50 protein-coding genes (1 of these 50 only partly in view) are annotated in these 57,671 nt (G+C 61.7%); 20 read left to right on the plus strand and 30 right to left on the minus strand.

Annotation, left to right across the window (positions count from 1 at the left end):
- Positions 1–152: 152 nt before the first annotated feature.
- Positions 153–1,034, minus strand: coding sequence for an EamA family transporter (locus PQQ52_RS02945; protein WP_408206645.1), 882 nt, complete (start codon positions 1,032–1,034; stop codon positions 153–155).
- Positions 1,035–1,213: 179 nt separating this feature from the next.
- Between PQQ52_RS02945 and PQQ52_RS02950 the strand changes: the two genes are divergently transcribed.
- Together PQQ52_RS02950 and trxA are read left to right on the plus strand one after the other, a co-directional pair.
- Positions 1,214–2,089, plus strand: a complete 876-nt coding sequence (locus PQQ52_RS02950) for a pirin family protein (protein WP_408206647.1) — start codon at positions 1,214–1,216, stop codon at positions 2,087–2,089.
- 97 nt (positions 2,090–2,186) lie between these two features.
- Entirely contained in the window at positions 2,187–3,035 is an 849-nt protein-coding gene (trxA, locus tag PQQ52_RS02955) for a thioredoxin (protein ID WP_408206649.1), read from the plus strand.
- Positions 3,036–3,166: 131 nt separating this feature from the next.
- Here the strand turns inward: trxA and tcdA are convergent, their stop codons facing one another.
- Entirely contained in the window at positions 3,167–4,024 is an 858-nt protein-coding gene (gene tcdA, locus PQQ52_RS02960) for a tRNA cyclic N6-threonylcarbamoyladenosine(37) synthase TcdA (protein ID WP_408206651.1), read from the minus strand.
- 243 nt (positions 4,025–4,267) lie between these two features.
- Here tcdA and pdxH point away from each other — a divergent pair, with 243 nt between their 5' ends.
- The 3 genes from pdxH to PQQ52_RS02975 all read left to right on the plus strand — a co-directional run bounded on the left by pdxH (position 4,268) and on the right by PQQ52_RS02975 (position 7,748).
- Positions 4,268–4,912: a pyridoxamine 5'-phosphate oxidase gene (gene pdxH / locus PQQ52_RS02965; protein ID WP_408206653.1), complete on the plus strand. Its 645-nt coding sequence runs from the start codon at positions 4,268–4,270 to the stop codon at positions 4,910–4,912.
- Between the two features lie 144 nt (positions 4,913–5,056).
- Entirely contained in the window at positions 5,057–6,271 is a 1,215-nt protein-coding gene (locus tag PQQ52_RS02970) for a class I SAM-dependent methyltransferase (protein ID WP_408206655.1), read from the plus strand.
- Between the two features lie 103 nt (positions 6,272–6,374).
- Complete coding sequence (locus PQQ52_RS02975) at positions 6,375–7,748, plus strand: DUF72 domain-containing protein (protein WP_408206657.1); 1,374 nt, start codon at positions 6,375–6,377, stop codon at positions 7,746–7,748.
- On the opposite strand, the gene msrA is transcribed toward PQQ52_RS02975, so the two are convergent.
- Complete coding sequence (gene msrA, locus PQQ52_RS02980; RefSeq protein ID WP_408206659.1) at positions 7,735–8,283, minus strand: peptide-methionine (S)-S-oxide reductase MsrA; 549 nt, start codon at positions 8,281–8,283, stop codon at positions 7,735–7,737. The genes PQQ52_RS02975 and msrA overlap by 14 nt on opposite strands.
- A 256-nt stretch (positions 8,284–8,539) precedes the next feature.
- Between msrA and PQQ52_RS02985 the strand changes: the two genes are divergently transcribed.
- A complete protein-coding gene (locus tag PQQ52_RS02985) occupies positions 8,540–9,049 on the plus strand; it encodes a flavin reductase family protein (protein ID WP_408206661.1) in 510 nt (169 codons plus the stop codon).
- 75 nt (positions 9,050–9,124) lie between these two features.
- On the opposite strand, the gene PQQ52_RS02990 is transcribed toward PQQ52_RS02985, so the two are convergent.
- A complete protein-coding gene (locus tag PQQ52_RS02990; RefSeq protein ID WP_408206662.1) occupies positions 9,125–9,634 on the minus strand; it encodes an Lrp/AsnC family transcriptional regulator in 510 nt (169 codons plus the stop codon).
- 130 nt (positions 9,635–9,764) lie between these two features.
- Here PQQ52_RS02990 and kynB point away from each other — a divergent pair, with 130 nt between their 5' ends.
- From kynB to PQQ52_RS03010, 4 genes are all read left to right on the plus strand, one after another.
- Entirely contained in the window at positions 9,765–10,403 is a 639-nt protein-coding gene (gene kynB / locus PQQ52_RS02995; protein ID WP_408206664.1) for an arylformamidase, read from the plus strand.
- Positions 10,404–10,480: 77 nt separating this feature from the next.
- Positions 10,481–11,731 carry a kynureninase gene (gene kynU / locus PQQ52_RS03000; protein ID WP_408206666.1) on the plus strand — a complete coding sequence of 417 codons (1,251 nt, stop codon included), beginning with the start codon at positions 10,481–10,483 and terminating at the stop codon, positions 11,729–11,731.
- Between the two features lie 10 nt (positions 11,732–11,741).
- A complete protein-coding gene (gene kynA, locus PQQ52_RS03005; RefSeq protein ID WP_408206668.1) occupies positions 11,742–12,692 on the plus strand; it encodes a tryptophan 2,3-dioxygenase in 951 nt (316 codons plus the stop codon).
- Positions 12,693–13,103: 411 nt separating this feature from the next.
- Positions 13,104–13,589, plus strand: a complete 486-nt coding sequence (locus PQQ52_RS03010; protein WP_408206670.1) for a hypothetical protein — start codon at positions 13,104–13,106, stop codon at positions 13,587–13,589.
- A 749-nt stretch (positions 13,590–14,338) separates the two neighbouring features.
- Here the strand turns inward: PQQ52_RS03010 and PQQ52_RS03015 are convergent.
- The 8 genes from PQQ52_RS03015 to PQQ52_RS03050 all read right to left on the minus strand — a co-directional run bounded on the left by PQQ52_RS03015 (position 14,339) and on the right by PQQ52_RS03050 (position 24,758).
- Positions 14,339–16,279 carry a DUF6531 domain-containing protein gene (locus tag PQQ52_RS03015; RefSeq protein ID WP_408206672.1) on the minus strand — a complete coding sequence of 647 codons (1,941 nt, stop codon included), beginning with the start codon at positions 16,277–16,279 and terminating at the stop codon, positions 14,339–14,341.
- Positions 16,280–16,660: 381 nt separating this feature from the next.
- Positions 16,661–17,398, minus strand: coding sequence for an SDR family oxidoreductase (locus PQQ52_RS03020; protein WP_408206674.1), 738 nt, complete (start codon positions 17,396–17,398; stop codon positions 16,661–16,663).
- The gene (locus PQQ52_RS03025) at positions 17,395–18,939 is read right to left on the minus strand and encodes an FGGY-family carbohydrate kinase (RefSeq protein WP_408206676.1); all 1,545 of its coding nucleotides are present in this window, start codon (positions 18,937–18,939) and stop codon (positions 17,395–17,397) included. The genes PQQ52_RS03020 and PQQ52_RS03025 overlap by 4 nt, the downstream gene beginning before the upstream one ends.
- 51 nt (positions 18,940–18,990) lie before the next feature.
- Complete coding sequence (locus PQQ52_RS03030; protein ID WP_408206678.1) at positions 18,991–20,094, minus strand: alcohol dehydrogenase catalytic domain-containing protein; 1,104 nt, start codon at positions 20,092–20,094, stop codon at positions 18,991–18,993.
- Positions 20,095–20,127: 33 nt separating this feature from the next.
- Complete coding sequence (locus tag PQQ52_RS03035; RefSeq protein ID WP_408206680.1) at positions 20,128–21,135, minus strand: ABC transporter permease; 1,008 nt, start codon at positions 21,133–21,135, stop codon at positions 20,128–20,130.
- Positions 21,122–22,642: a sugar ABC transporter ATP-binding protein gene (locus PQQ52_RS03040; protein ID WP_408206682.1), complete on the minus strand. Its 1,521-nt coding sequence runs from the start codon at positions 22,640–22,642 to the stop codon at positions 21,122–21,124. Before PQQ52_RS03040 ends, PQQ52_RS03035 begins: the two co-directional genes overlap by 14 nt.
- Before the next feature lie 58 nt (positions 22,643–22,700).
- Complete coding sequence (locus PQQ52_RS03045; RefSeq protein ID WP_408206684.1) at positions 22,701–23,654, minus strand: ABC transporter substrate-binding protein; 954 nt, start codon at positions 23,652–23,654, stop codon at positions 22,701–22,703.
- A 123-nt stretch (positions 23,655–23,777) separates the two neighbouring features.
- On the minus strand, positions 23,778–24,758 hold the full coding sequence (locus PQQ52_RS03050; RefSeq protein ID WP_408206686.1) for an AraC family transcriptional regulator: 981 nt from the start codon (positions 24,756–24,758) through the stop codon (positions 23,778–23,780).
- A 385-nt stretch (positions 24,759–25,143) separates the two neighbouring features.
- Here PQQ52_RS03050 and dalD point away from each other — a divergent pair, with 385 nt between their 5' ends.
- The 3 genes from dalD (at position 25,144) to PQQ52_RS03065 (ending at position 29,258) form a co-directional block, all read left to right on the plus strand.
- The gene (gene dalD, locus PQQ52_RS03055; protein ID WP_408206688.1) at positions 25,144–26,556 is read left to right on the plus strand and encodes a D-arabinitol 4-dehydrogenase; all 1,413 of its coding nucleotides are present in this window, start codon (positions 25,144–25,146) and stop codon (positions 26,554–26,556) included.
- Between the two features lie 194 nt (positions 26,557–26,750).
- Complete coding sequence (gene xylB, locus PQQ52_RS03060; RefSeq protein WP_408206690.1) at positions 26,751–28,232, plus strand: xylulokinase; 1,482 nt, start codon at positions 26,751–26,753, stop codon at positions 28,230–28,232.
- A 78-nt stretch (positions 28,233–28,310) separates the two neighbouring features.
- The gene (locus tag PQQ52_RS03065) at positions 28,311–29,258 is read left to right on the plus strand and encodes a sugar-binding transcriptional regulator (protein ID WP_408206692.1); all 948 of its coding nucleotides are present in this window, start codon (positions 28,311–28,313) and stop codon (positions 29,256–29,258) included.
- A gap of 52 nt (positions 29,259–29,310) precedes the next feature.
- Here PQQ52_RS03065 and PQQ52_RS03070 read toward each other — a convergent pair whose 3' ends face one another.
- The 7 genes from PQQ52_RS03070 to PQQ52_RS03100 form a co-directional block, all read right to left on the minus strand.
- Positions 29,311–29,607, minus strand: coding sequence for a DUF1330 domain-containing protein (locus tag PQQ52_RS03070; RefSeq protein WP_408206694.1), 297 nt, complete (start codon positions 29,605–29,607; stop codon positions 29,311–29,313).
- A gap of 69 nt (positions 29,608–29,676) precedes the next feature.
- Entirely contained in the window at positions 29,677–30,786 is a 1,110-nt protein-coding gene (locus PQQ52_RS03075; protein WP_408206696.1) for an ABC transporter ATP-binding protein, read from the minus strand.
- A 155-nt stretch (positions 30,787–30,941) separates the two neighbouring features.
- A complete protein-coding gene (locus PQQ52_RS03080) occupies positions 30,942–31,643 on the minus strand; it encodes an HAD family hydrolase (protein ID WP_408206698.1) in 702 nt (233 codons plus the stop codon).
- On the minus strand, positions 31,640–32,473 hold the full coding sequence (locus PQQ52_RS03085) for a carbohydrate ABC transporter permease (RefSeq protein WP_325045335.1): 834 nt from the start codon (positions 32,471–32,473) through the stop codon (positions 31,640–31,642). Before PQQ52_RS03085 ends, PQQ52_RS03080 begins: the two co-directional genes overlap by 4 nt.
- A 35-nt stretch (positions 32,474–32,508) precedes the next feature.
- Positions 32,509–33,444, minus strand: a complete 936-nt coding sequence (locus tag PQQ52_RS03090) for a carbohydrate ABC transporter permease (RefSeq protein WP_211623653.1) — start codon at positions 33,442–33,444, stop codon at positions 32,509–32,511.
- Between the two features lie 221 nt (positions 33,445–33,665).
- A complete protein-coding gene (locus PQQ52_RS03095; RefSeq protein WP_408206700.1) occupies positions 33,666–34,988 on the minus strand; it encodes an ABC transporter substrate-binding protein in 1,323 nt (440 codons plus the stop codon).
- A gap of 97 nt (positions 34,989–35,085) precedes the next feature.
- A complete protein-coding gene (locus tag PQQ52_RS03100) occupies positions 35,086–35,868 on the minus strand; it encodes an L-iditol 2-dehydrogenase (protein WP_408206702.1) in 783 nt (260 codons plus the stop codon).
- A 321-nt stretch (positions 35,869–36,189) separates the two neighbouring features.
- Here PQQ52_RS03100 and PQQ52_RS03105 point away from each other — a divergent pair, with 321 nt between their 5' ends.
- The 4 genes from PQQ52_RS03105 (at position 36,190) to PQQ52_RS03120 (ending at position 39,457) form a co-directional block, all read left to right on the plus strand.
- Positions 36,190–36,669, plus strand: a complete 480-nt coding sequence (locus tag PQQ52_RS03105) for a Fur family transcriptional regulator (RefSeq protein ID WP_408206704.1) — start codon at positions 36,190–36,192, stop codon at positions 36,667–36,669.
- A gap of 76 nt (positions 36,670–36,745) precedes the next feature.
- A complete protein-coding gene (locus PQQ52_RS03110; protein ID WP_408206706.1) occupies positions 36,746–37,720 on the plus strand; it encodes a metal ABC transporter solute-binding protein in 975 nt (324 codons plus the stop codon).
- Positions 37,717–38,682, plus strand: a complete 966-nt coding sequence (locus PQQ52_RS03115; protein ID WP_408206708.1) for an ABC transporter ATP-binding protein — start codon at positions 37,717–37,719, stop codon at positions 38,680–38,682. The genes PQQ52_RS03110 and PQQ52_RS03115 overlap by 4 nt, the downstream gene beginning before the upstream one ends.
- Positions 38,675–39,457, plus strand: a complete 783-nt coding sequence (locus PQQ52_RS03120; protein WP_408206710.1) for a metal ABC transporter permease — start codon at positions 38,675–38,677, stop codon at positions 39,455–39,457. Before PQQ52_RS03115 ends, PQQ52_RS03120 begins: the two co-directional genes overlap by 8 nt.
- 129 nt (positions 39,458–39,586) lie before the next feature.
- Here PQQ52_RS03120 and fghA read toward each other — a convergent pair whose 3' ends face one another.
- From fghA to PQQ52_RS03135, 3 genes are all read right to left on the minus strand, one after another.
- A complete protein-coding gene (gene fghA / locus PQQ52_RS03125) occupies positions 39,587–40,438 on the minus strand; it encodes an S-formylglutathione hydrolase (protein ID WP_408206712.1) in 852 nt (283 codons plus the stop codon).
- 58 nt (positions 40,439–40,496) lie between these two features.
- A complete protein-coding gene (locus tag PQQ52_RS03130; RefSeq protein ID WP_408206714.1) occupies positions 40,497–41,603 on the minus strand; it encodes an S-(hydroxymethyl)glutathione dehydrogenase/class III alcohol dehydrogenase in 1,107 nt (368 codons plus the stop codon).
- Between the two features lie 228 nt (positions 41,604–41,831).
- Positions 41,832–43,277, minus strand: coding sequence for a xylulokinase (locus PQQ52_RS03135; RefSeq protein WP_408206716.1), 1,446 nt, complete (start codon positions 43,275–43,277; stop codon positions 41,832–41,834).
- Positions 43,278–43,702: 425 nt separating this feature from the next.
- On the opposite strand from PQQ52_RS03135, the gene PQQ52_RS03140 reads away from it, so the two are divergent.
- Positions 43,703–45,112: a nucleobase:cation symporter-2 family protein gene (locus PQQ52_RS03140; RefSeq protein ID WP_408206718.1), complete on the plus strand. Its 1,410-nt coding sequence runs from the start codon at positions 43,703–43,705 to the stop codon at positions 45,110–45,112.
- 183 nt (positions 45,113–45,295) lie between these two features.
- On the opposite strand, the gene PQQ52_RS03145 is transcribed toward PQQ52_RS03140, so the two are convergent.
- The 3 genes from PQQ52_RS03145 to PQQ52_RS03155 are packed head-to-tail and all read right to left on the minus strand — an operon-like array spanning position 45,296 to position 51,305.
- Positions 45,296–46,843 carry an efflux transporter outer membrane subunit gene (locus PQQ52_RS03145; protein WP_408206719.1) on the minus strand — a complete coding sequence of 516 codons (1,548 nt, stop codon included), beginning with the start codon at positions 46,841–46,843 and terminating at the stop codon, positions 45,296–45,298.
- Between the two features lies 1 nt (position 46,844).
- Positions 46,845–50,054, minus strand: a complete 3,210-nt coding sequence (locus PQQ52_RS03150; RefSeq protein WP_408206721.1) for an efflux RND transporter permease subunit — start codon at positions 50,052–50,054, stop codon at positions 46,845–46,847.
- Positions 50,055–50,072: 18 nt separating this feature from the next.
- Entirely contained in the window at positions 50,073–51,305 is a 1,233-nt protein-coding gene (locus PQQ52_RS03155) for an efflux RND transporter periplasmic adaptor subunit (RefSeq protein WP_408206723.1), read from the minus strand.
- A gap of 429 nt (positions 51,306–51,734) precedes the next feature.
- Here PQQ52_RS03155 and PQQ52_RS03160 point away from each other — a divergent pair, with 429 nt between their 5' ends.
- Positions 51,735–52,412: a TetR family transcriptional regulator gene (locus PQQ52_RS03160; RefSeq protein ID WP_408206725.1), complete on the plus strand. Its 678-nt coding sequence runs from the start codon at positions 51,735–51,737 to the stop codon at positions 52,410–52,412.
- Between the two features lie 5 nt (positions 52,413–52,417).
- Here PQQ52_RS03160 and PQQ52_RS03165 read toward each other — a convergent pair whose 3' ends face one another.
- Positions 52,418–53,050: a cysteine hydrolase family protein gene (locus tag PQQ52_RS03165; RefSeq protein ID WP_408206727.1), complete on the minus strand. Its 633-nt coding sequence runs from the start codon at positions 53,048–53,050 to the stop codon at positions 52,418–52,420.
- A gap of 181 nt (positions 53,051–53,231) precedes the next feature.
- Here PQQ52_RS03165 and PQQ52_RS03170 point away from each other — a divergent pair, with 181 nt between their 5' ends.
- A complete protein-coding gene (locus tag PQQ52_RS03170) occupies positions 53,232–54,227 on the plus strand; it encodes a helix-turn-helix domain-containing protein (protein WP_408206728.1) in 996 nt (331 codons plus the stop codon).
- Between the two features lie 140 nt (positions 54,228–54,367).
- On the opposite strand, the gene PQQ52_RS03175 is transcribed toward PQQ52_RS03170, so the two are convergent.
- The 4 genes from PQQ52_RS03175 to PQQ52_RS03190 form a co-directional block, all read right to left on the minus strand.
- Positions 54,368–55,129: an SRPBCC family protein gene (locus PQQ52_RS03175; protein WP_408206730.1), complete on the minus strand. Its 762-nt coding sequence runs from the start codon at positions 55,127–55,129 to the stop codon at positions 54,368–54,370.
- A 33-nt stretch (positions 55,130–55,162) separates the two neighbouring features.
- Positions 55,163–55,561, minus strand: a complete 399-nt coding sequence (locus PQQ52_RS03180; protein ID WP_408206732.1) for a DUF427 domain-containing protein — start codon at positions 55,559–55,561, stop codon at positions 55,163–55,165.
- A 153-nt stretch (positions 55,562–55,714) separates the two neighbouring features.
- Positions 55,715–56,209 carry a carboxypeptidase regulatory-like domain-containing protein gene (locus PQQ52_RS03185; protein ID WP_408206734.1) on the minus strand — a complete coding sequence of 165 codons (495 nt, stop codon included), beginning with the start codon at positions 56,207–56,209 and terminating at the stop codon, positions 55,715–55,717.
- 311 nt (positions 56,210–56,520) lie between these two features.
- A protein-coding gene (locus PQQ52_RS03190; RefSeq protein ID WP_408206736.1) for a DegQ family serine endoprotease crosses the window boundary here: on the minus strand, positions 56,521–57,671 show its 3' portion. It continues 367 nt past the right edge of the window; only the last 1,151 of its 1,518 coding nucleotides appear in the window; its start codon lies off the right edge, out of view; it ends in the stop codon at positions 56,521–56,523.

Here is a 57,671-nt window from a genome sequence, read left to right on the forward strand (position 1 = left end):
CACACGTCACGCCCTGCCATGCAGGCGATAAAAAACGGCCGCTCGTCAACTGCACCTCAAAAGTTGGACACAGATCCAACCTTTGGGGTGTTTTTCATGGCGAAGTACAGTGATGCCGCCGTTTTTTCTACTTCACGCCCAGGCGGCGGCATTCAACGCGCCGGCGAAAACCGCTGCACGACCCACCCGCCGAACACATTCACCGCCAGCCCCGCCATCACCAGCAAGGCGCCCACGATCTGCGCCGCCGACAACTGTTCGTCCAGAAACAAGGACGCCGAGGCCAGCCCGACGATCGGCACCAGCAGCGAGAACGGCGCCACCTGGCTTGCCGGATAGCGCGACAGGAGCCGGCTCCACAGACCATAGCCGATCAGCGTCGCGATAAACGCGAGATAGACGATCGCGAAAATCGACATCGCGCTGATCCCGGACAGCGCCGCGCCGATCCGCTGCGGCCCCTCGAACGCGTACGACAGCGCGAAAAAGGGCAACGGCGGAATCAGGCTGCCCCACACCACCAGCCCGACCAGATCGACCTTGCCGACCTTCTTCGTGACGATGTTGCCGAGCGCCCACGAACAGGCCGCGCACAGCGTGAGGACGAAACCGGCGAGCGTCATGGCGTGGCCGCCTTGCATGCCGATTACCGCGAGACCGCCCGCCGCGATCAGCAAACCGACGACATTCGGCACGCGAAAACGCTCATGCAGAAATAGCGCCGCGAAAATCAGCGTGAAGAACGCCTGCGCCTGCAACACGAGCGAGGCGAGCCCCGCCGGCATGCCCACATACATCGCCGAAAACAGGAAAGCGAACTGGCCGAACGAAATCGTCGCGCCGTAAGCGAATAGCCAGCGCCACGGCATTTGCGGCCGTTTGACGAAAAACACTGCCGGCACTGCGGCGAGCGTGAAACGCAGCGCGCCAAGCAGCATGGGCGGCACGCCATGCAGGCCTACCTTGATCACGACGAAATTGACGCCCCACGCAACCACGACGACCAGCGCGAGCAGTAAGTCCCTGGGCGACATCCCAGTCTCCATTTAATTGTTCGATCCGGCAGTTTAGCGGAGCTTGCGGCGCCAGGGGACAGTGCGCGTTACGGAATCCCGGAGCGGCAAGGCGGCGCAAACCGTCGTGAATCCGCCCTCCGCAGTAGAATCGTCCATTAAGCAAAATCCGACTCACCCTCTTCCTGCCGAGCCTGCCCATGTCCTCCTCGATCAAAGCAGTTCTCAAACCGCATCTGCGCGACGTCGGCAGTCTCACCGTGCGGCGTGTACTGCCGGCCATGGCGGCACGCCTGATCGGCCCGTTCATCTTCTTCGACCACATGGGCCCGGCCACCCTCGAACCCGGCGTCGGGCTCGACGTGCGTCCGCACCCGCATATCGGCCTCGCAACCGTCACCTATCTGTTCGAAGGCTCGATCATGCATCGCGACAGCCTCGGTTCCGAGCAGAAGATCGTCCCAGGCGACGTCAACTGGATGACGGCGGGCCGCGGCATCATCCATTCCGAGCGCACGCCGGCTGAAGATCGCGCGAGCGGCCTGACCATGCACGGCATTCAGACCTGGGTCGCGCTGCCGCTCGACGACGAAGATATCGAACCGTCCTTCTCGCATCACGCGGCCGACACGCTGCCGGTGGTCGAGCGCAACGGCGTCACGCTGCGCGTGATCGCGGGTACCGCGTTTGGCGAAACCTCGCCGGTCACGACCTTTTCCGGCACGCTGTACGTGGCCGCGGAGTTTGCCCCGGGCGGCGCATTCGCGCTCGAACCGGAGCACGAGGAACGCGGCGTCTATCTGGTGGACGGCGATCTGGAGATCGACGGCGCACCGCTCGAAGTGGGTCAGATGGCCGTACTCGCGCTCGATGAAACCGTCACGCTTGCCAGCACTCATGGCGCGCGCGTCATGCTGCTCGGTGGCGAAAAGCTGGATGGCGAGCGCTTTATCGAATGGAACTTCGTCGCCAGTTCGCGCGAGAAGATCGAAGCAGCGAAGCTGGCGTGGACCCGCCAGGAGATGGGCAAGGTGCCAGGTGAAACCGAATGGATTCCGCTGCCGGAAAGAAAATAAGCGCGAATCAGTACAAGTAAAAGCGGGCGCGTGGCGCATTGAATTCGCCATGCTCGACCCCACCTAGCCAACAAACCGATTTATCGAAGAGGATGCAATGGACACCACGCTGGCCACTTTCGAACAGGACGTCATCGCGGCGTCGACACTGGCCCCTGTGCTGGTCGATTTCTGGGCGCCGTGGTGCGGTCCCTGCAAGACGCTCGGCCCGATGCTGGAGAAGCTCGAAGCCGAGGCCGCCGGCAAATGGAAGCTGGTGAAGGTGAACGTCGACGAGAATCAGGAACTGGCCGCGCACTTCCAGGTGCGCAGCATTCCGCACGTCATGGCGTTTGCCGAAGGCCAGCCGGTCGATCAATTCGTCGGCGTGCTGCCGGAAGGCCAGTTGCGCGAGTTTATTGAGCGCCTCGTGCCACAAGGCGCGGACGCGGCGCGACTTGAAGCGCAAACCGCGTTGGCCGAAGGCCGTCGCGAAGATGCTTACAACGCGCTGCAAGCCGCACTCGCCCACGATCCGGGCTTCGACGAAGCACGCATGGATCTCATCGAGACGCTGCTCGAAGATAACCGCGTCGACGAAGCACGCAATGAAGTCGACCTGTTGTCGCCGAAAACCACGCAGGGGATCGACGCCCGCTTCAATGCGCTCAAAACGCGACTCGACGCTGTGGATGCGGCTGCGGATTTGCCGCCTACGGACGCACTTGAAGCGAAGGTCACCGCTAACCCGGACGATCTCGAAGCGCGCTTCGATCTGGCTAGCGCACTGATCGCTCGCCGCAAATACGAGGGCGCGCTGGAGCACCTGTTGGCTATCGTGCAACGCGATCGCGCGTTCCGCGAAGACATTGGCCGTAAAACAATGCTGTCGGTGTTCGATCTCGCCGCGCATCAGCCGGAGCTGGTGTCGAAATGGCGACGCAAGCTAAGCGCGCTGTTGTTCTAATTTGTACTGTTTTCGGGTGCGGCGACGGAGCCGCACCTGAATGCACTGCGGCATAAACGGCATCGACCCGCCTGACTGAATCAACACCCTGCCGTTCGAACGCGGCAATGCTGCTCTAGCGCCCTACCGCGTCAACCCGCCGCCTGCTTCGCCAACGCCCGCAATACATGCGCGGCCGCAGCAAAACCGAAACTCGCGGTCACACACACGCTCGATCCAAATCCCGCGCAGTTCAATCCCACCGGTCCCGTATGACCCGGCGACGTGGTGACATGCTCCGCTTCCTCGTCGATATCGCACACGGCGGCTTCCGGGTAGATCAGCGGCTCGTCTGAATACACCGCGCTCACCTTGAACTTCGCCTTCGGGCCACGCGGAAAGCCGTGCTGTTTGCGTAACTGCCCGCGCACTTTCGACAGCAACGGGTCTTGAATCGTCAACGCGAGATCGTCGATCCGAATGCGCGTCGGGTCCAGTTGGCCGCCCGCGCCGCCCACCGTAATCAACGGCTGCTTTTTCTCGACGCACCACGCGATCAACGCGGTCTTGGTACGTACGCTGTCGATCGCATCGATCACGTAGTCGAAACCACCGCCGAGCGTCGCCGCAAAATTGTCCGGCTCGACGAAGTCTTCAATCAGCCGCACGTCGCAGAACGGATTGATCGCCGTGATGCGCTCAGCCATCGCCTCGACCTTCGGTTTCCCGTAGTTACCGTCCAGCGCGTGGATCTGGCGGTTAGTGTTGCTCTCGGCGACATTGTCCAGATCGATCAAGGTCAGCGTGCCGACGGCGCTGCGCGCCAGCGCCTCCGCCACCCATGAGCCGACCCCGCCGATGCCGATCACGGCAACGTGGGCCCCTTCAAACGCAGCAAGCGCCGGCGCGCCGTACAGGCGGGCAACACCGCCGAAGCGCCGCTCGCGGTCGGCGGTTTCCCGCCCGTCGAGGCTGGTAGTAAGATCGGAATGCGCGGTGGTGCTGGACATGGTGGAAGGCTCGTTCAAAGCAGGCAAAGCAGAAAGTGATAAAAACGCTCAGGCATGCTCAGGCGTTCGCAGCCTGTATTTTGCCTGATCGCGACGATCCCCATGCTTGCACCCACTTAAGCGCGAACGGCCGCAAACGGGGTGGCGTGGATGTCCACACAGCGCGGCGGGCCTTGACCTGGTTGCGCGCAAAAAATTCACGCCCTGGCTATACTGGTTGTACTGTAGCGTTCGCATAAGAACATGACCTCCTCACTCGCCGAACTTCGAAAAAACTATTCGCTGGGTTCTTTGGACGTTGCCGATGTCAACCGCAACCCGTTTCGTCAATTCGATGCGTGGTTTCAACAAACGGTAGACGCCGAACTGCCCGAACCGAATACGATGACGCTGGCCACAGTCGACTCGCGCGGCCGGCCATCGGCGCGCATCGTACTGATCAAAGGCGTCGACGAGCGTGGCTTTGTGTTCTTCACCAATTACGAAAGCCGCAAGGGCTGCGAACTGGCCGCCAATCCCCACGCGAGCCTGCTGTTCTACTGGATCGAACTCGAACGCCAGGTGCGCGTCGAGGGCAGCATTGTCAAAACCAGCGCTGAAGAAAGCGATAGGTATTTCGCCTCGCGCCCGCTAGGCTCACGCATCGGCGCCTGGGCATCCAACCAAAGTCAGGTAATTGAAAGCCGTTCGCAACTCGAAACACGCGAACGCGAGATCAGCCTGCAATACGGTGACCAGCCGCCGCGCCCACCGCACTGGGGCGGATATCGTTTGGTGCCCGAAGCAATCGAATTCTGGCAGGGCCGGCCGTCGCGCTTGCACGACCGTCTGCTCTACACGCGTTCAAGCGAAAGTAGCGACTGGCAAATCTCCCGCCTATCGCCTTGAATGAATTGGAATACAACACGTACGTGCGTTGCCAACGCAGCAGCGCGCGGCGGCCGGATTGCGCTCCATGGCATGGGAGCTGCGCCGCAGTGAGCAGCGATCCGCACAGGCTTTGCTTTAATTCAACGGACACGGAGAAATCACATGTTCTGGGAGAAGAAGCTGGCGCAGTGGGTGGAAGAAGTAAAAACCAAGGCTAACCTGCCAGCACGCCTTGTGCTGTGGGACGGCCAGCAACACGACTTCGGGCAGTTCGCCGCGCCTCGGGTCACGCTACACGTCAAAAGCGCCACCGCGCTGCCGTATCTGCTCGAACCGAGCCTCGACAATCTGGGCGAGGCGTACGTGAAGGGCAAGATCGACATCGAAGGCAAGCTGTCGGACATCATCAACATCGGCTACCAGCTGGCGCGCAACACCGTCACGAGCGCGAGCAAGCTGGCGCGCGTACGACGCTACTTCCATCACTCGAAGTCGTCGGACAAGAAGGCCATTCAGTATCACTACGACGTCTCGAACGAGTTCTACAAGCTGTGGCTCGACGAGAACATGGTGTACTCGTGTGCGTACTTCGAGAATGGCGATGAAGATCTCGCCACCGCGCAGATCAAGAAGATCGACCACATCCTCACCAAGATCCAGTTGCAACCGGGGCAGCGCCTGCTCGATATCGGCTGCGGCTGGGGTGCGCTCGTCCTGCGCGCGGCACAGAAATTCGGCGCCCAGTGCATCGGCGTGACGCTGTCGCAGAACCAGTTCGATCTCGCGACCGCCCGCGTGAAGGCCGCCGGCCTGGAAAACCAGATCGAGATTCGTCTGCAGGATTATCGCGACATCGACGGGCAGTTCGACCGCATCACCAGCGTCGGCATGTTCGAGCACGTCGGCCGCAAGAATCTGCCGGGCTACTTCCAGAAGATCCATGATCTGCTCGTCGACGACGGCGTCGCCATGAATCACGGCATCACGTCGAGCGATTCGGACAGCGGCGAAACCGCGCTCGGCGGTGGCGAATTCATCGACCGCTATGTATTTCCGGACGGCGAACTGCCGCACATCAGCCTCGCGCTCGAAGCGATGCAGCGCGGCGGGCTCGAAGCGGTTGACGTCGAAAGCCTGCGCCGTCACTATGCGCAGACGCTGGACATCTGGGCGGAAAACTTCGAGGCGCATGCGGACGAAGCCCGCAAGCTGGTCGACGACGAAAAATTCCGCATCTGGCGCGTCTATCTTGCCGGCTGCGCGTACGCATTCGAAACCGACGACGTCTCGATCTTCCAGGTGGTCTGCCGCAAAGCCGGTCGCAGCGCGAAGACCCTGCCGTGGTCGCGCCGCTATATGTACGACAAAACGTTGTGATACGGTTGCGCCGCGGCGATGTGCCGCCGCTGCGTTCCGGGGCTGCGTGCATAGCACGGGCGGACCGACGCGGCGCAAACCTTAAACAGCAGGTCGAACATCGATGGACCAGAGCGGGACAAGCGAAGTTGAACAGCCGTTGAGCGGCGAGCATGACGCACAGGCCAACGCCGTACAGTTCGATCTGTTCGGGATGCCGGTGGAACAGACGCAGGCCAGGTCCGATGCTGGCGGCAAACCGCGCCCCGCGCCTGCCGAAGCCGACTTCACACCTACAACCGCAGCAGTCGTAGCCGCCACCGCGCAGCCTGCGCCGCAACGTCAGCCGCGCGTGGAGGCGAGCAGCGCCACCTCACTTTGGCAGGACGAGGAGGAGGTGCCTTCAGACGCAGCCGATCCTGATTCCAATGCCGCGCCAGTCGCTGCCCCTCACTCGCCGAAAAAACGCCGCTCGCGCGACGTTCTCGCCGCGGCGCCCTCTCCCGAACTCCTCGCGCTCGCCGCCGAACTGCCGCCGCAGATCCATCTCGGTACGTCGACATGGTCGTTTCCGGGCTGGAACGGCATCGTCTACGGCGACGACTACAGCAATAGCAAACTCTCGCGCGAGGGTTTGACGGCTTACGGCGCGCATCCGCTGTTAAAGACCGTCAGCATCGACCGGTCGTTTTACCAGGCGCTCACCATCACCGAATACTTGCGCTACGCGCAGCAGGTGCCGGAGCACTTCCGCTTCATCGTCAAAGCGCCGATGACGATTACCGACGCCACCGTGCGCGCCGAACGCGGCGAGCCGGTGTCGCTAAACCCCTGCTTTCTGAACGCGCAAATGGCGATCGACGAGTTTGTCACGCCCTGTCTCGAAGGCCTCGGCACCAAGGCCGGAGCGCTGGTGTTCCAGCTCTCGCCGCTGCCCGACCAGATGCTCGCGCAACCAGCGGCATTCATCGAGCGCCTCGCCGAGTTCCTGACGGCGTTGCCGAAGCTGCCTGAAGGCACGTGCTACGCGATTGAAATCCGCGACGCGAGTTTGCTGACGCCGCGCTTCATCCGCACGCTGAAAACAGCGGGGGTGCGGTATTGCGTGGGGATTCATGCGCGGATGCCGGATCCGCTGCGTCAGGCGGCAGCGCTCGCGCTGCTGGACGGCGAGCCGGCCGGCCCGCTGATCGTACGCTGGAGTTTGCACGGCGGCTTCAAATACGAGCAGGCGAAGGCCAAGTACGAACCGTTCAACCAGCTGGTCGATCAGGATCCGGCGACCCGCGCCTCGCTCGCCGAACTGGCCGCGCGCTATGCGCTGGCCGGCCAGCCGGTGGTGATCGCGGTCAACAACAAGGCGGAAGGGTCGGCGCCATTAAGCTGCGTGGAACTGGCGCGGGCGATCATTGAAGCGTATGCGCGCCAGGCTCATGAACACGAGTATCCGGACGCGGACGAGCCCCCGACGCCGGAGGAACCGCTCAGCTCGCCTTGATCCGATGCGCGAACTTCTGACGAAACTTCGCGACCTTCGGCGCCACCACGAACGAGCAGTACCCCTGATTCGGGTGCTGCGCGAAATAGTTCTGGTGATACGCTTCGGCCGGCCAGTAGTTGCCGTCGAGCGGCAGCACCTGGGTAACGATCTGGCCGTCGTAGATAGCCTGTTCGCCGATCTCGCTGATCGCCTGCCGTGCCGTTTCACGCTGCGCGTCGGAATGCGTAAAAATCACCGAGCGGTACTGCGTGCCGACGTCGTTGCCCTGCCGGTTCAACTGGGTCGGGTCGTGGATCGCGAAAAAAATATCGAGAATCTCGCGATAGCTGATCTTCGCCGGATCGAAGTCGACGTTCACGACTTCCGCGTGGCCCGTCACACCGTCGCACACCTGTTCATAGGTCGGCCGCTGGGTTTGGCCGCCCGCATAGCCCGACTCCACCGCGTTCACGCCTTCGACGCCCAGATACACCGCTTCGAGGCACCAGAAACACCCGCCACCGAGAGTAGCGACTTCGCCTGTCTGACTCATGCTGCTTGCTCCTTGATTCCCATAGTCGGCTGATGCCTGCCTCGCTTGATCGCAACGCTCATGCCCGCGTCGAGACTTTCCAGCTTAGCGGTTTTTCCACATACCGGCAGGCGTCGCGGCCAGTCCACCGCGATTACAGTTAAAATTGGGACAAATCGACAATTTTCACTATGACTTTTGAATCATTTGTTTCCGGCCGCGCGCGCGATGGGTTCAGCCCGGGCTTCACCCGGTGCGGCACCAAGGCTTCCGCCCAATGAAACGCGCCAGCCCGCCCAATTTCGACCAGCCCGCCTTTAAACAGGCGCTCAGCCAATTCGCCACCGGCGTCACTGTCATTACAACGCGTGCGGCGTCCGGCCAATTGATCGGCATCACGGCCAGCTCGTTCAATTCGGTTTCGCTCAATCCGCCGCTGGTGCTGTGGAGCCTCGCGACGCGCTCGGCGTCGATGCCGGTGTTCCGGGCGAACAGTCACTACGTGGTCAACGTGCTGGCTGCGTCGCAGCTCGATCTGTGCAAACGCTTCGCCACCGTCAAGGGCGATCGTTTCGAAGGGGTGTCGCACGCCGAAGGCGACACCGGCATGCCGGTGCTCGACGGCGCGCTTGCCTGGTTCGAATGCCATAACCGCAGCCGCTACGAAGAAGGCGACCACGTGATTTTCGTCGGCGAAGTGGAACGCTGCGGCGTCCACGAGAATGCTGCGGAGATTGCGCCGCTGGTCTTCCAGAACGGCCTGTTTCACGGACTCAAGCCACTCTGAATGCGGCGCCGCTGTGCGTTAACAGCGGCCGCAAGCAGCGGTACCTGCCGACGCAAGCTGACCGGCCGCTCGCGCTCAGCTATGCGACGCGCTGTGCCCGCTGGTTTTCGGCACGAGCGACACCGGCACGCCCGAATCTTCCTTCAGCGTCTGCAGCACGATATTCGAACGAATATCCATCACGCCTGGCGCCTTATAGAGGCGTTGCAGCACGAAATCCGAATAGTGCTTGAGATTGTGCGCGAGCACCCGCAACAGATAATGGGTCTCGCCGGTCACGACAAATGCGCCGACCACTTCCGGCCAATCCCTCACCGCCTCCGCAAAACGCTCGTGCCAGTTCTCCTGGTCGTTGCGCATCGACACCTGCACGAACGCCTCCAGTTCGAAACCCAACACTTCGCGGTTCAGACACGCGCGGTAATGTTCGATGACGCCCTGCTCTTCGAGCAGGCGCAGGCGCCGTAGACAGGCCGATGGCGAGAGCGAAATGCGCTCCGCGAGGTCAAGATTGCTGATCCGTCCTTCTTGCTGAAGCACCGTCAAGATACGGCAATCGGTGGCGTCGAGCGAGATCGCGTTCATATTCGGTCTCCCTTTCCCATTTGTCTCAAATTATGTTCCAAGACACGGCGCAGAAGGAGATTTTTTCGCAATCACATTTCGCGGCAGGCCACCTATCATTCCCGGATAGACACAATCCGCCGATGGAGACATGGACACACTCTGGGACATTACCCCCGCCGTCGATACTGCGACGCCCGTCTGGCCCGGCGATACGCCGGTCGGCATCGAACGCGTATGGCGCATGGAGGCGGGCTCGCCCGTCAACGTCGCGCGGCTGACCTTGTCGCCGCACACCGGCGCCCACACCGACGCCCCGCTTCACTACGACGCAGAGGGCGCGGCGATCGGGCAAGTGCCGCTCGCTGCGTACCTCGGACGCTGCCGTGTGATTCATTGCATCGGCGCTTCGCCTGTTGTCACGCCACAACACCTGGCCGGCTCGCTCGACGATCTGCCGCCGCGAGTCTTACTACGCACTTACAGAAACGCGCCGACTACGGCTTGGGACAGCGCGTTCTGCGCAGTCGCCCCCGAAACAATCGATCTGCTGGCCGCCAAAGGGGTGAAGCTGATTGGCATCGATACGCCCTCGCTCGATCCGCAGGAATCGAAGACGATGGACGCGCACCACCGGATTCGCGCGCACCGCATGGCGATCCTCGAAGGCATCGTGCTGGATGCCGTCGCGCCCGGTGACTACGAACTGATCGCGCTGCCACTGAAGCTGACCACGCTCGATGCGAGCCCCGTGCGCGCCGTGTTGCGCGCGCTGCCCGAATCTCGCTGATCACCGGCGCACTGTAAAACCGAATCACCACACTCATCGCATTCACCGAACTCCCCGATCTGATTGACTGGACCATCATGAATACTCGTGAAGAAGCAGTGGCGCTCGATAGCGCCGACCCGCTCGCAACGCTGCGCGACCAGTTCGCGCTGTCGTCGACGACCATCTATCTCGACGGCAACTCGCTCGGCGTTCCACCGGCCGCTGCCGCACAACGCGCGCAGACCGTGATCGGCGCCGAGTGGGGCGAAGGCCTGATCCGCAGCTGGAACACCGCCGGCTGGTTCGAATTGCCGCGTCGCCTTGGCAACAAACTCGCGCCGCTGATCGGTGCGGCCGAAAACGAAGTGGTCGTCACCGATACGATTTCGATCAACCTGTTCAAGCTTTTGTCGGCGGCCGTGCGCTTGGCGAACGCACGCGATCCGAAGCGTCGCGTGATCGTTTCTGAGCGTTCGAATTTCCCGACCGATCTGTACATCGCACAAGGGCTGATCGAACAGCTCGACCGCGGTTATGAATTGCGCCTTGTCGACGATCCGTCCGAGTTGCCCGCCGCGATCGGCGACGACACCGCGATCGCGATGATCACGCACGTGAACTACCGCACGGGCTACATGCACGACATGGCGGCACTGACCCAACTGATCCACGACAAGGGCGCCCTCGCGCTGTGGGACCTCGCACATTCGGCGGGCGCGGTGCCGGTCGACCTGAATGGCGTCGGCGCGGACTACGCGGTGGGGTGCACATATAAGTATCTGAATGGCGGCCCGGGTTCGCCCGCATTCGTGTGGGTGCCGAAGCGCCATCAAAACGATTTCGCGCAGCCGCTGTCTGGCTGGTGGGGACATCGCGCGCCGTTCAAGATGGACCCGGCGTATCAACCCGATGACGGTATCGGCCGCTTCCTGTGCGGCACGCAGCCGATGGTGTCGATGTCGCTCGTCGAATGCGGGCTCGATGTGTTCCTGCAAACGGATATGCAGGCGATCCGCGCGAAATCGCTCGCGCTAACCGATCTGTTTATCGAACTGGTCGAAGCGCGTTGCGGCGAGTTTCCGTTGAAGCTCGTGACGCCACGTGAGCACGCGCAGCGAGGCTCGCATGCGAGCTTCGAGCACCCGCATGGGTATGAAGTGATGCAGGCGTTGATCGCGCGTGGCGTGATCGGAGATTATCGCGAGCCTTATGTGCTGCGGTTTGGCTTTACGCCGCTGTACACGCGCTTTGTCGATGTGTGGGATGCGGTGGAGACGCTGCGCGATGTGCTCACGCAAGAGACCTGGCGGGCACCTGCATTTGCCGCTCGCGGCGCTGTGACCTGAGGAGCGCGCGATGACCGATCACATGCAAACGCCGGGATTGCCGGAAGAGAAACCGGCGCAAGGGTGTCCGTTTGGGCATGGCAGTGGGGCTGTCCAGGCAGCGCCCGTTGCTTCCGGCGACTCAGTGGCTTCCGATTCCGGCGATGGCTGGCACGACGCACAGCTCGATTTTTCGGAGTCGATGAGTTACGGCGATTATTTGTCGCTGGGGACGGTGCTGGATGCACAGCACCCGTTGTCGCCGGATCACAACGAGATGCTGTTCATCATTCAGCATCAGACGAGCGAGTTGTGGATGAAGCTCGCGCTGTATGAGTTGCGCGCGGCGTTGAAAGCAGTGCATCGCGATGAATTGCCGCCGGCATTCAAGATGCTTGCTCGCGTGTCGCGCATCATGGAGCAGCTTGTGCAGGCATGGAGTGTTCTCGCGACGATGACGCCGTCCGAGTACACGGCGATGCGGCCTTATCTGGGTAGCTCCTCCGGGTTCCAGTCTTATCAGTATCGGCAGATCGAGTTTTTGCTTGGGAATAAGAATGAGCAGATGCTGAAGCCGCATGCGCATCGGCCGGATGTTCTTGCTGAGGTGACGGCTTCGCTGGAAGCGCCTTCGTTTTATGACGAGGTGGTTCGGCTGCTGTCGCGGCGCGGGTTTGAGATTTCACCGTCGAGGCTGGATCGGGACTGGACACAGCCGACTACGCATGATGCTTCTGTTGAAGCTGCGTGGCTGGAGGTTTATCGGAATCCTTCGCAGCATTGGGAGTTGTACGAGATGGCGGAGGAGCTTGTCGATCTCGAGGATGCGTTTCGACAGTGGCGGTTCAGGCATGTGACGACGGTTGAACGGATTATCGGGTTCAAGCAAGGTACGGGCGGTACGAGTGGTGCGCCTTATCTGCGGAAGATGCTTGATGTGGTTTTGTTTCCTGAGCTTTGGCATGTGAGGACGATGCTTTAAGGCGTCTTTGCGTCTTTGCGTCTTTACTTCGTTGTCGATGTACGGTGCATTGGCAACGTTCACGAAACACGTGGCAACCCGTAGACGCGTCGGTTCGAATGTAAAGATTGGTCATAACTCGCGCGTTTAGCCTGTGTGGTTGATCGTCTTAAAAAACGGTTGGGGTAGATTTCTGTTTGCCGTTGGAAAGACGGCCGGGTGTGAGAGCCCGCAGCGCAAAGCCGCACTATCTGCGAAAGTGGAGAGTGCGCAACCAGATACGTCTATGTCTATGGGCGGGCTGTGGTGAGGGAGTCGCAAGGCTCGCCGGTTTTGGTTTTGCGCCCGGTCTCTCAAACTCGCTACGTGCCCGCTCACCCAACGATTAGTTCGCGAGTGTCGGGCGATTCACGAACGCACCGGAAATCGCACATGGCCAAAACCACCAAGAAAACTCAACCTGCATCACGCCAGCCTGTTGATGCACTCCAGTATGAAAAACTTGCACTGTCGGCGTTTGGAGCATGCGACCGACAAATCCGGCAGCTTCGAACACTGATTGATCTCGCGGCAAGCATCACGCGATGCCCGGCCACGACGGTTGAGGAAAGACGCCGTGAGCGCAACCTGCTGGAACACCTGCTCTATACCGTCGAGCAATATCAGCAGGAAGTTGAATGCGACCGCGATCTGTACCAGGTGATCGCGCTCGATGCGAAAGGGGTTGCTCACAGTCGCATCACCGCCAAGCTTGCGACGAAACTTCTTTCGGACGCTGCGGAGGCGGGACGAGAAGCAGGCGAAGCTGCAGCTGAAGCCGAAGCTGCGGTGGACAAAGCTGTAACGCGTAAGCAGGAGCGTGTAAAGACTGCGGCGCGTACGCGAGCTGAGGCGCAAAAGGCAGAAGTGAAGCACTAGGGTGAAACAGCGGCAATCGTGCCGCTGCAAAGCAAAAGGCGCGAATTCGCGTCTTTTTTGGTTTACTTCTTACTTTTTTTCTTTGGTGGAATCATGACCAGACCTTCGGGAGCAAGGTCTGGATATGCTCTCCACAGTGGTTCGAGAAGAAGGTACAACCCCCCGGCGATCCTGCCGGCCTCGGAGCGAAACCCCTCAAACTCATCTCTCGAGCATTTTTTCTGAATTATTTTTGTCGCATTTTCGACCGACAAATACGCGTCTACTAGCTGCTTGCTTACTTCTGACGCTACATCCTTGTCTATTTCCTTATCCACCATACTCTCCCTAGCAGTCTTGATCTGATTTGCACTGGTTCATACATCTGAAAAAACTCACGCCATGATTTCCAGTCGGAAACGTCGTATCCGCGCACTTGATCTGGCATCTTTCATGAACTTCGCGACAGCGTTTCGTTATGGGTTTTCCATAAGCACACTTGACGAAGCCCGAATCAGAGTCACCATTGTTCTGGAAGAGTTGAGCATATAGCACCGCACGTTTTGACTGCCCGTTCTGCTCGGGCATCAGGATAGGGAAAGGCACCTGCTCCTGTGCCGTTATTTGCAGTTCAGGCACGTCACCCTGAACTGGCTGACCTGTCTGGGTGACAGTGAGCCCACGGTAAAAGAGCTTCCACGCCAGCTTAGCCTTCGTGAACACGTAGCACTCGGTGCATACAGGTGTGATCGCCGTCGTACCGCTGGCTTTTAGTGCTTTACGCGAGCCTGAGAGATTGGCCGGTGGCCCGACAGGATCAGCACCAGTTTCATAGTTATTAATCCACTGGTCAATCTCATCACTGGATATCGCTTGCGCGGCACCCCCGTTCCTGGCCGCCGTACCAGTCCGACCCCCACACGACCATCAGGCGTATAGCTGTAGTCCACAGTCAGGAAACGCTTCAGACCTGCCGTCAATGCAGTTGCGTCTTCGTTGTACGTGAACCGGCTGACGCGTCCGCGTTTGTCATACGTGAAGCGCGCTTCACGATAGTTGCCGGTGGCTCTCGTGACACGGTTCGACGCGTCGCGATCGACTGCACCAAGTAGCCAACGTGAGACCAACTCCTGAGCGGTCTGTAGATTCCCCGTTTCATCTGGGAAATACACCCAGTCTTCGGTTTTGACACCATTCACATAGACAGTTGCTTGCGCCAGGCGGTTATTGGCATCGTAGCGCGCACCAACAGTCAACTTGTTGCCCGTGCCAGTAGCATCGAAACCGCTCGCGCCTGTCGTGTCAGACGTATCGAACTCGCTGTATCCAGTGACGTTACCACCTGCGTCATACACGAACGCACGCATCTTGCCCGGAGTTGCAACAAGTGACGGGTGCAGGCTCGTCGCATCGGCGTAGCGCACTGACGTTATCACCGTGCCACTAGCACTACTCACCGCGGCTCGAACCGGTCGACCCGCGGCGTCGTACGAATATGCCGCGCTTCCGTCCGGTGCAGTTTTTTGTAGCAGGTTCCCGCTCGAGTCCAACGTCCGGCTCTCGGTGCCATCGGCCGTACTGCCACCCGTCATGCGTAACATGCCAGCGATTGACGCGAAGTTAATCGTGCCGGAACCGTCCGTCCACGAAATAGTGGTCGAGCCGTTGCCGTAGGCGAACTGGACGTTCTGCGTCGTATCCGGGTGCATTGCTGAGGTAGCGCGCCCTCTCGCATCGTATGTCCACGTTGCGATCCGTGAACCGGATTCGTCAATCACACCGGTTAGTGCGTTCTTGAAGCGCGAGTCGTCGTAGACGTAACGGCGTACGTAACCGTCGGGCCATGTGACCGATACGAGGTTACTGCTTCCGTCATAACCGTATTGCGTAAGGCCGCCGCTTGGGTCCGTCATGCGGTAGATCCGGCCTAACGTGTCGTACTCAAGCTTGATCGACAGTAACTCATACTTCGGAACCGCACCTGCCGCACGCTGGTTGATGGCCGTGAGCCGCCCCGCGCCGTCATACGAAAGCGTTCGAGTGAACCCGGTATGTGTTGTTTCAGACAGCAGGACACCTTGTACTGAATACGACTCAGCGGTGTCTGTCGTTAGGTCCGTCAAAACCCATCCAGAGCTGTTCTGAGCGAGAGCGAGCCCACTGAAACTGGACGTTTTCCACTGTCCGTTGGTAAGTAGGAAAGTGAGCGGTTGGCCGTTTGCGCGATAGACAATGACTTGAGGTGAACTGCCGCTGGTCCCGGCAACGTTGAGTCGTCGCTGCCAGTTATTCATCCATACCGGCCCCATGGCGCTAGCCGATTTGAGAAGCGGTGAGGATAGATAGCTTCGAGTGAATGTCAGTGGCATTCCATCGCCGCTGCGGAAATCGTTCTCAGAGAGAGTCACCTTGCCATTGGCCGAATACACCGGATCGGCAACCGGACAAGATTCGTCAGGGTCCGTAGGCGTGGCGCACCACTCGTCAATCGCCGCAATGTCGTTTCTACATCCGTAACTGCCCATGCCGCTTGGAGTATTGCTTGCGACGTCCAGCCGACAGCTCGCTGTACCTGGCGTCGCACCTGATTTCGAGTAAAGCGTCCAGCAGTCGTCTGCATGCGCAGTAGAAGCCACTAATAACAAGGCACACGAGGACACTAGGCGGGCTAGCTTGCCGCCGAGCCAGCAAGATGAGATTTTTGTTCTCATACATCTCCCTTCTGTAATACGTCGTTAGAATTGCGTAATAATTCGACGTCGCATCAAGGAGAGCTGAAACTAGAATAGGAACACTCTGAAAATATCGGTTGCGCGACACATCTTCACAAACCGGCCGAAATCGGAAGCATCAGGGGATGGGTCGCCGCTAAGCGGGCACCCCAACAACGCCCTCATCGGGGGCATTCAAGGAAGGTGGCGAGTACAAAAGTGTCTAGCCAAGATGACGGGGACGTGCTGCGTGCAGTATCGCCGACCATCAATTCGTCGCCGATTCGCGTATTGGCTGCCCTGCGAGTGCAGTGACGTCCCAGACGCGATTCGCCGTTACACAGTGGACGTGCCGTCAATAATCCGTAGCAGCCAAACCAATCACCTCGCCGTATACCCTCCATCAATCGGCAAGCAAACCCCACTAATCATCGAAGCCGCGTCGCTCAACAAAAACATAATCGGTGCAGCGACCTCAGCAGACTCGGCGAATCGCCGCAAAGGAATCGCCTTCAAAGCCGGATCGCGCTTCGCAGGATCACTCCACGCCTGCACGGCCATCGGCGTCAAAGTCACCGTCGGATTAACGCTATTCACCCGAATGCCGTGGGGCCCCAGTTCGATGCACAAAGCACGCGTAACAGCATCAAGCGCCGCCTTGGAAGCCGAATAACTCAAATGGTCATCCAGCGCCACAAGCGCAGCCTGACTGGAAACATTCACGATACTGCCAGCAAGCTTCGCATCGATCATCCCGCGGGCCACATGCTTCGCAACCAGTACTGCGCCACGCGCGTTCACCCCCATCACACGATCGAAACTCGCGCCGGTCGTATCCACCGCCCGCTCAAGCAAAGCAATCCCCGCGCAGTTCACGAGCCCATTGAACGCCTCCAGTGAACCCAAAGCATCATCGATAGCGGCTTCGTCGCTTACGTCGAGCGTCAACGGTTCGCATCCCGTTTCCTCAGCCAGTCGCGCGAGCTCATTCACATTGCGCGCCGCGGCCACCACACTCGCACCAGACGCGCACAATGCCTCGACCGTCGCCCGTCCAATGCCGCTCGATGCACCCGTCACCAGAATCGAGCGGCCAGAAAAATCAAAAGTAGCATTCATGATGTCTGCAATCGATGCATGACCGGCTTCAACGCCGGATACAAATCCGTATAAATATCAAATCGCTGTTCGTACAAAGCCATTCGTTGCGCGTTCGGTTCCGCTCGTTCGATCAACGTCACCCATCCGCCCTGCGCTTCTTCGCGCGATACGAGACCGACGCCAACACCGGCCAACAGCGCGGCCCCCATCGCGGCTTCCACTTCCTGCTCGATCGTATACACCGGATAGCCAGTAATGTCCGCGATGATCTGCATCCAGAGATCCGAGTGCGCCGCCCCGCCCACTACAATCAACTTGTCGTCCAACGATTGCGCGCCTTTACGTCCCGCTTCGATGTTGTGTTTCAACGCGAACGACACGCCTTCCAACACCGCACGATACAAATGCGCTCGCGTGTGAAACAGGCTCAAGCCGACAAACGCCCCACTCGCCTTCGCATCCCAAACGGGGCTTCGTTCACCCATCAAATATGGCAAGAACATCACACCATCCGAACCCGCCGGTATCTGAGAAGCACTCTCTTCCAGCAACCGATGCGGATCCCCATTCGGCATCGCGCGTGCGGCCTCAGTCTCCGCATGACAGAATTGCTCGCGATACCACGTCACCGAAGCACCCGCCGTAATCGCGCCGCCAAATACATAAATATCGCGCTGACCGTTGAACACATGCGGCATGCTGATCAAGCCATGCCGCGCGTCGACAGTCTGATTGATATACCCCCAGCACATACTCGTGCCGATCATTGCAACGTGCTGTCCGGCGCGCGTGACACCCGCGGCAAATGTCGCCACCGCCGCATCGACGCCACCCGCGACGATCGCCGTGCCGGCCTCTAATCCAAGTTGTTCGGTCCACTGCGACAACAAGCCACCCACCACTTCGGACGATTCCACCAGCCGCTCCGGCATCATCGTCGCGGGAATGCCGAGCATGTCGAGTGCTTCATCCGACCAGTCGCGTTTGGCGATGTCGTAGATACCGCCGATGTTGCCCGCCGAACTATGATCGACGGCGACCTCACCGGTCAGCATATAAATCACATAGGCATTGGGCGGCAGGAAGTAACGCGTATGCGCCCACACATCCGGTTCATGATCGCGCAGCCACAGCATCTTCGTGTAGCCGTAGTAACTATCCACACCGTTTCCCGTGATCGCATACAGCCGCTCGAGATCGATGTTTTCACGCACCCACTCAACCTGATCGGTCGCGCGCCGGTCCATCCAGATCAGACACGGATAAAGCGGCCGCATATCGCAATCGACGGGAATCCCCGAGCCGCCATACAGACTGCTCACACACAGCGCCTTGATCGACTTCGCCGCGACGCCCGCCTCCTTCGCCTTGTCGACGCACGCCGCGACGCATTCCACCACCGCCTTCAACCACACCGCGGGCCATTGTTCTGCCCATAGCGGCTTGGGCGTATCCGGCTGATAGCTCGACGCATGCTGCGCGACGATCGCGCCGTGCTGATCGACCAGCAGTGCCTTGGTGCTCTGCGTGCCGATATCGACGCCGATGACGTAATCCATACAGTCTCCGTTTATGTGCCGCTCGTCCCTGACCCGCGCTGCGCTAAACCCTCAGGCGCGCGGCTTCATTAACACCTTGATCGAATCGAGCGAGTTGGCGACCTTGATCGCCTCGTCCCATTCTTCTAACGAAAAGCCGTGCGTGACGATGCCTTTCGACGTAACCAGTCCGCGCGCCAGCAGATCGATCGCAATCGGATAACAGTATGGTCCGAGATGCGCGCCCCGCACATCGAGCTCCTTGCGATCGCCGATCACCGACCAGTCCAGCGTCGTATCTGCACCGAACACCGAAAACTCGACGAAGCGCCCAAGCTTGCGAATCAGGTCCATGCCCTGATTCACGCCGATCGGTGCGCCGGTCGTTTCGATGTAAACGTCGCAACCATAGCCGTCGGTCAGCGAATGAATGATCGCCAACGCATCGTCCTGCTTCGGGTTGATCGTCACATCCGCGCCGTATTCGCGTGCAAGCGCCAGGCGTTCTTCAACCAGATCGATCACGACGAGTTTCTTTGGCGTCTTCAAATGCGCGATTTGCGTCATCATCAAACCAAGCGGACCCGCGCCCGCGATCACCACCACATCATCGAGTTGCAACTCGCCGCGATTCACCGTGTGGATCGCACACGCCAGCGGTTCGATGATAGCGGCATCTTCGAGCGAGATGCCATCGGGAATCTTGTGGACGATCGCCGTCGGCGGAATACGCATGTACTCGGCCATCCCGCCGTCCGCGACTTCGCGCTGAAAGCCGAAGATGTTGTGCACCTCACACATCCAGTACTGGCCGGATTTGCAATATCGGCACTTGCCGCACGGCACAATCTGTTCGGCAATCACGCGATCGCCGATCTTCACGCCGAAGTGATCGGCCGCACCCTCGCCGATTTCTTCGACGAAACCGAAAAACTCGTGGCCCGGAATCACCGGCGCTTTGACCCACGGACTCGGGCCACCCCAAAACATCTTCGCGCCCGAATGGCATTTGCAATCGCTCGCGCAGATGCCGCACGCGGCGATGCGGATCACCAGTTCATGCGCTCGCGCCTTGGGCTTGGACACCTGTTCGACGCGATAGTCTTTCGGTGCATGGCAGACAATCGCCGTCATTTCCTGCTGATCGGATTGAGTGGATTCAGTGGATTGAGTCATTGCATGGTCCTGCTAAAAGAGGTCGTTTAGGAGTTACTTTCTACGGTCGCGGCTGATGTAGATCGCCAGCAAAATGATTCCGCCCTTGATCACGTTCTGCACGTAGGGATTCACGCCGACCATGTTCAGGCCGTTGTTCAACACGCCCAGTAGGAGCGCACCGATCAGCGTACCGATGATCGAACCGCGTCCGCCGGAGATCGAGGTGCCGCCCATCACCACAGCGGCAATGGCATCGAGTTCGAAGCCGACGCCCGCGTTCGGCTGGCCACTCATCAAGCGCGCGGTCAACACGATGGCGGCGAAAGCGGAGGTCAAACCGGCAATCGAATAAACAATCAGTTTCACGCGCGCCACACGTACGCCGGACAGACGCGTCGCCTGTTCGTTGCCGCCAATCGCGTACACGTAGCGGCCGAACGGCATGCGTTCGAGCAACACCCACGCAATTGCATAGATGACCACCATGATCACAACCGGCGCCTGGATGCCCAGGATCTTGCCGCTGCCGAAGAAGCTGACCCAGTCAGGCAGGCCGTCAATCGGATAGCCACCGGTGTAGATCAGTGCGAGGCCGCGTGCGATGCCCATCGTGGCAAGCGTGACGATGATCGGCGGCATGCCGGCGAACGCGACGAAGAAACCATTGGCCGCGCCAAAACCCAAACCGACCGCGATGCCGACCGCCAACGCGGCCACTGCATTCATCCCGGCGACCATCAAGCCCGCCGCGAGCGTGCCCGCTAAAGCCATCACGGAGCCCACCGACAGATCGATACCGCCGGTCAGAATCACGCACGTCATCCCCACGGCGATGATCGCGTTGATCGACACCTGGCGCAGCACGTTTTCGATATTCGCAGCGGAGAGGAAGCTGTCGCTCGCGAACACCATCACGATGCAGACCACCAGCAAACCGATGAATGGATAGAAGAGCGTCGAGCGTTTCAACGCGGCCCACGTAAAGCGCACAGGTGCGCCCGGCGTGTCACTGCTGACGGTCGAAGTTTTCGGCGATGAAGAGGGATTAGGCGTGTTCATGAGTTGCTCCACGGGTGCCGGCTGTTGCATAGGTCATCACGGCGTTCGAGTCGATCCCGTCGCCTTCGAGCATCGCTTCGATGCGGCCCTGCCGGAACACGGCGACGCGGTCGCACATGCCAACAATCTCCGGCAGTTCAGACGAGATCATGATGATCGAGTAGCCGCGCGCGGTGAGTTCGCGCATCAGCAGATAGATTTCGGCTTTGGCACCGACGTCGATTCCACGCGTCGGTTCGTCGAAGATGAGAATGTTGGTGTGGTGATTCAGCCAGCGGGCGATCACCACCTTTTGCTGATTGCCGCCTGAAAGGGTCGCGACTTCGGTGTGCATCGTCGGCGCTTTAACGCCTACACGTTTCATGATGTCGGCGGTGGCGCGCGCTTCGCTGCGTTGATCAATGAAGAAACGCAGTGAGCGATATTTGCCGAGGTTGTTGATCGAGATGTTCTGCTTGATCGAGAAATCGGTGATCAGGCCTTCGGTCTTGCGGCTCTCCGGCAGAATACCGACACCGGCGCGCAACGCATCGGCAGGATCGGATAGTTTTGCGGCCGCACCATTGATGCGAATTTCTTTCACATAAGCCGGGTCCGCACCGATCACGGCCAGCGCGGTTTCCGTGCGGCCCGAACCAACCAGTCCCGCAAAGCCGAGAATCTCGCCCTCACGCAAATTGAAGCTCAGCATCGGGCTGTCTTTGAGCAATTGCAGTTTTTCGACCGCGAGCACGATCTTCGCATCGGCGCGCAGCGGCGGCTTCGGCGGAAAACTGTTTTCGATGCGGCGCCCCACCATCATTTCCACGAGATGGCTCACATCGGATTCCGCTACCTCGGTCATGCCGACGTATTGACCGTCGCGCAGCACCGTAATGCGATCGCATACTTCGAAAATCTCTTCGAGGTGGTGCGAGATGAAGATCATCGCGACACCTTGCGTCTTCAGATCACGCATGATGGCGAACAGATGCTCGGCTTCGGCCGGGGTCAGCGTCGCGGTCGGTTCATCCAGAATCAGAATGCGTGCTTCCAACGACAACGCCTTGCCAATTTCAACAAACTGCTGCTGCGCGACCGACAGTTCGCGAATCGGCACCGACAAGTCGATCGCCACGCCTAGTCGCTGAAAAATCGCGGCTGCCGCGCGCCGCATCTTGCCGCGTTCGAGCAAACCAAAACCGTTCTTCAACTCACGGCCGAGAAACATGTTCTCCACCGCGTTCAGATACGGGATCAGGCTGAACTCCTGAAACACAATGCCGACGCCCGCGGCAACCGCGTCGTGATAGTTCGTGAAGTGGCGCACGTCGCCGGCAATGGTAATCGTGCCTTCGTCCGGCTGATAGATGCCGCACAGGATCTTCATCAACGTCGATTTGCCGGCGCCGTTTTCGCCGAGCAAGGCGTGAATCTCGCCGCGCGCGATTTCCAGGTGAATGCCTTGCAGCGCCTTCACACCTGGAAAGCTTTTGGTGATGTTGTCGAGCTTGAGTATCGTGTGCATCGGGTCCTCCTCTGCTGCGCGCCGCCGCGCTTATCAAACGCAGCGGCGCGCATTCGACTTACCAGCTGAAACCCTTGGCATTGCTCTTGTCGATCATCTTCACGTCGACCGGAATGGTTTTCGGCACATTGGCGCCCCACTTCTTCGCGAGCGCAATGCCGAGCGCGATACGCACCTGGTCGGCCGGGAATTGCGCGGACGTTTCGATGAACTTCGAATTCGGCTTCTGGATCGCGGCAATCGCTTCCGGCGCACCGTCGACGCTGGTCAGCTTGATGTCCTTACCCGATGATTCGATCGCCGAGAGCGCACCCATCGAGCCGCCGTCGTTCACGCTGAACACGCCCTTCAGATTAGGATGCGCCTGAATCATGTTCTCGGTAACAGACAACGCGGTCGCGCGTTCCTGCTTACCGTTCTGCGTATCCACGAGTTTGATGCCCGGCACTTTCGCCAGCGCCGCCTTGCAGCCGCGCACGCGTTCGAGAATCGGCACCACCGGAATGCCGTCGAGAATCGCCACTTCGCCGCTGCCGCCAAGCGACTTCGCCAGATATTCACAAGCCATCTGCCCCGCGTCGAAATTCTTCGAACCCACGAACGAATCGACCGGACCGTTCGCATTCGCGTCGACGGCAACCACCACGACGCCCGCCTTTTTAGCCGACGTCACCGCCGATTGAATGCCGGTCGAATCGGTCGGATTCACGAGCAGGATGTCGATCTTCTTTTGCAGCATGTCTTCGACGTCGCTGACCTGCTTGCTGACGTCGTGATGCGCATCGGTGACGACAACGGTCGCGCCAATCGACGCAGCCGCGTCGTTCAGCGCTTTTTGCATCGTCACAAAGTACGGGTTGTTCAGTTCCTGAAACGTCATGCCGATCTTCAGCGGCGCAGCCTGTGCAGCCGGCGCCGTGATGAACGACAGGCCGAACGCGAGCGTCGCGAGTGCTGCCGTGCTGCGCGCGAAGGTCTTCAGCGATGTCTGCTTTAAAGTGGATTGCGTCATGGTTGTCTCCGTTATTAAAACTATTCGATGAGGTGAACATGTCCCTCACGCTGTTTGGAAACAGCGCGATAGGTGTTGAAACGCGGGTGAAGTGAAACGCTTCGGCTTAAAGCCTGATGAGGACTACGTCGGTGGATAGGCAGCGGCGGCGGTGCGTGGCAAACCTGGCGCAAGCACGATCGCGGGTGCATCGTCGATGCCTGCGCCGCGCGCGGCCGCTTCTTCGGAGGCGTCGCGGCTCGCGTCGTTCAGTTGCTGGTAGTGGCGGAATTTCGATGGCGCCATGCCCTTCACCGCCAGGAACTGCCGGTTGAAATTCGACAGATTGTTGAAGCCCGCCTTGAAGCAGATATCGGTGACACTCAGCTCCTCGTCCGTGAGCAACTGGCACGCGAGGTTGATGCGCATCCGGTTCACGTACTGCACGAACGGCAGGCCCGTATGGCGGCGGAAGTAGCGCGAGAACGCACTGACGCTTTGTCCGGCGAGTTGCGCCAGATCCGATTCGCGTAGATCGTTGGACAGGTTCTTGCCGATATACGACAGCGCGTGATTGATGCGAGTCGACGCAAATCCGGTCGGGTCTGCCTGGTAGGCAGGGCTCGCAAGCGTCTCGCGATCCTCGGCGTTCATCAGGATGTCGAGCATCGACATGAACAGCACAAGACGGCGCAGTCCGCGCGCGGCCAGCAATTCGAGGAACAGCGGCTGAATCGCCGCACTCGTCTGCGCGCCGAACGACACACCGCGGCGCGAGTCGGCGAGCAGCGCCTCAACCTGGCGCCACTCCGGGAAGCTGCCCATGCAACTCGACACGAACTCCTGCCCGAACTGCACCACCAGATTGCGCTGCGCAATCGTCTCGCCTTCCGGCACGTCGCTGACCCAGTTATGCGGCAGGTTCGGCCCCATCAACACGAGGTTGCCCGGCACAAAACTACTGATATGGTCGCCGACAAACATCTTGCCGGTCGTCGCCACGATCAGATGGATTTCGTATTCCGGATGAAAGTGCCAACGCACCGTGCGATACGGATAGCCGTGCGACCACACTTTGAACGATTCGTCGCGCCGCACGGCGACGAGTTCCAGATCGGGTTGCATTGCGTCTCCTTCCATGAAGCGGCGTGTTGCGGGTGCCGCTGAACGTCATCTTGTATAGCGAAAAGTAGCCCTCAAAAGCCTTATCCACCACTAGAAATGAAACCGCGGACCGATACTTTTTTGCATTCGGGTTAGTCCTGGCGCATCGAAAGTCAAATTTGGTGCAACGCAATACGCACGGTGAGACGTGTCCCATAACCCACGGACGCCTCACGCGTCGCACCGAAAGTCCCGTCACGCCGCGCTGCGCCACGAAAAGCCGCTTACGTCGCCTTGACATTCGTTTCGCCGGGTACGATCATTCGCTCACAGACAGAGCAAATGCTCCACTCTCGAAAAAACGCACGCTCCAAGCCGTGCGATCGAAGACATTCAGGAGACGCACATGAACAGCGGGCAAGGCAGCGGCACGGCCGCACACGTGATCCTGCACATCGGCGCGGGATCGTTTCATCGCGCGCATCAGGCCTGGTATCTCCATCGGTTGAACGAGGCGAAAGTGGCGGGCGAGCCGCACTGGTCGCTCACGGTCGGCAATATCCGCAGCGACATGAATGCGGTGCTCGAAGCGCTCACCGCGCAAAACGGCGTCTATACGCTCGAAACCGTGACGCCGCAGGGCGAGCGCGCGTACGAGACGATCCGTTCGATCGAGCGCGTGGTGCCGTGGACCGAGAGTCTCGACGCGCTGATCGAAGCGGGTGCCGATCCAGCCTGCAAGATCATTGCGTTTACCGTCACCGAAGGCGGCTATTACCTCGACGAACAGGACGAACTCGACACCGAAAATGCCGATCTCGCGATTGACCTGAAAGGCGGCCACGTCACGATTTACGGCGCGCTCGCGGCGATTCTCGACGCGCGGATGAAGCGCGGCACCGGCCCGGTCACCTTGCAGACTTGCGACAACCTGCGCAGCAACGGCGAGCGTTTTCATGCGGGCATGAGCGAGTTTCTCGAACGGCGCGGCGCGAACGAACTGGCGCAATGGTTCGACGACAACACCGCGTGCCCGAGTTCAATGGTCGACCGCATCACACCACGCCCCACGCCCGACGTGCGCGAACGCGTAAAAGCCGCCACCGGCGTCGACGATGCTTGCCCGGTGATGGGCGAAGCCTTCATCCAATGGGTGATCGAGGACCGTTTCATCGCGGGACGCCCCGCGTGGGAAAAGGTCGGCGCGGAACTGGTCGACTCGGTGCTGCCTTACGAGGAAGCGAAGATCCGCATTCTCAACGCACCGCATAGTTGCATTGCGTGGGCGGGCACGCTGGTCGGACTGAACTACATTCACGAAGGCACGCTCGACCCGGACGTCCGCAAATTCGCCTTCGATTACGTGACCGAAGACGTGATCCCCTGCCTTACGCCGAGCCCGCTCGATCTCGAACGCTATCGCGATGTCGTGCTCGACCGCTTCGGCAATCCTTATATCCAGGACACCAACCAGCGCGTTGCGGCCGATGGTTTTTCGAAGCTGCCTGGCTTTATCGCGCCGACGCTCGCCGAATGCTTCGAGCGCGGCGTCACACCGGCGGCGACCGCGATGTTGCCGGCGCTGTTCTTCCGCTTCCTCGAACGCTGGAACGCCGGCACGCTGCCGTACGCGTATCAGGATGGCGTGATGGACGAGCGCGTCGCCCGCGGTTTCTTTAGCGCGCCCGATCCGTTGCAGGCATTCGCCGCTGACCGGCTACTGTGGGGCAGCATGGCACAGACGCCGGAGTTGGAATCGGCGTTGGCGGGCGCGTTGGCGCGCGTCGACGTGTGGCTCGCCAAACGCGGCGCCGCTTGACCCGCGAATCCCTGCGACGGCGCCCGGCGGCGTCGCCATGTGGCGCACGTACACCGGCAGCAACGGACATCGCGCCATTCAGCGCCGTGCACCGCGCGGCATCGAAGCACGCCGGTGCCAGGCTTAATGCGCATGGCACCGCTTGCCCTATGCGGCTAAAGTAGCGCATCCCTAACGACGAAGGTTTCGCGCCCATGTATCTCGGCATCGACCTCGGCACATCCGAAGTGAAAGTCCTGCTGCTTGCGTCCGATGGACGCGTGATCGGCACCGCAGGCTCACCCTTTACCGTTTCGCGCCCGCATCAGCGCTGGGCCGAACAGAATCCCGAAGACTGGTGGGCCGGCACACGCACGGCTTTAGCCGCGTTGCGCGCCAAACATCCCGATGAGTTTGCGCAGATTCGCGGCATCGGCCTGTCGGGGCAGATGCACGGCGCCGTGCTGCTGGATGCGCAAGACCGCGTATTGCGGCCCGCGATCCTGTGGAACGACATGCGCAGCGACAAGGAATGCGCGGAGCTGACCGAGCGCGCGCCGGAGTTGCACACCGTGGCCGGCAATCTCGCGATGCCTGGTTTCACCGCGCCGAAGCTGTTGTGGGTCGCGCGTCACGAACCGGACATCTTCGCGCGGACTGCCTGCGTGCTGCTGCCGAAAGACTATCTGCGCCTGCAACTGACCGGCGGCAAGGTTTCCGATCCGTCGGATGCCGCGGGTACGCTGTGGCTCGACGTCGCCAAACGCGACTGGTCCGATTCGTTGCTGGCCGCGTGCAACATGACGCGCTCGCAGATGCCGGGCTTGTGCGAAGGCAGTGAACCATCAGGCACCCTGCTGCCCGAGGTGGCGCGCGAGTTCGGTTTGAGCGACGGCGTGATCGTCGCCGCCGGCGGCGGCGACAACGCCACGAGCGCGATCGGCATCGGCGCGACGCAACCGGGCGACGGCTTCGTCTCGCTCGGCACGTCCGGCGTCTTATGCGTGGTCGGCGACAGTTTCCGGCCAAATCCCGCTTCCGCGGTGCACGCGTTCTGTCACGCGATTCCGGATCGCTGGCATCAGATGAGCGTGGTGCTCTCGGCGGCAAGTTGCTTGCGCTGGGTCTGCAAGCTCACCTCCACCGACGAACCGACTCTGCTCGCCGAAATCGAGGCGCTGCCAGCGGATGCGTTGGCCACGGCCCCGCTCTTTCTGCCCTATCTGTCCGGTGAACGCACGCCGCACAACGATCCGTACGCGCAAGGCGTGTTCTTCGGCATGAACCATGCGACCGATCGCGCGTTGCTCGGCTACGCGGTGCTCGAAGGCGTGACGCTCGCACTGACCGACGGCCTCGATGCATTGCGCGCGGCCGGCACCGAAGCGAAGGCGCTGTCCCTGCTCGGCGGCGGCGCGCGCAGCGATTACTGGGCACAACTACTTGCCGATGCACTCGACACCGCCACCCGCAAGCACGGCGGCGGCGAAACCGGCGCGGCGCTCGGCGCGGCACGCCTCGGCTGGCTGGCCGCGGGTGGCGACCCGGCCAAGGTGTTGGCCAAGCCGCCGATCGAAAAGGAGTTCACGCCGAACCCGCAACGACACGCCGAACTGCGCAACCGGCTCGAAACCTATCGCGCCCTCTACCGCCACGTGCGGCCGCTATTCGACCCCGCGCGGCAACCGCTCGCCTAACCGGCAAGCCGCAGCCGGTTCCCACTGAGAGGCGGGGACCGGCTGCTATCATCGGCGCACTTCAAGCGAACCGTCACCGTGCCCAAGTCCACAGAAAAATTAGATCTTGCTACCCGCGCCGCGTGGCTTTACTACGTCGCCGGCAATACCCAGAACGAGATCGCCGAAAAACTGCAGGTGTCACGCCCGGTCGCCCAGCGACTGGTCGCCTTCGCTGTCGAGAAGAATCTGATCCGCGTGCGCGTCGATCACAAACTGGCCGATTGTCTTTCGCTCGCCGATCAACTCTCGAAGCGCTACGGTCTGAGCATGTGCGAAGTCGTACCGATCGACAGCGATACGTCGGAGGAAGTCGACCGCAAGCTGGCCGTGGCCGGCGCGCAGGTCATGGAACGCTATCTCAGCGAAGAAAAGCCGATGGTGGTCGCCGTCAGCAGCGGCCGTACGCTAAAGGCCGCGGTCGATCAGATCGCCCAGCTGGAGCGTCCGCAGCACCGGTTGGTATCAATGGTCGGGGCGATCGCCCAGGACGGCTCCTCGAACCGCTATGACGTCGCGCTGCACATTTCCGAGAAGACCGGCGGCAAGTATTTTCTGCTGCCGGCGCCGCTGCTCGCCGATAGCGAGGCCGAGCGCGCGCAGTGGTGCAATCACCGGCTGTACCGGATCGTCGAATCGCTGTCGGCCAAGGCGGATGTCGCGTTCGTCGGCATCGGCAATATCGGGCCGCACTGTCCGCTGCACGAAGACGGCTTTATCACGTCCGCGGAAGTGAAAGAGCTGGTACAGAACGGTGCGGTGGCGGAAATGCTCGGCCTGCCGATCGATTCAGCCGGCGCGCACGTCGAATCGCCGACCGGCCGGCGTGTCACCAGCATCGCGCTCGACGCCCCGCCGCGGCGGCCCACCATTGGGTTTGCCGGCGGCGAGCGCAAGCGCGAAGCACTGATTGCGGTGCTCAAAGGCGGCTGGCTATCGGGACTGGTGACTGACGAGTTGTGTGCACGGGCCGCACTGGAAGCCTGAGCGCGGCGAGCAAAGACGGCGGCTTAGTGGCTAACGGCAGTACGCTGCCGTCCTACAACACCGGCAAGCCTTCCGTGATGATGATCCGATAGTCCGCGCCCTGTCGGCGCGTCTCGCTGACCGCCTGATAGGCCGGACTGCGATACCACGCGAGCGCTTCGTCGTAGCCCGTGAATTCGAGAATCAGGATATCTTCGATCGCCGGGCCTTCCACGACTTCCCTGCGTCCGTGACTGGCCAGCATCATCACCGGATGCTGCTCGAAAATTGCCGGCGCACCCTGTTTGTATTCCTCGAGTTTGGCGGGGTCGAGCGTTTTCTCGCGCGTAATAACGACGTAGGCGGGCATGAGCGTTTCCTGGTGCGGGAATGTGACTGAGCGGAAAGCGGCGCGCCCGCCGCTTTCCCAATCACCTACTCACGCGGCCAGCACTTCAACGATCTTACGCTGGAATGCTTTCCCTTCGCTGTCGAACAAATGGCAGTGATCCGGCGTCGCGCCGAGCCTTTGCGTCTCGCCCTTGGCATGCCGTTCGAGCGGTGGAATCCGCGCGATCAGGCCATCCGGCGAAACGCTCGATTCTGCATACAAATACGCTGCGTCACCGAGCGATTCGAGCGCCATGGTGCGCGCCGAGATGCCGTCGTCTGTCGTGCCCACATGCAGATGCTCCGGACGAATACCGACGGTCACCTTGTCGCCCTGCTTCACCGCGCCCGGCTCGACCGCGACACGCTGCGTCTCGCCGGTTTCGTAGCGCACCGTGACGCCGTCGTGCGTCACCGATTGCACGACCCCTTCCATGAAGTTCATTTTCGGCGAACCGATGAAGCCGGCGACGAAACGATTGGCCGGCGCGTGATACAGCATGGTCGGGCTGCCGACCTGCTCCACATTGCCCGCCGACAGCACGACGATCTTGTCGGCCAGCGTCATGGCTTCGACCTGATCGTGCGTCACGTAGATCATCGTGGTCTTCAGCTCGTCATGCAGACGCGCGAATTCGAGGCGCATCTTTACACGCAGCGCGGCGTCGAGATTCGACAATGGTTCGTCGAACAGGAACACTTTCGGCTTGCGCGTAATCGCGCGGCCGATTGCAACGCGCTGGCGCTGACCGCCCGAGAGTTGCTTCGGCTTGCGATCGAGCAGATGGTCGATGTGCAGAATCTTCGCCGCGTTGCGCACGGCGGCATCGATTTCCGGCTTCTTGGTGCCGGCGAGTTTCAGGCCGAACGCCATGTTGTCGTACAGCGTCATGTGCGGATACAGCGCGTACGACTGGAACACCATCGCGATGCCGCGCTTGGCGGGCGGCACGTCGTTCACGCGCGTGCCGTCGATGGTCAGATCGCCGCCGCTGATATCTTCGAGGCCGGCGATCATCCGCATCAGCGTCGATTTACCGCAACCGCTTGGGCCCACGAACACGACGAATTCGCCGTCCAGGATATCGAGGTTGATGTCGCGCATCACTTCGTTTTCGTCGTAGGCTTTTCTGATGTTGCGCAGAGTTACGCTTGCCATGATGTGTCTCCGTGTATTGCTGTGCGTTGCTAACAGTACTTCAGCTGCGTTAGTTGCTCAGGTTGGTTCTGTTGCTTCCCGTTCTTCAGCAGCTGCGTTGATTCGCTTCTCTATGTGCGACTCAGCTCCCGCTCATTCGCTTTGACCTGGCGCGCTTACGGCGCCGCGGCCGTCGCGCTCAGCGTCCATTGCGCGACCAGTTCCGGCAACTGCAGCATGTCGTCGAAAACGTGACGCGCGCCCGCCGCATGCAATGCGTCGATCTGCGCGTCACTCGCGTGACCGCCGCCGATAAAGCCCAGCACCGTCATGCCCGCCGCGGTTGCCGCCGTCACGCCTGTCACGCTGTCTTCCACTACGAGGCAAGCGGACGGCGCGAGGCCGACACCCCGCGCTGCAGCGAGATAGACATCGGGTGCGGGCTTCGGATTCGGCACCGCGTCGGCGCAAAAGAGCCGATCGCCGAAGAACTTCACGAGGCCCGTGCGCGCCAGCACGTTCTCCACATACGGCCGGAAACTGTTGCTCGCGCATGCTTTGGTGAGCGGCACCTGCGCCAGCGCGGTCTCGATTCCAACGACCGCCGGCGCCTGCATCGCCGCCGCTTCCACCGCTGCACGGATCGCCTCGATATCCGCGACGCTGAGGCTCTTGCCGAGTTGCGCCGCCGTGCCTTGCAACACCTTCTCGATGCGCAGGCCGAGCAGCGGCAGCACCACCGGTTCGACATCGGTATCGGGCCAGCGCGCTTCGAGTTCGTGCACCAGCATGCGCGCTGCCACGGCTTCGCTGTCGATCAGCACGCCGTCGCAATCGCAGATCAATGCGAAGCCGCCTACAGCCGTGCCTGCCGTCATTTGACCGCCCCGAACGTAAGGCCGCGCACCAGTTGCTTCTGCGACAGCCAGCCGACGATCAGAATCGGTGCAACCGCAAGCAGCGATGCAGCGGAGAGCTTCGCCCAGAACAAACCTTCGGGGCTCGAATACGACGCGATGAACACCGTCAGCGGCGCGGCGTTCGAACTCGACAGGTTGATGCTCCAGAACGCTTCGTTCCACGACAGAATCACTAGCAGCAGCGACGTGGAGGCGAGCCCCGGCAACGACATCGGCATCAGCAGGTAGACGATTTCCTGCCACGTGGCCGCGCCGTCGATCCGTCCGGCTTCGAGAATGTCGCGCGGAATTTCGGCGAAGTACGTGAACGACATCCACACGGCAATCGGCAGATTGATCAGCGTGTAGACGATCACCAGGCCCGACACCGTATCGAGCAAGCCGGTGTTTTTCCACAACAGATAGATCGGCACCAGCACGCCGACCGACGGCATCATCTTGGTCGACAGCATCCACAGCAGGACCTTCTGCGTGCGGCGCGTCGGAAAGAACGCCATCGCGTAGGCGGCGGGCACGGCGAGAATCAGGCACAGCACCGTGACGCCGACCGAAATCAGCACCGAATTCAACGCGAACGAAAAGTAATTGCTGCGCGCGAATACCTCGCGAAAACTATCGAGCGTCGGGACGAAGAATAGCGATGACGAGTACGCCTGTTGCTCCGTCTTGAACGCGGTGATCGTCATCCAGAAGATCGGAAAGAACAGCAGCAGCGCGACCAGCCATGCAATTACGCCGGGAATGCCGCGGCGAATCGCCGCGAACGGCGACTTGGCCGGCACGGTCATGGGCGTCGTGGACGCCGGTGTAGAGGCAACGTGGCTCATTTTTCGTACTCCCCTTTCAGGTTCTTCGCGAGCATCCGCACAAGGAAGAACGACACGATGTTAGCCAGCACGACAGCCAGAATGCCGCCGGCCGAAGCGAGACCGACGTCGAACTGTTGCAGGCCCAGCGAATAGATCAGGTACGACAGATTGGTGGTCGCGGTGCCCGGACCGCCGCCCGTGGTCGTATAGATTTCGGCGAAGATCGACAGCAGGAAAATCGTCTCCATCATCACCACCACCGCGATCGCCCGTTTCAGGTGAGGCAGCGTGATGTAGAAGAACATCGAGAACGGACCCGCACCATCGATGCGCGCCGCCTCCTTCTGCTCCTGATCGAGTGACTGGATCGCGGTGAACAGAATCAGGAACGCGAACGGCAGCCACTGCCACGCGACGATCATGATCACCGCCGTCAATGGATAGTCGGCGAACCAGTCGATCGGCTGCATGCCGATTGCGCGCATGCCCTGTGCGATCAGGCCATACACCGGGTGCAGGATCATGTTCTTCCAGATCAGCGCGCTGACCGTCGGCATCACGAAGAACGGCGCGATCGCCAGCAGCCGGGCGATGCCCTGACCGTAGAACTTACGATCGAACAGGATCGCCATCAGCACGCCGCCGACCACCGTGATCACCAGCACCGAGATGATCAGTTCGAGCGTGTGCCCGATCGACGGTCCGAACGACGGATCAGTGGCGAGATATTTGTAGTTGTCGAATCCGGCGAAGCCTTTGAGATCCGGATTCAGCAGGTTGTAGCGCGAGAACGAAAACCAGATCGTCATCGCCAGCGGAATAGCCATCCACAGTACGAGTACCGCGACCGAGGGCGATACCAGCCAGCGGGCGGAATTGGCTTTGCGGATCTCGCGTTCTTTTTCTGTCTGGGGATGGGCATGCATGAGAGGTAGGCGCAGAGGACGCATGATTGACCACCTGTTCGGTAAAGCGCGGGCTATCCGGCGAAGACGCCGCCTTGGTCGCTTCACTCACCGCGACGCCTGCGATGTCGCGGCGCTTGACTGGCGAATGAGCGGCACATGAGTGGCGAGGACGGCCCGCTGTGCTGCGTGAGCCGGCTGACGGGCGTCAGCCGGCGCGTTTCACGTTACGTTGCAGTGCTTGCGGTGCGGCTTAACACTGCCGCTTACTTCTGATAACCGGCCTGTTGCACGGCGCGGTTCGCCGTTGCCTGCCCGGCTGCCAGCGCCTGATCAATCGTCATCTGACCGGCAACCGCGCCGGAGATGCTCTGACCGACCACCGTGCCGAACGACTGGAACTCAGGGATGCCAACGAACTGCACACCGGTGTACGGCACCGGCTTCAGCGTCGGGTGATCCGGATCCGCCGTTTCGATTGCCTTCAGTACGAAGTCGCCGAACGGTGCAGCCTGCTTGTATTCAGGGCGCGCGTAGGTCGAATGACGCGTTCCCGGCGGCACCGAAGCCCAGCCTTCATCCTTCGCAACCAGTTCGATGTACTGCTTCGACGTGGCCCACGCGATGAACTTCTTCGCCGCGTCAGCCTGCTTCGACGACTTCGGAATGGCCAGTGCCCATGCCCACAGCCAATGCGAACCCTTCGGCGTGACGGCGATCGGCGCCGCCGCGAAGCCCACCTTGTCGGCGATCTGCGATTGCTGCTTGTTGTAGAGCATGCCGGCCGCCACCGTTGCATCGATCCACATCGCGCACTTGCCCGAGGACATCAGCGTCAGGTTTTCGTTGAAGCCGTTCGAGCTCGCTCCCGGAGGGCCGTCTTTCTTCAACAGATCGACGTAGAACGTGATGGCCTTCTTCCATTCCGGCGAGGTCAGTTGCGCTTGCCACTTTTCGTCGAACCAGCGGCCGCCGAAGGTGTTCACCACCGTCGTCGCGTACGCCATGTTTTCGCCCCAGCCGGCCTTGCCGCGCAGGCAGATGCCGTACATGCCGTTGGCTTTGTCCGTGAGCTTATCGGCGAATTGCGCGATCTGATCATAGGTCGGCTGATCGGGCATCTTCAGCCCCTTGGCCGCGAACAGATCCTTGCGGTAATACGTCATGGAGCTTTCGACGTAGAACGGCAGCGCGTACAACTGGCCGCCGCTCGAGAGGCCGTCGCGGGCCGTCTTCACGACGTCGTTCAGATCGTAATCAGCAGGCAGGCCGGTCAGCGGCGTGAGCCAGCCGCGCTTGCCCCATTGCGGCGTTTCGTACGCGCCGATCGTCATCACGTCGAACTGGCCGCTGCCGGTCGTGATGTCAGTGGTGGCGCGCTGACGCAGCACGTTTTCTTCGAGAATCACCCAGTTGAGCTTGATGTCCGGATTCGCCTGCTCGAAAGCGGGCGAGAGCTTCTTCAGCTCGATCATGTCCGGATTGTTCAACGTCGCGATGGTCACCGTGGCCGCCTGAGCCTGCAACGCAAAGCATGCGACAGCGCCGGCACTGACCGCCTTCAGCGCGGATTTGATAGCTGGTTTCATGTGTTGTCTCCTTTCTCGTACGTTATGTGATGCTGCGTTTGTTCTACGAAAATGACGATGGGTGAAGCGGGTCCGACTCATCCACTCTGCAATTCGCTCAACTCATCCAGTTGCCGCCGTCGACGTTCAGGGTTTGCGCGGTGATGTAGTCGGCATCCGCCGACGCGAGAAACAGGGCGGCGCCGGTCAGATCGTCCGGCACACCCATACGGCCGAGCGGCACCGCTTCACCGACCAGGCGTTTCTTCTCACCAAGCGGCCGGTTTTCATAGCGGGCGAAGAGCGCGTCGACCTCTTTCCACATCGGCGTATCGACGACACCCGGCGCAATACCGTTCACATTGATCTTGTGCGGCGCGAGGGCGAGCGCTGCGGACTGCGTATAGCTGAGTACGGCGGCTTTGGTTGCGCAGTAGTGCGACACCAGCGCCTCGCCGCGCCGCCCGGCTTGCGACGACATATTGATAATCTTGCCGCCGCGGCCCTGCTCGACCATTTTCTGGGCGACGGTTTGCATCAGGAAGAACATGCCCTTCACATTGACCGCGAAGAGGCGGTCGAACACGTCCCAGGATTCATCGAGGATCGGGCGCATATCGAAGAGCGCCGCGTTGTTGAACAGGATATCGACCTGGCCGAAGCGCTCCAGCGTGCTCGCGAGGATACGTTCGATGTCCTCGCGGCGCGTCACGTCGGCACTGACGGTCAGCACGCGGTCGCCGTACGCGGCGCGTAGCGCGTCGCCGAAACTGTCCGCCGGCTTCACATCGACCAGCACGCAACGTGCGCCTTCGTCCAGATAGCGCCGGGCCACCGCTTCACCGATTCCGCTTGCCGCACCCGTCAGAATGGCCACCTTGTCTTGCAATCGTGCCGCCACTGCGTGTCTCCGGTTCGTTTCGCTTCTTGAGGCGCAGTGAGCGAACGCTCATTGCGCGAACAATTGCTCTGTTGGTGATCGAATGATCGGATACGGACCGGGTCATGTCAAGGCGCTCGAGCAGATTTCGATGGTGCAGCGCGGCAGGACCGGGGCACACCCGGCGTGCACCCTTTCCCCGCCCTGATTGACGCTATGACGGAAATCAAAAACTGCAAATCGGCTTTCTGCTCAAGTCACTGACAAGAATTCAAGATACGTTATATCATTGCGGCCTCGCTTCACTTCGAAGCTTTGCAGGTTCGTCAGGGGCGTCCGCTGATGGCTACATCGATTGCAGAACACCATGCCGTACGCGTTGCCCATGCCGAAGCGCACGCGGCTTTGCATGGGCTTGCGCTCACGCCGCTACGGCGTCAGGTGTATGCGGCGATCGTCGCCAGCGACCGGCCGATCGGCGCCTATGAGTTGCTGGACGCACTTGAGCCGCAGCGTGGCCGTGTGCCGCCCACCACCGTCTACCGCGCGCTGGACTTTCTGCTCGCGCACGGCTTCATCCATCGGATCGAATCGAAGAACGCGTTCGTGGCCTGTTGCGAAGTCGGCCTGCCGCACAGCAGCCAGTTTCTGATGTGCGACGGATGCGGCGCGACCGTCGAGATTCCCGGCGGCGATCTTGCCCAGCAGCTGTCGCATAGCGCGCCGGCGCATGGTTTCGAGGTACACCGCCAGGTCGTCGAATTAAGCGGACTGTGCGCACGCTGCGCCCGCGCGGCGCGGCCAGCCGGTGCATCGGCATGAAAACCGGCATGACCGCGAAAAGCGGGCATGCCTGACGTTTGTGTTTCTTTCAACTCTCACGCAGCAGGAAACAACGATGAAGAAATTCGGCTCGATGTTGACCGGGGCGCGTCATGCGCTGAAGCTGTCGAAATATCTGGCCATGGGCGCGGCTGCCGCTACTGCTTTCTCGCTCAGTCATAGCGCCTTCGCTGCGGATGCGAAAATCCCGGTGGTGGCAGCGGAAAACTTTTATGGCGACGTCGTGCAGCAACTGGGCGGCGACCGAGTCGATGTAACGAGCATCCTCAGCAATCCGGATCAGGATCCACATCTGTTCGAAGCCAGTCCGAAGACGGCGCGCGCCTTGCAACATGCGAGCCTTGTGGTCTACAACGGCGCCGACTACGATCCGTGGATGGCAAAATTGCTGGGCGCCTCGAAGAGCGCGAAGCGCATCACGATCGTCGCCGCGGACCTCGTCGGCAAGAAGGGCGGCGATAATCCGCACCTCTGGTACGACCCGGCGACCATGCCGAAAGTGGCGCGCGCGGTAAGCGAGGCGCTCGTCGCGGCTGACCCGGCGCACAAGTCGGCGTACGATGCGAACCTCGCGAAGTTTCTCGATTCGCTGAAACCGATCGACGCCAAGGTCGCCGGCCTGCATAGCCGCTACGCCGGCGTGCCGGTGACCGCGACCGAGCCGGTGTTCGGTTATATGTCGGACGCGGTAGGCCTCTCGATGCGCAATCTGCGCTTCCAGTTGGCGACGATGAACGACACTGAAGCAAGCGCGGCCGATATCGCCGCGTTCGAAGGCGATCTGCGCGAAAAGCGCGTACGCGTTCTGATCTATAACAGCCAGGCAACCGAGGCCCTGACCAAACGCATGTTGAAGCTCGCGCAGCAATCGAAGGTGCCGACCATGAGCGTCACCGAAACCGAACCGGCCGGTAAGACCTATCAGACGTGGATGCTGACGCAGCTCGACGCGCTGGGCACGGCGCTGGCCGCGGGCGATGCGAGCGCAGCGAATGCGGCGGCTTCCACCGCCAAAGGAAAAACTCCATGACCGAGACTGGCCGCAGCACGCCAGCTAATGTGCCGCCCCGCGCATCGACCAGCGCACGCGCCAACACGCCCGTGCTCGAACTCGAGAACGTGACACTCGAACTCGGTGGCCGCTCGATTCTGCGCGACACCGGGTTCGTGGTGAATCAGGGTGAGTTCATCGGCGTGCTCGGGCCGAACGGCGCGGGCAAGACGACGCTGATGCGCGCCGTGCTCGGTCTCGTGCCGGCGGCGAGCGGCGCGATCCGCGTACTGGGACAGCCGGTCGAGCGCGGCAACGCGTCGATCGGCTATATGCCGCAGACGCGCAGTGCGCTGGCAGGACGCCGCGTGCGCGGCCGCGATTTCGTCGCCATGGCTGCCGACGGACACCGCTGGGGCCTGCCCCATGCGGACAGCAAGACCCGCGCGGATGTCGAGCGGGTGCTGGATCTGGTGGGCGGCCGCAAGCTGGCCGAGCGGCCGTTATCGGAACTGTCGGGCGGCGAGCGTCAGCGTCTGCTGCTCGCGCAATGCCTGCTCGGCAATCCCAAGCTGCTGCTGCTCGACGAGCCGTTGATCAGCCTCGATCCGCATCATCAGAAGAGCGTCGTCGAACTGGTGCGGCGCGTGCAGCAGGAACTCGGCATTGCCGTGCTGTTCTCGGCGCATGAACTGAACCCGCTTCTGAACGCGCTCGACCGCGTGCTGTATCTCGGCAGCGGCGTCGCCGCGCTCGGCACTGTCGATGAAGTCATTACAAGGCCGGTGCTATCGCGTCTCTATGGTTCGCCGATCGACGTGATGCGTGTGAACGGCCGCATCTTCGTGATGTCGGGCGACGTCGAAGTGGAAAAGCACGATCACGAGCACGAACACGACGAGAACGGCGGCCATAGCCACTCACACTCGCACGACCATGGCCACGCACACGGCCACTCACACCCGCACGACTCACGCGACGGACACACGCACGATGTTTGAATACGATTTCATGGTGAACGCGTTCGCGGCGTCGGGGATCGTCGCGGTGCTGGCAGGGATAGTTGGATATTTTCTGGTGATGCGTGGACAGACCTTCGCGGGCCACGCGCTCTCGCACGTGGGCTTCACCGGTGCGACCGGCGCGGTCCTGATCGGCATTTCGCCGATCTGGGGGATGATCGGCTTCACGCTCGCGGCAGGGGTCGGCATGGGCGCGCTGGGCGAGCGGCTCGCTGGACGCGATGTAGCGATCGGCGTGATCCTGTCGCTGTCGCTCGGTTTCGGCCTGCTGTTCCTGCACTTCTTCACGGCGTACGCGACCCAGGTCACCGCGCTGCTGTTCGGCAACGTGCTCGGCGTGAATGCGTCGACGCTCGGCGTGCTGGCGGCGTTGGGTGTCGTCAGTTTGCTGGCGCTCGCGGCGATCATGCGGCCGTTGCTGTTTGCTTCGCTACAGCCGGAATTGGCCGAAGCCAAGGGCGTGTCGTTGCGTCTGGTGTCGGTGCTGTTTCTGGCGATTGCCGCACTGGCCGTCGCGGCATGCACACAGATCGTCGGTGTACTGCTGGTGTTCACGCTGATGGTCGGACCGGCTGCCGCTGCGCAAAACGTGACGACGCGGCTTTCGACCGGTCTCGTACTCGCCGCCGTGTTCGCGCTGGTGCAGGCGTGGCTGGGTCTGACGCTGGCGTTCTATACCGATTGGCCGACGAGCTTCTGGATCACCGTGCTGTCGGCTGTTGTGTATGGCGGGAGTTTGTTGAGGCGGCACTGAGCGGCGCTTGTGCGCTGAGTGGCTGACTGAGCGCGCCGGCTGCATAGTCAACATCGCCGCATTGGCGCATATCGCCAGATGGCGGCGGCACACTGTGCGCCGCCGGCATCGCCATCGCCCTGGGGAATTTCAACCCAGCAGCACCTTCGCATGATGCGCGAGATGATCCTCGATGAACGTCGAGATGAAGTAATAGCCGTGGTCGTAGCCCGCGTGACGACGCAACGTTAGCGGCTGTCCCGCGGCCTTGCAGGCCGCTTCGAACACATCCGGATTCAGTTGCTCGGCGAGGAACTGGTCCGCCAGCCCCTGATCCACCAGAATCCCTTGCGCGAACTTGCGCGACGCGCGGGCAACCAGCTCGCTCGAGTCATACTGCTTCCACGCTTCCCGGTCTTCGCCCAGATAGCCGCTGAACGCCTTCACGCCCCAAGGGCACTGCGAAGGCGCTGCGATCGGCGCGAACGCCGACACCGACCGATAGATCTCCGGATTGCGCAGCGCGAGCATCAACGCGCCATGCCCCCCCATCGAATGCCCAAAGATGCCTAGACGCGCACCGTCCACCGGCAGATTCGCGAGCACCGTTTCGCGCAGTTCGTCGCGCACATACGAGTACATCCGATAGTGCTTCGCCCACGGCTGCTGTGTCGCGTCGACGTAAAAGCCCGCGCCCACGCCGAAGTCCCACGCCGCGCTTTCGCCTGGCACGCCGGCGCCGCGCGGACTGGTGTCCGGCGCGATCAGAGCGATGCCATGCTGTGCCGCAAAGCGCTGCGCGCCCGCCTTGACCGGAAAGGTTTCTTCCGTACATGTCAGACCCGCGAGGTAGAACAGCGCGGGCACATTCGCGCCGGCCTGCAGGGCCTGCGGCGGCAGATACACCGAGAAACGCATCGGCAGACCGACAGTCCGCGAGTCGTGCCGGTAGATCCGCTGCTCGCCGCCATGGCAGGCATGCGACGACAATAGTTCAAGCATTCGCGATGCTCCTTTCTGTGCTGGGTCCGTGATGCATTAGTGCTGCATTAGTGCCGCATTAATACAGCACGACCGAGCGGATCGACTCGCCCTTCTTCATCAGATCAAAGCCTTCGTTGATGCGCTCGAGCGGCAGACGGTGCGTGATCAGATCGTCGATATTGATCTTGCCTTCCATGTACCAGTCGACGATTTTCGGCACGTCGGTGCGGCCGCGCGCGCCGCCGAATGCGGAACCCTTCCACTCACGGCCCGTCACCAACTGGAACGGACGCGTGCTGATTTCCTCGCCCGCCGCCGCCACGCCAATGATGAACGACTGACCCCAACCCTTGTGCGTGCACTCCAGCGCCTGACGCATCACCTTGGTGTTGCCGATACATTCGAACGAGTAGTCGGCGCCACCATCGGTGAGTTGGACGATGTGATCGACCACGTTTTCGACTTCGTTCGGGTTGATGAAGTGGGTCATGCCGAACTTCTTCGCCAACTCCACGCGGCCTGGGTTGATATCGACGCCGATGATCTTGTCCGCGCCAACCATCTTCGCGCCCTGGATCACGTTCAGGCCGATGCCGCCGAGACCGAACACCACCACGTTCGCGCCCGCCTCGACCTTCGCCGAATACACGACAGCGCCCACGCCCGTCGTCACGCCGCAACCGATGTAGCAGATCTTGTCGAAGGGTGCGTCTTCACGCACCTTCGCGACGGCAATTTCCGGCACGACGATGTAGTTCGAAAACGTGGACGTGCCCATGTAGTGAAACAGCGGCTTGCCGTCCAGCGAGAAACGCGACGTCGCATCGGGCATCAGACCCTTACCTTGCGTCGAACGGATCGCCTGGCAAAGATTGGTCTTGCGCGACAGACAGAATTTGCACTGGCGGCATTCCGGCGTGTACAGCGGAATCACGTGATCGCCCTTCTTCAACGTGCCGACGCCCGGGCCGACATCGACGATCACGCCCGCGCCTTCGTGGCCGAGAATCGCCGGGAAGACGCCTTCCGGATCGGCGCCCGAGAGCGTGTAGTAATCGGTGTGGCAGATACCCGTCGCCTTCACTTCGATCAGGACTTCACCGACGCGCGGGCCTTCCAGATCCACTTCTTCGATCGTCAACGGGGCGCCGGCTTTCCATGCGATTGCTGCTTTGGTTTTCATCGTGAATGCTCCTGTGAGTCTGTGAATGCTACGGCGCGTCGCGGCGAGAGATCGCGCGGCGCGCCGGTGTCGTGGTTCGGCTGCTGCGGTTAATTCGTTTGCCAGGCTGTGAACGGACAAAGTAGCTCTCGTCCCGCGTCATTGTGCCGGCGTATAACTTAGCGCGCGAAAGTCGTTATGGTATTGCAAAGTACGTCGCGGCATTGTCTGTAGCTGACATCGCGTTGGTCACCGAAGCGGGGTTTCACCGAACCATGATTCGACGCGACCATACAGATCGAGAAAGCGCGCGTAACGTTCGGCGAGTGCCGCATCGCCTTGTGGCCCCGCAACACGCGTCGCGCCCGGTGCAAGCGCGGCAAGGTCGCTCGCGTGCCAATGCCCGCTCGCCAATCCGCCGAGGATGGCCGCGCCACGCGGCGCCGCGTTCGGACAATCCACGGCATAAAGCTCGACGTTTAGCGCGTCGGCGAGCAACTGCCGCCAGCGTGCATCGACTGAGCCGCCGCCCGCGAGCTTCAGGGTTGTCACCGTCGCGCCGCTCGTGCGGATCGCGTCGAGGCCGGCACGCAGCGAGAACGCGACGCCTTCGAATGCGGCGCGCATCATGGTGCCGCGCGTGTGGTCGAGCGCAAGGCCGAGCCAGCCGCCACGTGCGGACGGGTTGAGCCACGGGGTGCGCTCGCCGGTGAGGTACGGCAGGAAGGTGAGGCCTGGTGCGGCGCTCGTGGGGGCGCTTGTTGCATCGCCAAACGCATCACGATAGGCATCGGCCCATTCATACGAGAGCCAGCCGCGCACGCGTTCGAGCGCGACGCCGACGTTTTGCATCGCCGCCATCCGATACCAGTGATCACTCGCGGCTCGATAGCGATGCAAACCTTTTACGGCTTGTGGTGCGTGTTCGGCGAGCACGACGATTTGTCCACCGGTGCCGGTGGTGAGCAACGCGTCGCCGTCGCTGGCGAGACCGCTGCCGAGCGCGGCACATGGCGTATCGGCGGCGCCAATCGCGAGAACGATGCCGGCTCGCAGACCCAGTTCCCGTGCAGCTTTCTGCGACAAAGTACCGCCCGCCGCATAGGAAGGCGCAAGCGGCGCAAACCATTCATGCGGCAATTCGAGCCGTTCAAGCAGCGCCCGATCCCACACACCGGCAGGATCGCCGAGCGCCGTCGCGCAGGCGTCGGAAGGATCGGTTGCGACCGCGCCGCCCAGCGCGACACGCAGCCAATCCTTCGGTTGCAGCGCCCAACGCGTCTTGCGCGCCGACAGCGGTTCGTTCTGCACGATCCAACGCAGCAAAGGACCCGCCATGCCAGGCGCAACAGGATTCGGCTGCGGTTCGGGCCATTGATCGAGCAGCCCCAACGCACGCGTGTCGGGCCAGAGCATCGCGGGGCGCACAGCTTCGCCATCGGCGTCGATCAACACGACACCGTGCATCTGTCCGGAGAGGCCGATTGCCCGCACCTCGCGGCGCCAATCCTCAGGCAAACGCGTCGCCGCTTCGCATAGTGCGCGCCACCAGGTTTGCACCGAGATTTCCGCCCATCCTGAGTGCGGCGTGTCGAGTGCATACGCGACACTCGCCGCGGCCCGCTCGCGGCCACTTTCGTCGACGATTGCTACTTTGAGGGAACCGGTACCGAGGTCGATGCCAAGAAAACTCATGGGCGATAGAACGTCAATTTGAGCTTGGGGATAAGCACGCGAAAGGTGCCTGGAAAGGCGTATTTTCGGTCACTGCGACGCGGTTTCGGAAACGCGTCCGAACGCACGCAGAAAAGCCGGAATCGCGGGTTAACCCCGCCACGTCGCGAGCCACATCAAAACAGCACTATGCGGCGAGCGAGATACACCTCATTGATTCTCACACATATCTCGTTCAGACGGGCACGCGCGGCGCGTGAGCTCCCATCACTACTGCAAGGGGCTTGCGGCCGATTTGTGCAGTGCGCGCATTTCTTTTGGCTTTCAAATCAGCCTCATGCATATCGTCACCGGGAATGCCGGAATAGGCCCCAGTGGTCTTGTTGCACTTTTTCGTTCCGCATACCTTGGAGCTATCCCAAAACGAGATGGTGGAGAGAGACAAAATGCAATCGAACACGGTTCACCCGTGCGACGAGCGACTGCCCGCGGGCCAGTTGCTTACGCTCGGCATTCAGCACGTTTTGGTGATGTACGCCGGCGCAGTTGCGGTGCCGCTGATCATCGGCGCGGCGCTGAAGTTGCCGAAAGACCAGATCGCGTTCCTGATCAGCGCCGATCTGTTTTCCTGCGGCATCGCCACGCTGATTCAGACCCTCGGTCTGTGGATCTTCGGCATTCGTCTGCCGGTCATCATGGGCTGCACGTTCGCGGCTGTCGGTCCGATGGTTGCGATCGGCACGAATCCATCGCTCGGCATTCTCGACATCTTCGGCTCGACGATCGCGGCCGGCGTCGTGGGCATCATCCTTGCGCCCGCGGTCGGCAAGCTGCTGCGCTTTTTCCCACCCGTCGTAATCGGCGTGGTGATCTCGGTGATCGGTCTCTCGCTGATGGAAGTGGGCATCAACTGGGCGGCCGGCGGCGTGGGCAATCCTGATTACGGCAATCCGGTCTATCTCGGCCTGTCGCTCCTTGTGTTGATGCTGATCCTGCTGATCAACAAATTCGCCAAGGGCTTCCTCGCCAATATCTCGGTGCTGCTCGGCATCGTTGCGGGTTTCATCATCGCGCTGGCGCTCGGCCGTGTGAACATGGACGGCGTCACGCACGCACCGTGGGTCGGCATCGTGATGCCGTTCCACTTCGGCCTGCCGCATTTCGATCCGCTCGCGATCGCGACAATGGTCACCGTGATGTTCGTCACCTTCATCGAATCGACCGGCATGTTCCTCGCGGTCGGTGACATGGTGGATCGTCCGGTGGATCAGAAAACGCTGGTGCGCGGTTTGCGCGTTGACGGTCTGGGCACGCTGATCGGTGGCATCTTCAACTCGTTTCCGCATACCTCGTTCTCGCAGAACGTCGGCCTGATCGGCGTGACGGGTGTGAAGAGCCGCTTTGTCTGCGCGATGGGCGGCGTGATCCTGGTGCTGCTGGGCCTGTTCCCGAAAATGGCACAAGTGGTTGCCTCGGTGCCGGCCTTCGTGCTCGGCGGTGCGGGCATCGTGATGTTCGGCATGGTTGCGGCAAACGGTATCAAGGTTCTGGCCAAGGTCGACTTCGTGAAGAACCACCACAACCTGTTCATCGTCGCGGTGAGTATCGGCATGGGTCTGGTGCCGGTGGTGTCGCCGCAATTTTTCTCGAAGCTGCCGCCGGCGCTCTCGCCGCTGTTGCATAGCGGGATCTTGCTGGCATCGGTGTCGGCGGTCGTGCTGAACCTGATCTTCAACGGTGTGAAGAGCGAGAAGAAGGCGCAGTGCGAAATTCGCAAAGCCGGCCATGATTTCGACGGACGCGGCGGGAATGAGCCGCCACGCGACGAGATGCTGCGTGCGGTGGATCTGCACTGAGCGTCTGATTGGGGAACCAGCGCCGTGCGACTGGGGTCGTTGCGGTGCGTGAGGTAGCGGAAGTCCCGCGCGCTCTGTGCAAAAAAAACGCCACGGCTTGCCGTGGCGTTTTTTATTCCCAGTCAACCTGATCAAGCGGCGCGGCCGGCGTAGAACAGAGCCCGCCGCGCGCCTGCTGCGAGCTTAACCCGCCGTGGCTGCCGAAGCCGCCACCGGCGCACTTGCCGCGCCGTAGTCGACCGGCGCATCCGCCGGACGTGGTTGCTCGCCAGCCCGCTGGATCCAGCCGCCGCCCAGTGCCTGGTACAAATCAACCAGGTTCTGGAGACGCTGCATGCGCGCCGTGATCAACGACTGCTGCGACGAGTACAGATCGGTCTGCGCGGTCAACACCGACAGATAGCTGTCGACGCCGTTCGTATAACGCAAATTCGACAGATCCAGTCGACGCTGCTCAGCAAAAGTATTGCGCTCCAGTGCCTGGATCTGCTGATCGTACGTGCCGCGCGCCGCCAGTCCGTCCGCCACTTCGCGGAAGGCCGTCTGGATCGCCTTTTCATACGTCGCGATCTGGACTTTCTTCTGGATATTGGCGAGATCGAGGTTGGCAAGGTTCTGCCCACCTTCGAAGATCGGCAGCGTGATCGACGGCGCAAAGCTCCATGCCGCCGAACCTGGCTTGAACAGGCCACCGAGCGATGGGCTCAGCGTGCCGAAGCTACCTGTCAGCGAGACCTTCGGGAAGAACGCCGCACGTGCCGCACCGATGTTCGCGTTGGCCGCCAGCAAGTTCTCTTCGGCCTCCATGATGTCCGGACGACGCGTCAACAGATCGGACGGCAAACCGGCCGGAATATCCGTGAGGAGATTCTGATCGTTCAACGTCAGACCCGGCGGCAAATCGGCAGGCAAGGGCTCGCCAAGCAACAGCACCAGCGCGTTCTCACCCTGGGCGCGCAGACGTGCCTGCGCCTGCAGGTTCGCGTTGGCCTGCTCGACCACGGTTTGCGATTGCCGCAAATCGAGTTCCGAACCCGTGCCGTTATCGAATTGCAGCTTGGCGATCCGATACGACTCCTGCGACGTCTTCAGCGTGTTCTGCGTCACCGTCAGCAGATCGTCGAGCTCGAGCACCGTCAGGTACTGCTCCGCGACTTGCGAGACCAGCGAGATTTCCGCCGCCTTGCGTGCCTGGGCGGTGGCCAGGTACTGCGCCAACGCCTGATCCTTCAGGCTTTGAATTCGCCCGAAGAAGTCGATTTCCCAGGAAGCGTTCAGACCGACCGAGTACGTGTTCGAGATTGTCTGGTTGTTGATAACCAGTTCCTTCGGCGTACGCGATTTGCTTTGCGAAGCCGCGGCGTCGAGTGTCGGGAACAGCCCGGCACGAACGATGCGGTACTGCGCCGCCGACGCCTGCATGTTCAGCACCGACACGCGCAGATCGCGGTTGTTCTTCAGCGCGATCTCGATCAACCGCTGCATGCGCGGATCGACAAAGAAGTCGCGCCAGCCGATATCGGCCGCAGCCTGGCCGCTGGCACTGCGCGCAGTAACCGACGTGCCCGTTTGCCCCGCGCCCGGCTGGGTCGCGCCCGGCTGCGTGTCATACACGCCGCCGGCCGGGAAGGTGCCCGTCACGGGTTCATCCGGGCGGTGGTACTTCGGCGCCATCGTGCAACCCGCGGCGAACAGCGCAACCGCCACTGCAATCAAAGAGTGTTTTTGCATCTCAATGTCCGTCCTTGCCCGAGCCTTCATCAGTCGACCCGCCGCCTTGGTCGTCATGCGGATGGTGCTGGTTGTAGTGTGCGAGCGCCTCATCCGGATCTTCCTTCTCGCCGCCGAACTTCGCACGAATCACGACGAAGAACATCGGGATCATGAAAATCGCGAGGAAGGTTGCCGTCAACATCCCGCCGATCACGCCGGTACCGATTGCGTGCTGGCTGGCCGAACCGGCGCCGTTACTGATCGCGAGCGGCATCACGCCGAGAATGAACGCGAGCGAGGTCATCAGAATCGGACGCAACCGCAGACGCGCTGCTTCGAGCGCGGCCTCGACCGGCCCCATTCCTTGACCCACCTGCAGGTCGCGGGCGAATTCCACGATCAGAATCGCGTTCTTCGCCGACAGCCCCACCGTGGTCAACAGCCCCACCTGGAAGAACACGTCATTCTCGAGTCCGCGCAGCGTAGCGGCCAGCAGTGCGCCGACCACGCCGAGCGGCACCACCATGATCACCGAGAACGGGATCGACCAGCTTTCATACAGCGCCGCGAGACAGAGGAACACGACGAGGATCGAGATGCCGTACAGAATCGGAGCCTGCGAACCGGACTGGCGTTCCTGCAACGACAAGCCCGTCCATTCGTAGCCGATACCCGCAGGCAGCTTCGCCACGAGTGCTTCCATGGCCGTCATGGCCTGACCGGTCGACTTGCCCGGTGCAGCCGCGCCCTGGATTTCCACCGCCGAGATACCGTTGTAGCGCTCGAGCTTCGGCGAACCGTAGGTCCACGTGCCGTTTGCGAACGATGAGAACGGCACCATGGTGCCGGCCGAATTGCGCACGTACCAGGCGCTCAGGTCTTCCGGGTTCATCCGGAACGGTGCGTCGCCTTGCAGATACACCTTCTTGATCCGGCCATCGGTATCGAGGAAGTTGTTCACGTACTGCGACGCCCATGCGATCGAGAACGTCTGGTCGATCGCCGACAGCGACACGCCGAGCGCGGAAGCCTTCTCGTGGTCGATATCCACCTTGAACTGCGGTGTATCGTTCAGGCCGTTCGGACGCACCTGAGCCAGCGTCGGATCTTTCGAGGCCATGCCCAGCAGCATGTTACGAGCTTGCATCAGCTTCTCGTGGCCAATACCGGCGCGATCCTGCAGTTCGAAGTCGAACCCGGCAGCCGTGCCGAGTTCAGGAATCGATGGCGGATTCACCGGATACACCAGTGCATTCTTGTAGCCCGAGAAATGCATGAAGAGACGGCCAACCAGCGCCTGCACCTTCTGATCCGAATGCTGACGCACCGAATAGTCCTTCATCCGCACGAACACGAGACCCGCGTTCTGACCGCGGCCGGCGAAGCTGAAGCCGTTCACGGTGAAGGTCGATTCGACGATGCTCTTCTCGCCGTTGAGCAGGTAGTCGGAGACGTCCTTCAGCGCGCGCGCCGTGGTTTCCTGCGTCGAGCCCGACGGCGTTTGCACCAGCACGAACATCGTGCCCTGGTCTTCGTCAGGCAGGAACGACTTCGGCAACTTCACGAACAGCAGGCCGACCGCGAAGATCACCACCATGTAGATGATCAGCCAACGGCCCGAGCGCTTGATCACGTGGTGAACGCCCGTGTGATATTTGTCGCGGCTCTTGTTGAACGTGCGGTTGAACCAGCCGAAGAAACCGGTGGTTTTTTCCGCGTGGCCCTTTTCGATCGGCTTGAGGATCGTCGCGCACAGCGCCGGCGTCAGAATCAATGCGACCAGCACGGACAGCACCATCGCCGCCACGATCGTCAGTGAGAACTGCCGGTAAATGGCCCCGACCGAGCCGCCCGAGAATGCCACCGGCACGAACACCGCCGACAGCACGAGTGCCACGCCGACCAGCGCGCCGGTAACCTGCTCCATCGCCTTGACGGTGGCGTCGCGAGGTGACAAGCCCTCCTCCTGCATCACCCGCTCGACGTTTTCAACCACCACGATCGCATCGTCCACCAGCAAGCCGATCGCCAGCACGAGCCCGAACATGGACAGCGTATTGATCGAGAAGCCAACCAGCCCCATCACGGCGAACGTGCCCAGCAGCACCACCGGCACGGCGATCGTCGGGATCAGCGTGGCGCGCAGGTTCTGCAGGAACAGGTACATGACCAGGAACACCAGCACGATACCTTCGAGCAGCGTCTTGACCACTTCTTCGATCGACAGGCGCACGAACGGCGTGGTGTCGTACGGATATTGCACGACCAGACCATGCGGGAAGTACTTCGACAGTTCGGCGACCTTCGCGCGCACTGCCTTGGCCGTAGCCAGCGCGTTCGCGCCGGTAGCGAGCTGAATACCGAAGCCTGCTGTCGGCTGACCGTTGTACTTGGTGTCGAAGTTGTAGTTTTCGCCACCGAGCTCGATGCGCGCCACGTCCTTGATACGGACTTGCGAACCGTCGGGATTGACCTTCAGCAGCACGTTGCCGAACTGTTCAGGCGTATTCAGCAGCGTGGCTTCCGTGATGGTTGCCTGCAGCACCTGCCCCGGCACCGACGGCGTACCGCCGAGCGAACCGCCCGCGACCTGCACGTTCTGGTTGGTCAGCGCGGTCTGCACATCTACCGGCGTGAGGCCGAAGTTGGTCAGCTTGTTCGCATCCAGCCAGATCCGCATTGCGTACTGCGAGCCGAACAGCGTCACCGTACCCACACCGTCGATCCGGCTGACCGGATCTTCAATGTTCGACGCGACGTAGTTCGCGAGGTCGTACTTGTTCATGCTGCCGTCTTCGGACACGAACGCCATCACCAGCAAGAAGCTGCTGCTCGACTTCGTGACCTTGGTGCCCAACTGCTGCACGGCTTGCGGCAGCAGCGGCGTGGCGAGCTGCAGCTTGTTCTGCACCTGCACCTGCGCAATGTCAGGATTGGTGCCGGCTGCGAACGTCAACGTGATCGTTGCGGTACCCGAGTCGTCCGAAGTGGACGACAGATACAGCAGGTGGTCGAGACCACTCATCTGCTGCTCGATCACCTGCGTGACGGTGTTTTCCACCGTCTTCGCCGATGCGCCCGGGTATGTTGCACTGATCTGCACGGCCGGCGGTGCGATGGTCGGGTATTGCGCGATCGGCAATGTAAAGACCGACGCGATACCCGCGAGCATCAGAATAATGGCGATCACCCATGCAAAAATCGGGCGATCAATAAAGAACTTTGCCATGAGGCGGGCTCCCTGTTATTACGCGCCCGATGCAGCAGAAGCGGGTTGCGCCGTCTGCGTAGCACCGCTGGCGGCCGGCGCACCCTGAGCGGATGCGTCGGAAGCGGGTGTGGCGGGAAGTTGCGCGGCAACGGCTTTGACGTCCTGGCCCGGATGCGCCTTGTCGGTGCCCTGGACAATCACGCGGTCGCCGGCCTTCAGGCCACTTTCCACCACCCAGTTCGAACCGTACGTACCCGAAGTGACGAGCTGGCGCAATTCGACCTTGTTCGCGCTATTGACCACGAGCGCGGTGGGCGTGCCCTTCTGGTCATGCGTGATGCCGACTTGCGGCACGACGATCGCGTTGTCGTTGATGCCTTCCTCGATCCTGGCGCGCACGAACATGCCCGGCAGCAGCACTTTGTCCGTGTTCTTGAAGATCGCGCGAACCGTCACCGAACCGGTGCTCTGGTCAACCGTCACGTCGGTGAACTGCAGCTTGCCCTTTTCCGAATAGGTGCGCCCGTCTTCGAGAATCAGCGAGACCTTGGCGGCGTCCGGGCCGCTCGTCTTCAGGCGCCCTTCCTGCACTTCGCGGCGCAGCTTCAGACCGTCGAGGCTCGATTGCGTCAGATCCACGTAGACCGGATCGAGTTGCTGCACCGTTGCCAGCAGCGTGGCCGCGCTCGCCTGAACATAAGCGCCCGGCGTGACTTGCGAGACGCCGATCTGGCCGGTCACCGGCGAGGTCACATCGGTGTAGCCGAGGTTGATCTGTGCCGTATCGACTGCTGCCTTGCCGGCAGCCACGTCCGCCGCGGCCTGGCCTTCTGCGGCGACCGCGTTGTCGTAGTCCTGCTTGCTGACCGCGTTGGCGGCAACCAGCACCTTGTAGCGGTTGGCTTGCGCGGTGGTCGACGCGAGGTTGGCCTGAGCCTTCGCCAGCGTTGCCTTAGCGTTGTTCAACGTCGCGACGTAGGGCGCCGGATCGATCTTGTATAGACGCTGACCTGACTTGACCTCTCCACCTTCCGTGAATTCGCGGCGCAACACGATGCCGTCGACCCGTGCGCGCACTTGCGCGACGAGGAAGGCACTGGTGCGGCCCGGCAATTCGGTGACGACGGGCACCGCCGTCGGCTGGACGGTGACGACGCCAACTTCGGGCGTTTGTTGCGGCGGGGCAGATTGTTTTGGTCCGCACGCTGCCAGCAATACGGCAGCCGTCGCGGCACTGATTAAGCGGAATGGAACCCGTTCGACGCGCATGGAGCGACCTCTGTCAAAGACTGAGAATGAAAAAGTGCGCGCATCCCTACCCCGGGGACGACAGCGCACACATGCGTCTTGCGACGCCTGACCGGAAGCCCGTGGATGCAAACCGCACCTGCAGGGGCATCCTGAGCGAAATGCGCCATACCGGGGAAATGCCGCACGGCGCCGCCCATCCGGGCACGGCGCAAGAGCGTTTTGAAAGGCAACAGTGACGGATATTAACCGGTCGTCACGGCTTGGGCTATCCGATCGTGGGATGCTATTATATATACATCCACGAATGCATGTAAAAGTGCGTTTGCTTCTTTGTAGCCGGGGGGGCTGCAAGATCGCTTCGTAAATTGCTTAACAGCAGACAGATTGTCATCGAGCGTACTTAAAAGCGCCCGGGAAAACCCCACGATCAGGGCAGGTCACCACAATATGGTCAGAAGAACCAAAGAAGAGGCGCAGGAGACGCGCAACAGTATTCTCGACGCGGCCGAACGGGTTTTCTTCGAGAAGGGTGTATCGCGCACGTCGCTCGCCGACATCGCGCAGGCGGCCGGCGTCACGCGTGGCGCGATCTATTGGCACTTCGCGCACAAAAGCGATCTGTTTACCGAAATGTTCGACCGCGTGCTGCTTCCGCTGGACGAACTCAAGGCCGCCTCGCAAGACCCCAATGAGCCTGACCCGCTTGGGCGCCTGAAGGAAATCTGCACGGTCTGCCTGCGCGACACCGCCAACGACCCGCGTCGTCGGCGAGTGTTCGACATCCTGTTTCTGAAGTGCGAGCTGGTCGAAGAGATGGGACCGGTGATGATCCGCTATCAGACCAATATGCGCGAAGGACTGAAGAAGATAGAAGGCGGTCTGCGCAACGCGATCTCCAAAGGCCAACTGCCCGCCGACCTGGACACGAGGACGGCAGCGGCGATGGTGCACGCGTTCGTCAGTGGCTCGCTGCGCGACATGCTGTTCCTGCCGGATGCGACCGATTTCGGCCAGCATGGGGAGCAGATGGTCGCTGGGATGTTCGATGCGCTGCTGCTGAGTCCGGCGCTGCGCACCGGGAATCGGACGGCGCCAGCCGCCCGGTTACCCGGTAAGACTAGCTAGGATACTTACGCGGCAACCCGGCGCGCCCGCGCCCTCTGATTCGACGTATAGATATCGCCGCGCTCGAGCGTCGGCCCGCCCTGCACCGCCGCGATCCACTGCGCCGTACTCGCCACCGCCGCGAAGTTCGACTGTAAGACCACACTGAAGACCCTGTGAATCTCCTCCGCGCTCGCCAGGCCCGCGCTGTTCTCATAGGGCAGCGAGCCAGTCGCGTCGTGCAGAAATTCGACGGCAAGCCCCGCATGGTATGCGTGGTTGATCGTCGACGCATCGCAGTTGTGCGTCATGTAACCGACGACTGTCAGCGTGTCGACCTGCTGCGCGGCCAGCCAGTCGGCGAGATCAGTGCCGGTAAAGGCGCTCGCCCGCGACTTCTCAATATAGTGATCGCGTGCCCGCGCGCCCACCACCGGATGCAGCTCGGCGCCTTCGCTGCCGCGCGCGAACACCGGTGAGCCGGCCGACGAGAAATGTTGCACAACCACCACCGGCACACCGGCAGCGCGCGCCGCGTCCATTGCACGGCCGATGTTCGCCAGCGAGGTTTGCACATCCGGGTATTCGATCGGCAGATCGCCCGTCACATATTCGTTCTGCACGTCGATAACAATCAGCGCACGGCGCGGTGTAGTCATGGCAAGACTCCTGTCAGATAAGGCTCGCGCTGCGTGGCCCGGGGCGGGCGCTGCATAGGCAGCGGCGATGACTGCATTGTTCGTCAGCCGCCGCTTCGCCGATAGTGACCCGAATGACAATATTCGCTAGAATCGGGCCATCGTTGGATCATCGTTGAATTTCATAGGGCGACTGCGACTGATGGCTACACCCACCTCCTGCACCGCGGAGCGCGACGACGCGCCCCGTCACGTCGTCGCAGTCGTCGCGTTCGACCGCATCAGCCCGTTCCATCTTTCGGTGCCGTGCGTGGTGTTCGGCGAGGACCGCAGCGGCGGCGGCTTGCCCGATTTCGACTTTCGCGTCTGTGCGGCCGAAACCGGCACGTTGACCACCACCGCTGGTTTCTCGATCGCCGTGACGCATGGGCTCGAAGCGCTCGCCGACGCGCACACCATCATCGTGCCGAGCTGGCGCGATCCGAACGAAACACCGCCCGCCGCCCTCCTCGACGCATTGCGCGCCGCCCATGCACGCGGCGCGCAACTGGTCGGGCTGTGTCTGGGCGCGTTCGTGCTGGCGGCGGCCGGCATCCTCGATGACCGGCCGGCGTCCACCCACTGGGCGTGGGCAGACGACTTCGCGCGCCGCTATCCGTGCGTGCGGCTCGATCCCGACGTGCTCTATGTCGACGACGGCAACGTGGTGACCTCGGCCGGCACGGCGGCCGGCCTCGACTGCTGTTTGCACGTGCTGCGCAAAATGTGCGGCGCGCAGGCCGCGAACTATGTCGCGCGACGGCTGGTCGTGCCGCCGCATCGACAAGGCGGCCAGGCGCAATTCATTCAGCAGCCCGTAGCGCCGAATGTACGCGGCGACCGCCTGTCCTGCCTGCTCGATTGGGTAAGGGAGAATCTGGATACGCCGCATACGCTCGACACCCTTGCCGAACGCGCCTTGATGAGCCGCCGCACTTTTACGCGGCGTTTCCGGCTGGCCACCGGCGCGACCGTCGGCGCATGGCTGCTGGCACAGCGGCTCGCCCGCGCGCAGCAGCTGCTGGAAAGCACAGATGACTCCGTGGAAGCGATCGCGGGGATTGCGGGCTTCGGCTCGACCGCCTCGCTACGGCAACATTTCGCGGAGGCGTTCCGCACCTCGCCGTCTGCATGGAGACGGGAGTTTCGCGGCGTGTGAGCGGGGACGGTGGATAGGGGCGGAAAAAGCGGATAGAACATTCAGGGGCCGCAAACGCCGGATGGCCAACGGCCTTTCGTAGCAGACCACCAGGATTTCGTAGTCGCGCCGGCACGACAGGGACGCACCGAGCCAGGCCGTTACTGTTCGCTAATCCAACGCGCCACATACAACAGCAGCGCCACCAGAAAAATCATCACCGCCCACGCCCAGTTCGGGACCGCATGCGGACCGGAGTCGCGATGCGAGACCTCATGCGATGCACCGTGGGATGCTCCGTGCGACGCGCTCGCCGCCCGCCCGGTCAACGCATTGCCATGTTCGGTACGGTTGCGTCGAGCGATGCCGCCGAGCGTGATCGGCCGCAGAAACACGTGCTGCCGGCGCGCCCCTGATCCACGTGCGCGGTTCGGCCCTTGTCCATGTTTGGCGCGAACAACCGCGCCGAACTCGTCAAAAAAATCGTCGGCCAGTTGATGCAGCGCGTTTTCGAGCTGACGCGTGGGCAGCTCGGCGAGCGGCCCGGACGAAGTCGCCCAAATCGTGTAATCGATCCGCGTACCCCGCTCCCTGCCGATGCCATGCGCGCCATCGTCAGCGCGCAACCTCACTTCGATCTGTCCGCGTAACGCGCCGATGCCCTCCGCTCGCGCCTTGAAGTTGATGGTGCGGCGCTGCGCGTCCGCCGGTCCGGAATCCTGGCCGGCGACGTGGGCCCGCGCTTCGTAACACGCGCGCAACGGCCCGAGCGGCACGGTCATGGTGAGCGCATATTCGCCGTGGCTAAGCCGCGTGAACGATTCGCAGTTGTCGAGGCTGGCACGCAACAAGGCGAGGTCCTGCAACGCGTCCCAAACGTCGGACGGCGTAAGCGGAATCCGTAACGCGTCGGTCACTTCCATGGCAGCCTCCCCCGATAAACGCGCGACAGCCGGTCAGGACGTCTGATCGATACGGTCGACGCGCGATGCGTAAAACGCGAGATACCCTTTTATTCGTATCGCCGCCTCGAGCGGCGTCTCGTAGCTCCACACCGCGTTTTCGATCAGGCCGTCTTCGGTGCGCAGATGGTAGTACGAAGCATCGCCCTTGAACGGGCAGTGCGAAGTATGGGTTGAGCGTTCGAGGCGCGCCATGTTGACGTCACCACGCGGAAAATAGAACACGTCCGGCAGGCCGGTTTCGGTGAGCGTCAAGCCGGCCTGGGTGTCGGCCATTGTCACACCGCCGTGAATCACCCGCACCCGGTGGTTGTTGCCACTAATGGCGATGGTGTGCCCACCCGTGCTCGCGCCGGGGCCGGGGCTTCCGTGAGGTGTCAAGGCATCGCTCATGTCTCGGCTCCGTGTCTGGTGTGCGGTCGAGCAAACAAAAAAGCCACGGGGGGCGCCCGTGGCTTCATTATCGGCCAAACTTCAGCCAATTGCGCGACCTTCCTGAATGCCGCCCGGGCGTCTCGCCCGGCGCCGCTCAGGACGGTGAGCCGCTTACTGCGTATTCCAGTAGAACGCCGCCTTGGCGGTGCCCTTGGCCGGAACGGTCACCGACCTGGTCTGGTCGTTATCCTTGTACTGCGCATGCACCGTGTAGCGGCCCGGCCGCAGCTTGACCAGCATGTATGGCCCGCGCGACGTGGCGCTCAGCACGTCACCGCTGTGCGCGTCGACCACTCGCACGTGGACATCGGCGAGAAAGTCAGAGCCGGGACCGGTGAAGCGCAGCGACAACGGCCACTGGCTTTGTGCGTGCTGCAGTGCTTTCGATTCGTCGAGACCGACGCCGCCCGATACGAACGAAACGTCGCCCTGATGCTGGATTTGCGGCAGGCCGCCACCGTTGGCGTTGCCCGCGCTGCTTTCGTCAGTGGTCGTGCCACCCGTTACGTCACTCGCCTGTGCATAAGCGCCGCCCGCCAGACCGAGCGTGAGCGCCGCACATACGGCGGCGGCTACGATCCTTCGCTGATTGCGTTGGGTTTTCATCGGTTCGCTCCTTCTTAAGGTCCTTGTCGTCCGGCGTCCCTCAGTGGGTCCGGATCAAGGCAGACGCAACCTGCGTGCCAAGCGTCAGTTTGCGTCGTCTGGAAACCGCTGCTGCGCCACGCCATGCGGCGCAGAGCGCCCTTCTTCACGAGATTGATGCGGGCGACGGATGCCGGTCCGTCGGCAGTAAGTGCAAGGACCGGCAAGCGTTACTTCAATTTCCGGGCGGATCGGCAAAGCGTCAGTCAAAACGACGGCCAGGCGATCATCCGGGCCATCGACTAGCCGACCGCTAACTGATCCGCCTAAGCTCAGCCGAGATCGACCGGTACGAAGATCTGCGCGTTGTCGCGCTGGATCAGCAACGCGATGCTGTTGCCGGCTCCGGCGATCATCTGTTTCAACTGATCGACGCTCGTCACCGGCCGGCCGTTGACCGCCAGAATCACGTCGCCCGGCTGGATGCCGGCGCTTTCAGCCGCACCGCCCGATTGCTGCACCAGCAGACCGTGCGACACCGACGCGCCACTCTTTTCTTCCGGCGTCAGCGGCCGCACCGCCACACCGAGACGGCCTTGCAACTGGGTCGGCTGATCGGCTTTGTCCGAAGCCACCTTCGCATCCGACAACGAACCGATCGTCACCTTCAGGTCCTTGGTGGCCTTGTCGCGCCACACCTGCACGGTAGCCGAACTGCCCGGCGCCAGACCCGCGACCTGCGACGGCAGATCCGACGAATCGCTGACTGGCTCGCCATTCACCGACAGAATCACGTCGCCCGGTTGCAGACCGCCCTTGGCGGCCGGGCCACCCGGATCGACCGAGCTGACGAGCGCGCCTTGCGGCTTCTGCATACCGAACGAATCGGCCAGTGTCTGATTCATGCCCTGCACCGCGACGCCGAGACGTCCGCGGCTCACATGGCCGGTCTTGACGATGTCGTCCTTGACCTTGATCGCTTCATTGATCGGGATAGCGAACGAAAGGCCCTGGAAGCCGCCGGTCTGCGAATAGATCATCGAGTTGATGCCGATCACTTCGCCCTGCAGATTAAACAACGGACCGCCCGAGTTACCCGGATTCACCGGCACGTCGGTCTGGATGAACGGCGTGTAGTTTTCGTTCGGCAGCGAACGCGACTTCGCGCTGATGATGCCCGAGGTCACCGTGTTGTCGAAGCCGTAAGGCGAGCCGATCGCGACTACCCACTGGCCAACCTTGCTCTGACGCGGATCGCCGATCTTGACGATCGGCAGATTGCTCGCGTCGATCTTCAGCACGGCGACGTCGGACTGCTTGTCGGCGCCGATCACTTTCGCCTTGAATTCGCGTTTATCGGTGAGCTTCACGGTGACGACGTTCGCGCCGTCCACCACGTGGGCATTGGTCAGGATATAGCCGTCACTGCTGACGATGAATCCCGAACCGAGGCTCGCGCTCGGCTGATCGGGCGCATCGCCGC

The organism is Paraburkholderia sediminicola (assembly GCF_046030555.1).
GTDB classification, from domain to species: domain Bacteria; phylum Pseudomonadota; class Gammaproteobacteria; order Burkholderiales; family Burkholderiaceae; genus Paraburkholderia; species Paraburkholderia sediminicola_E.

What these genes read in the sequence shown, in the direction of transcription:
- PQQ52_RS03175 (WP_408206730.1), bottom strand. Translation starts at nt 55,129, where the DNA reads ATGGAAGTGACCGACGCGTTACGGATTCCGCTTACGCCGTCCGACGTT.
- PQQ52_RS03080 (WP_408206698.1), bottom strand. Translation starts at nt 31,643, where the DNA reads ATGACGGCAGGCACGGCTGTAGGCGGCTTCGCATTGATCTGCGATTGC.
- PQQ52_RS02945 (WP_408206645.1), bottom strand. Translation starts at nt 1,034, where the DNA reads ATGTCGCCCAGGGACTTACTGCTCGCGCTGGTCGTCGTGGTTGCGTGG.
- xylB (WP_408206690.1), top strand. Translation starts at nt 26,751, where the DNA reads ATGTATCTCGGCATCGACCTCGGCACATCCGAAGTGAAAGTCCTGCTG.
- PQQ52_RS03095 (WP_408206700.1), bottom strand. Translation starts at nt 34,988, where the DNA reads ATGAAACCAGCTATCAAATCCGCGCTGAAGGCGGTCAGTGCCGGCGCT.
- msrA (WP_408206659.1), bottom strand. Translation starts at nt 8,283, where the DNA reads ATGAGTCAGACAGGCGAAGTCGCTACTCTCGGTGGCGGGTGTTTCTGG.
- PQQ52_RS03130 (WP_408206714.1), bottom strand. Translation starts at nt 41,603, where the DNA reads ATGAAAACCAAAGCAGCAATCGCATGGAAAGCCGGCGCCCCGTTGACG.
- PQQ52_RS03140 (WP_408206718.1), top strand. Translation starts at nt 43,703, where the DNA reads ATGCAATCGAACACGGTTCACCCGTGCGACGAGCGACTGCCCGCGGGC.
- PQQ52_RS03105 (WP_408206704.1), top strand. Translation starts at nt 36,190, where the DNA reads ATGGCTACATCGATTGCAGAACACCATGCCGTACGCGTTGCCCATGCC.
- fghA (WP_408206712.1), bottom strand. Translation starts at nt 40,438, where the DNA reads ATGCTTGAACTATTGTCGTCGCATGCCTGCCATGGCGGCGAGCAGCGG.
- PQQ52_RS03180 (WP_408206732.1), bottom strand. Translation starts at nt 55,561, where the DNA reads ATGAGCGATGCCTTGACACCTCACGGAAGCCCCGGCCCCGGCGCGAGC.
- PQQ52_RS03110 (WP_408206706.1), top strand. Translation starts at nt 36,746, where the DNA reads ATGAAGAAATTCGGCTCGATGTTGACCGGGGCGCGTCATGCGCTGAAG.
- PQQ52_RS03120 (WP_408206710.1), top strand. Translation starts at nt 38,675, where the DNA reads ATGTTTGAATACGATTTCATGGTGAACGCGTTCGCGGCGTCGGGGATC.
- PQQ52_RS03115 (WP_408206708.1), top strand. Translation starts at nt 37,717, where the DNA reads ATGACCGAGACTGGCCGCAGCACGCCAGCTAATGTGCCGCCCCGCGCA.
- pdxH (WP_408206653.1), top strand. Translation starts at nt 4,268, where the DNA reads ATGACCTCCTCACTCGCCGAACTTCGAAAAAACTATTCGCTGGGTTCT.
- PQQ52_RS03155 (WP_408206723.1), bottom strand. Translation starts at nt 51,305, where the DNA reads ATGCGCGTCGAACGGGTTCCATTCCGCTTAATCAGTGCCGCGACGGCT.
- dalD (WP_408206688.1), top strand. Translation starts at nt 25,144, where the DNA reads ATGAACAGCGGGCAAGGCAGCGGCACGGCCGCACACGTGATCCTGCAC.
- PQQ52_RS03025 (WP_408206676.1), bottom strand. Translation starts at nt 18,939, where the DNA reads ATGGATTACGTCATCGGCGTCGATATCGGCACGCAGAGCACCAAGGCA.
- kynB (WP_408206664.1), top strand. Translation starts at nt 9,765, where the DNA reads ATGGACACACTCTGGGACATTACCCCCGCCGTCGATACTGCGACGCCC.
- kynU (WP_408206666.1), top strand. Translation starts at nt 10,481, where the DNA reads ATGAATACTCGTGAAGAAGCAGTGGCGCTCGATAGCGCCGACCCGCTC.
- PQQ52_RS03015 (WP_408206672.1), bottom strand. Translation starts at nt 16,279, where the DNA reads ATGAGAACAAAAATCTCATCTTGCTGGCTCGGCGGCAAGCTAGCCCGC.
- PQQ52_RS02970 (WP_408206655.1), top strand. Translation starts at nt 5,057, where the DNA reads ATGTTCTGGGAGAAGAAGCTGGCGCAGTGGGTGGAAGAAGTAAAAACC.
- PQQ52_RS02975 (WP_408206657.1), top strand. Translation starts at nt 6,375, where the DNA reads ATGGACCAGAGCGGGACAAGCGAAGTTGAACAGCCGTTGAGCGGCGAG.
- PQQ52_RS03020 (WP_408206674.1), bottom strand. Translation starts at nt 17,398, where the DNA reads ATGAATGCTACTTTTGATTTTTCTGGCCGCTCGATTCTGGTGACGGGT.
- PQQ52_RS03030 (WP_408206678.1), bottom strand. Translation starts at nt 20,094, where the DNA reads ATGACTCAATCCACTGAATCCACTCAATCCGATCAGCAGGAAATGACG.
- PQQ52_RS03035 (WP_408206680.1), bottom strand. Translation starts at nt 21,135, where the DNA reads ATGAACACGCCTAATCCCTCTTCATCGCCGAAAACTTCGACCGTCAGC.
- PQQ52_RS03160 (WP_408206725.1), top strand. Translation starts at nt 51,735, where the DNA reads ATGGTCAGAAGAACCAAAGAAGAGGCGCAGGAGACGCGCAACAGTATT.
- PQQ52_RS03145 (WP_408206719.1), bottom strand. Translation starts at nt 46,843, where the DNA reads ATGCAAAAACACTCTTTGATTGCAGTGGCGGTTGCGCTGTTCGCCGCG.
- tcdA (WP_408206651.1), bottom strand. Translation starts at nt 4,024, where the DNA reads ATGTCCAGCACCACCGCGCATTCCGATCTTACTACCAGCCTCGACGGG.
- PQQ52_RS03090 (WP_211623653.1), bottom strand. Translation starts at nt 33,444, where the DNA reads ATGCGTCCTCTGCGCCTACCTCTCATGCATGCCCATCCCCAGACAGAA.
- PQQ52_RS02950 (WP_408206647.1), top strand. Translation starts at nt 1,214, where the DNA reads ATGTCCTCCTCGATCAAAGCAGTTCTCAAACCGCATCTGCGCGACGTC.
- kynA (WP_408206668.1), top strand. Translation starts at nt 11,742, where the DNA reads ATGACCGATCACATGCAAACGCCGGGATTGCCGGAAGAGAAACCGGCG.
- PQQ52_RS02985 (WP_408206661.1), top strand. Translation starts at nt 8,540, where the DNA reads ATGAAACGCGCCAGCCCGCCCAATTTCGACCAGCCCGCCTTTAAACAG.
- trxA (WP_408206649.1), top strand. Translation starts at nt 2,187, where the DNA reads ATGGACACCACGCTGGCCACTTTCGAACAGGACGTCATCGCGGCGTCG.
- PQQ52_RS03085 (WP_325045335.1), bottom strand. Translation starts at nt 32,473, where the DNA reads ATGACCGTGCCGGCCAAGTCGCCGTTCGCGGCGATTCGCCGCGGCATT.
- PQQ52_RS03070 (WP_408206694.1), bottom strand. Translation starts at nt 29,607, where the DNA reads ATGCCCGCCTACGTCGTTATTACGCGCGAGAAAACGCTCGACCCCGCC.
- PQQ52_RS03170 (WP_408206728.1), top strand. Translation starts at nt 53,232, where the DNA reads ATGGCTACACCCACCTCCTGCACCGCGGAGCGCGACGACGCGCCCCGT.
- PQQ52_RS03150 (WP_408206721.1), bottom strand. Translation starts at nt 50,054, where the DNA reads ATGGCAAAGTTCTTTATTGATCGCCCGATTTTTGCATGGGTGATCGCC.
- PQQ52_RS03135 (WP_408206716.1), bottom strand. Translation starts at nt 43,277, where the DNA reads ATGAGTTTTCTTGGCATCGACCTCGGTACCGGTTCCCTCAAAGTAGCA.
- PQQ52_RS03050 (WP_408206686.1), bottom strand. Translation starts at nt 24,758, where the DNA reads ATGCAACCCGATCTGGAACTCGTCGCCGTGCGGCGCGACGAATCGTTC.
- PQQ52_RS03010 (WP_408206670.1), top strand. Translation starts at nt 13,104, where the DNA reads ATGGCCAAAACCACCAAGAAAACTCAACCTGCATCACGCCAGCCTGTT.
- PQQ52_RS02990 (WP_408206662.1), bottom strand. Translation starts at nt 9,634, where the DNA reads ATGAACGCGATCTCGCTCGACGCCACCGATTGCCGTATCTTGACGGTG.
- PQQ52_RS03045 (WP_408206684.1), bottom strand. Translation starts at nt 23,654, where the DNA reads ATGACGCAATCCACTTTAAAGCAGACATCGCTGAAGACCTTCGCGCGC.
- PQQ52_RS03040 (WP_408206682.1), bottom strand. Translation starts at nt 22,642, where the DNA reads ATGCACACGATACTCAAGCTCGACAACATCACCAAAAGCTTTCCAGGT.
- PQQ52_RS03075 (WP_408206696.1), bottom strand. Translation starts at nt 30,786, where the DNA reads ATGGCAAGCGTAACTCTGCGCAACATCAGAAAAGCCTACGACGAAAAC.
- PQQ52_RS03165 (WP_408206727.1), bottom strand. Translation starts at nt 53,050, where the DNA reads ATGACTACACCGCGCCGTGCGCTGATTGTTATCGACGTGCAGAACGAA.
- PQQ52_RS03185 (WP_408206734.1), bottom strand. Translation starts at nt 56,209, where the DNA reads ATGAAAACCCAACGCAATCAGCGAAGGATCGTAGCCGCCGCCGTATGT.